The organism is Mycolicibacterium aurum (genome assembly GCF_900637195.1).
GTDB lineage: Bacteria > Actinomycetota > Actinomycetes > Mycobacteriales > Mycobacteriaceae > Mycobacterium > Mycobacterium aurum.
Genome location: NZ_LR134356.1, coordinates 5,207,764 through 5,265,268, shown reverse-complemented (window position 1 = coordinate 5,265,268; position 57,505 = coordinate 5,207,764). Strand labels below are relative to the sequence as shown.

The 57,505-nt window shown below is 67.3% G+C and carries 53 protein-coding genes; 33 read left to right on the top strand and 20 right to left on the bottom strand.

All coding sequences use genetic code 11. The features are described 5' to 3' along the window. Positions 1-11 precede the first annotated feature (11 nt). Positions 12-719, top strand: coding sequence for a hypothetical protein (locus EL337_RS24890; protein WP_048634148.1), 708 nt, complete (start codon positions 12-14; stop codon positions 717-719). A 75-nt stretch (positions 720-794) separates the two neighbouring features. On the opposite strand, the gene EL337_RS24885 is transcribed toward EL337_RS24890, so the two are convergent. Then, positions 795-1,670, bottom strand: a complete 876-nt coding sequence (locus EL337_RS24885) for an MPT63 family protein (RefSeq protein ID WP_048634147.1) — start codon at positions 1,668-1,670, stop codon at positions 795-797. 648 nt (positions 1,671-2,318) lie between these two features. On the opposite strand from EL337_RS24885, the gene EL337_RS29210 reads away from it, so the two are divergent. Next, the gene (locus EL337_RS29210) at positions 2,319-3,695 is read left to right on the top strand and encodes a hypothetical protein (RefSeq protein WP_220096912.1); all 1,377 of its coding nucleotides are present in this window, start codon (positions 2,319-2,321) and stop codon (positions 3,693-3,695) included. Between the two features lie 137 nt (positions 3,696-3,832). Continuing rightward, a complete protein-coding gene (locus tag EL337_RS24875) occupies positions 3,833-4,318 on the top strand; it encodes a hypothetical protein (RefSeq protein ID WP_048634145.1) in 486 nt (161 codons plus the stop codon). 6 nt (positions 4,319-4,324) lie between these two features. Here EL337_RS24875 and EL337_RS24870 read toward each other — a convergent pair whose 3' ends face one another. Then, positions 4,325-5,197 (bottom strand): enoyl-CoA hydratase ChsH3, encoded by an 873-nt coding sequence (locus EL337_RS24870; protein WP_048634144.1) that lies wholly within the window; start codon positions 5,195-5,197, stop codon positions 4,325-4,327. Positions 5,198-5,200: 3 nt separating this feature from the next. Next, the gene (gene kstD / locus EL337_RS24865; protein WP_048634233.1) at positions 5,201-6,883 is read right to left on the bottom strand and encodes a 3-oxosteroid 1-dehydrogenase; all 1,683 of its coding nucleotides are present in this window, start codon (positions 6,881-6,883) and stop codon (positions 5,201-5,203) included. Positions 6,884-6,955: 72 nt separating this feature from the next. On the opposite strand from kstD, the gene EL337_RS24860 reads away from it, so the two are divergent. The 6 genes from EL337_RS24860 to EL337_RS24835 all read left to right on the top strand — a co-directional run bounded on the left by EL337_RS24860 (position 6,956) and on the right by EL337_RS24835 (position 13,404). Beyond that, positions 6,956-7,741 (top strand): 2-keto-4-pentenoate hydratase, encoded by a 786-nt coding sequence (locus EL337_RS24860; RefSeq protein ID WP_048634143.1) that lies wholly within the window; start codon positions 6,956-6,958, stop codon positions 7,739-7,741. A gap of 27 nt (positions 7,742-7,768) precedes the next feature. Then, on the top strand, positions 7,769-8,686 hold the full coding sequence (locus EL337_RS24855) for an acetaldehyde dehydrogenase (acetylating) (RefSeq protein ID WP_126316670.1): 918 nt from the start codon (positions 7,769-7,771) through the stop codon (positions 8,684-8,686). Beyond that, entirely contained in the window at positions 8,683-9,741 is a 1,059-nt protein-coding gene (gene dmpG / locus EL337_RS24850; RefSeq protein ID WP_048633748.1) for a 4-hydroxy-2-oxovalerate aldolase, read from the top strand. The genes EL337_RS24855 and dmpG overlap by 4 nt, the downstream gene beginning before the upstream one ends. 162 nt (positions 9,742-9,903) lie before the next feature. Further along, entirely contained in the window at positions 9,904-10,413 is a 510-nt protein-coding gene (locus EL337_RS24845; protein ID WP_048633749.1) for a hemophore-related protein, read from the top strand. 125 nt (positions 10,414-10,538) lie between these two features. Next, the gene (gene trhA, locus EL337_RS24840) at positions 10,539-11,276 is read left to right on the top strand and encodes a PAQR family membrane homeostasis protein TrhA (protein WP_083443160.1); all 738 of its coding nucleotides are present in this window, start codon (positions 10,539-10,541) and stop codon (positions 11,274-11,276) included. Positions 11,277-11,316: 40 nt separating this feature from the next. Further along, a complete protein-coding gene (locus tag EL337_RS24835; protein ID WP_048633750.1) occupies positions 11,317-13,404 on the top strand; it encodes a RecQ family ATP-dependent DNA helicase in 2,088 nt (695 codons plus the stop codon). 3 nt (positions 13,405-13,407) lie between these two features. Here the strand turns inward: EL337_RS24835 and EL337_RS24830 are convergent, their stop codons facing one another. Further along, positions 13,408-14,319 carry an IclR family transcriptional regulator gene (locus tag EL337_RS24830; RefSeq protein WP_048633751.1) on the bottom strand — a complete coding sequence of 304 codons (912 nt, stop codon included), beginning with the start codon at positions 14,317-14,319 and terminating at the stop codon, positions 13,408-13,410. Positions 14,320-14,407: 88 nt separating this feature from the next. Here EL337_RS24830 and EL337_RS24825 point away from each other — a divergent pair, with 88 nt between their 5' ends. The 3 genes from EL337_RS24825 to EL337_RS24815 are packed head-to-tail and all read left to right on the top strand — an operon-like array spanning position 14,408 to position 17,480. Continuing rightward, a complete protein-coding gene (locus EL337_RS24825) occupies positions 14,408-15,535 on the top strand; it encodes a hypothetical protein (protein ID WP_048633752.1) in 1,128 nt (375 codons plus the stop codon). Positions 15,536-15,540: 5 nt separating this feature from the next. Continuing rightward, positions 15,541-16,332, top strand: a complete 792-nt coding sequence (locus tag EL337_RS24820) for an SDR family oxidoreductase (RefSeq protein ID WP_048633753.1) — start codon at positions 15,541-15,543, stop codon at positions 16,330-16,332. Next, positions 16,329-17,480 (top strand): sulfotransferase family protein, encoded by a 1,152-nt coding sequence (locus EL337_RS24815; protein WP_048633754.1) that lies wholly within the window; start codon positions 16,329-16,331, stop codon positions 17,478-17,480. Before EL337_RS24820 ends, EL337_RS24815 begins: the two co-directional genes overlap by 4 nt. Positions 17,481-17,533: 53 nt before the next feature. Here EL337_RS24815 and EL337_RS24810 read toward each other — a convergent pair whose 3' ends face one another. After that, positions 17,534-17,998 (bottom strand): hypothetical protein, encoded by a 465-nt coding sequence (locus EL337_RS24810; RefSeq protein WP_048633755.1) that lies wholly within the window; start codon positions 17,996-17,998, stop codon positions 17,534-17,536. Then, entirely contained in the window at positions 17,995-19,158 is a 1,164-nt protein-coding gene (locus EL337_RS24805) for a 3-ketosteroid-9-alpha-monooxygenase, oxygenase component (protein ID WP_048633756.1), read from the bottom strand. Before EL337_RS24805 ends, EL337_RS24810 begins: the two co-directional genes overlap by 4 nt. A 210-nt stretch (positions 19,159-19,368) precedes the next feature. Between EL337_RS24805 and EL337_RS24800 the strand changes: the two genes are divergently transcribed. Beyond that, positions 19,369-20,595 carry an MFS transporter gene (locus EL337_RS24800; RefSeq protein ID WP_048633802.1) on the top strand — a complete coding sequence of 409 codons (1,227 nt, stop codon included), beginning with the start codon at positions 19,369-19,371 and terminating at the stop codon, positions 20,593-20,595. Between the two features lie 4 nt (positions 20,596-20,599). Continuing rightward, entirely contained in the window at positions 20,600-21,190 is a 591-nt protein-coding gene (locus EL337_RS24795; protein ID WP_048633757.1) for a TetR-like C-terminal domain-containing protein, read from the top strand. Here the strand turns inward: EL337_RS24795 and EL337_RS24790 are convergent. The 4 genes from EL337_RS24790 to EL337_RS24775 form a co-directional block, all read right to left on the bottom strand. Continuing rightward, positions 21,187-22,068, bottom strand: coding sequence for a TIGR03619 family F420-dependent LLM class oxidoreductase (locus tag EL337_RS24790; RefSeq protein WP_048633758.1), 882 nt, complete (start codon positions 22,066-22,068; stop codon positions 21,187-21,189). The genes EL337_RS24795 and EL337_RS24790 overlap by 4 nt on opposite strands. 5 nt (positions 22,069-22,073) lie before the next feature. Next, positions 22,074-23,270, bottom strand: a complete 1,197-nt coding sequence (locus EL337_RS24785; RefSeq protein ID WP_048633759.1) for a thiolase family protein — start codon at positions 23,268-23,270, stop codon at positions 22,074-22,076. Continuing rightward, positions 23,270-24,325: a thiolase family protein gene (locus EL337_RS24780; RefSeq protein WP_048633760.1), complete on the bottom strand. Its 1,056-nt coding sequence runs from the start codon at positions 24,323-24,325 to the stop codon at positions 23,270-23,272. The genes EL337_RS24785 and EL337_RS24780 overlap by 1 nt, the downstream gene beginning before the upstream one ends. An 86-nt stretch (positions 24,326-24,411) precedes the next feature. Then, the gene (locus EL337_RS24775; protein WP_197724149.1) at positions 24,412-25,404 is read right to left on the bottom strand and encodes a Zn-ribbon domain-containing OB-fold protein; all 993 of its coding nucleotides are present in this window, start codon (positions 25,402-25,404) and stop codon (positions 24,412-24,414) included. Positions 25,405-25,474: 70 nt separating this feature from the next. Between EL337_RS24775 and EL337_RS24770 the strand changes: the two genes are divergently transcribed. From EL337_RS24770 to EL337_RS24760, 3 genes are all read left to right on the top strand, one after another. After that, a complete protein-coding gene (locus EL337_RS24770; RefSeq protein ID WP_048633761.1) occupies positions 25,475-26,506 on the top strand; it encodes an LLM class F420-dependent oxidoreductase in 1,032 nt (343 codons plus the stop codon). A gap of 103 nt (positions 26,507-26,609) precedes the next feature. After that, positions 26,610-27,299 (top strand): acetoacetate decarboxylase family protein, encoded by a 690-nt coding sequence (locus EL337_RS24765; protein ID WP_048633804.1) that lies wholly within the window; start codon positions 26,610-26,612, stop codon positions 27,297-27,299. A 25-nt stretch (positions 27,300-27,324) separates the two neighbouring features. Beyond that, a complete protein-coding gene (locus EL337_RS24760; RefSeq protein WP_048633762.1) occupies positions 27,325-28,542 on the top strand; it encodes a cytochrome P450 in 1,218 nt (405 codons plus the stop codon). Here the strand turns inward: EL337_RS24760 and EL337_RS24755 are convergent. Beyond that, positions 28,539-29,018, bottom strand: coding sequence for a MarR family winged helix-turn-helix transcriptional regulator (locus EL337_RS24755; protein ID WP_048633763.1), 480 nt, complete (start codon positions 29,016-29,018; stop codon positions 28,539-28,541). The two genes, EL337_RS24760 and EL337_RS24755, sit on opposite strands and share 4 nt — an antisense overlap. Before the next feature lie 83 nt (positions 29,019-29,101). On the opposite strand from EL337_RS24755, the gene EL337_RS24750 reads away from it, so the two are divergent. After that, entirely contained in the window at positions 29,102-29,698 is a 597-nt protein-coding gene (locus EL337_RS24750) for an FMN-dependent NADH-azoreductase (protein WP_048633764.1), read from the top strand. Positions 29,699-29,702: 4 nt separating this feature from the next. On the opposite strand, the gene EL337_RS24745 is transcribed toward EL337_RS24750, so the two are convergent. Next, entirely contained in the window at positions 29,703-30,503 is an 801-nt protein-coding gene (locus EL337_RS24745; protein WP_048633765.1) for a crotonase/enoyl-CoA hydratase family protein, read from the bottom strand. Between the two features lie 68 nt (positions 30,504-30,571). Between EL337_RS24745 and EL337_RS24740 the strand changes: the two genes are divergently transcribed. The 3 genes from EL337_RS24740 to EL337_RS24730 are packed head-to-tail and all read left to right on the top strand — an operon-like array spanning position 30,572 to position 34,916. After that, positions 30,572-32,221 carry a medium/long-chain-fatty-acid--CoA/3-oxocholest-4-en-26-oate--CoA ligase gene (locus EL337_RS24740; RefSeq protein ID WP_048633766.1) on the top strand — a complete coding sequence of 550 codons (1,650 nt, stop codon included), beginning with the start codon at positions 30,572-30,574 and terminating at the stop codon, positions 32,219-32,221. Further along, positions 32,218-33,339 carry an NAD(P)H-dependent flavin oxidoreductase gene (locus EL337_RS24735; protein ID WP_048633767.1) on the top strand — a complete coding sequence of 374 codons (1,122 nt, stop codon included), beginning with the start codon at positions 32,218-32,220 and terminating at the stop codon, positions 33,337-33,339. The genes EL337_RS24740 and EL337_RS24735 overlap by 4 nt, the downstream gene beginning before the upstream one ends. Positions 33,340-33,359: 20 nt before the next feature. Then, positions 33,360-34,916 carry an acetolactate synthase large subunit gene (locus EL337_RS24730; RefSeq protein ID WP_048633768.1) on the top strand — a complete coding sequence of 519 codons (1,557 nt, stop codon included), beginning with the start codon at positions 33,360-33,362 and terminating at the stop codon, positions 34,914-34,916. A gap of 55 nt (positions 34,917-34,971) precedes the next feature. Here the strand turns inward: EL337_RS24730 and EL337_RS24725 are convergent, their stop codons facing one another. The 7 genes from EL337_RS24725 to EL337_RS24695 all read right to left on the bottom strand — a co-directional run bounded on the left by EL337_RS24725 (position 34,972) and on the right by EL337_RS24695 (position 43,981). Beyond that, positions 34,972-35,712, bottom strand: coding sequence for an envelope biogenesis lipoprotein LpqN (locus EL337_RS24725; protein ID WP_048633769.1), 741 nt, complete (start codon positions 35,710-35,712; stop codon positions 34,972-34,974). 84 nt (positions 35,713-35,796) lie between these two features. Beyond that, entirely contained in the window at positions 35,797-36,942 is a 1,146-nt protein-coding gene (locus tag EL337_RS24720) for a 3-ketosteroid-9-alpha-monooxygenase, oxygenase component (protein ID WP_048633770.1), read from the bottom strand. Further along, positions 36,939-38,495, bottom strand: coding sequence for an FAD-binding protein (locus tag EL337_RS24715; protein WP_048633771.1), 1,557 nt, complete (start codon positions 38,493-38,495; stop codon positions 36,939-36,941). Before EL337_RS24715 ends, EL337_RS24720 begins: the two co-directional genes overlap by 4 nt. Beyond that, on the bottom strand, positions 38,488-40,122 hold the full coding sequence (locus EL337_RS24710; protein WP_220096921.1) for a steroid-22-oyl-CoA synthetase: 1,635 nt from the start codon (positions 40,120-40,122) through the stop codon (positions 38,488-38,490). The genes EL337_RS24715 and EL337_RS24710 overlap by 8 nt, the downstream gene beginning before the upstream one ends. Positions 40,123-40,148: 26 nt before the next feature. Then, positions 40,149-41,681, bottom strand: a complete 1,533-nt coding sequence (gene fadD17, locus EL337_RS24705) for a long-chain-fatty-acid--CoA ligase FadD17 (RefSeq protein WP_048633773.1) — start codon at positions 41,679-41,681, stop codon at positions 40,149-40,151. A gap of 3 nt (positions 41,682-41,684) precedes the next feature. Further along, positions 41,685-42,782 carry an acyl-CoA dehydrogenase family protein gene (locus EL337_RS24700; protein WP_048633774.1) on the bottom strand — a complete coding sequence of 366 codons (1,098 nt, stop codon included), beginning with the start codon at positions 42,780-42,782 and terminating at the stop codon, positions 41,685-41,687. 17 nt (positions 42,783-42,799) lie between these two features. After that, the gene (locus EL337_RS24695) at positions 42,800-43,981 is read right to left on the bottom strand and encodes an acyl-CoA dehydrogenase family protein (protein ID WP_048633805.1); all 1,182 of its coding nucleotides are present in this window, start codon (positions 43,979-43,981) and stop codon (positions 42,800-42,802) included. A 172-nt stretch (positions 43,982-44,153) separates the two neighbouring features. Here EL337_RS24695 and EL337_RS24690 point away from each other — a divergent pair, with 172 nt between their 5' ends. The 12 genes from EL337_RS24690 to EL337_RS24635 all read left to right on the top strand — a co-directional run bounded on the left by EL337_RS24690 (position 44,154) and on the right by EL337_RS24635 (position 55,998). After that, the gene (locus tag EL337_RS24690) at positions 44,154-44,345 is read left to right on the top strand and encodes a ferredoxin (protein WP_048633775.1); all 192 of its coding nucleotides are present in this window, start codon (positions 44,154-44,156) and stop codon (positions 44,343-44,345) included. 13 nt (positions 44,346-44,358) lie between these two features. Next, on the top strand, positions 44,359-45,306 hold the full coding sequence (locus EL337_RS24685; protein WP_048633776.1) for a 3-oxoacyl-ACP reductase: 948 nt from the start codon (positions 44,359-44,361) through the stop codon (positions 45,304-45,306). 272 nt (positions 45,307-45,578) lie between these two features. Then, a complete protein-coding gene (locus tag EL337_RS24680; RefSeq protein ID WP_048633777.1) occupies positions 45,579-46,343 on the top strand; it encodes an MlaE family ABC transporter permease in 765 nt (254 codons plus the stop codon). Between the two features lie 2 nt (positions 46,344-46,345). Next, positions 46,346-47,188, top strand: coding sequence for an MlaE family ABC transporter permease (locus EL337_RS24675; protein WP_048633778.1), 843 nt, complete (start codon positions 46,346-46,348; stop codon positions 47,186-47,188). Between the two features lie 11 nt (positions 47,189-47,199). Next, positions 47,200-48,402, top strand: a complete 1,203-nt coding sequence (locus EL337_RS24670; protein ID WP_048633779.1) for an MCE family protein — start codon at positions 47,200-47,202, stop codon at positions 48,400-48,402. Continuing rightward, positions 48,402-49,430, top strand: coding sequence for an MCE family protein (locus EL337_RS24665; protein WP_048633780.1), 1,029 nt, complete (start codon positions 48,402-48,404; stop codon positions 49,428-49,430). The genes EL337_RS24670 and EL337_RS24665 overlap by 1 nt, the downstream gene beginning before the upstream one ends. Then, positions 49,423-50,481, top strand: a complete 1,059-nt coding sequence (locus EL337_RS24660; protein WP_048633781.1) for an MCE family protein — start codon at positions 49,423-49,425, stop codon at positions 50,479-50,481. The genes EL337_RS24665 and EL337_RS24660 overlap by 8 nt, the downstream gene beginning before the upstream one ends. Next, complete coding sequence (locus EL337_RS24655) at positions 50,478-51,908, top strand: MCE family protein (protein WP_048633782.1); 1,431 nt, start codon at positions 50,478-50,480, stop codon at positions 51,906-51,908. Before EL337_RS24660 ends, EL337_RS24655 begins: the two co-directional genes overlap by 4 nt. After that, on the top strand, positions 51,905-53,065 hold the full coding sequence (locus tag EL337_RS24650) for an MCE family protein (protein ID WP_048633783.1): 1,161 nt from the start codon (positions 51,905-51,907) through the stop codon (positions 53,063-53,065). The genes EL337_RS24655 and EL337_RS24650 overlap by 4 nt, the downstream gene beginning before the upstream one ends. Then, the gene (locus EL337_RS24645; RefSeq protein WP_048633784.1) at positions 53,065-54,780 is read left to right on the top strand and encodes an MCE family protein; all 1,716 of its coding nucleotides are present in this window, start codon (positions 53,065-53,067) and stop codon (positions 54,778-54,780) included. The genes EL337_RS24650 and EL337_RS24645 overlap by 1 nt, the downstream gene beginning before the upstream one ends. 19 nt (positions 54,781-54,799) lie before the next feature. Continuing rightward, a complete protein-coding gene (locus EL337_RS24640) occupies positions 54,800-55,504 on the top strand; it encodes an Rv1363c family protein (protein ID WP_048633785.1) in 705 nt (234 codons plus the stop codon). Further along, entirely contained in the window at positions 55,504-55,998 is a 495-nt protein-coding gene (locus EL337_RS24635; protein ID WP_048633786.1) for a mammalian cell entry protein, read from the top strand. Before EL337_RS24640 ends, EL337_RS24635 begins: the two co-directional genes overlap by 1 nt. Before the next feature lie 62 nt (positions 55,999-56,060). On the opposite strand, the gene EL337_RS28820 is transcribed toward EL337_RS24635, so the two are convergent. Continuing rightward, entirely contained in the window at positions 56,061-57,440 is a 1,380-nt protein-coding gene (locus EL337_RS28820) for a hypothetical protein (protein WP_220096911.1), read from the bottom strand. Between the last annotated feature and the right edge of the window lie 65 nt (positions 57,441-57,505).

Sequence of the window (57,505 nt, the reverse complement as noted above, 5' to 3'; positions counted from 1 at the left end):
CCCTTGGCCGAATGAGCTCCCGTCAGCCTGATCCCGACGACGAGGACACCGGGCCGCTCCAAGTCGACCGCGTGCGGGCAGCGTCCGCGGGCGCTGTGGGGCCGCGTTTCGACGCGCCGATGTCGGTGAATCCGCGGCCGGTGCACCGCGATCGCCGACCGGTCGTGTTGATTGCCGCCGCAACCGCTGCCGTCATCGGGTTGGGTGTCCTCGCCTGGACGTTCTGGCCGTCGTCGGAGGATGGGCAGGAATCTGCGGGCGACGTCACCACGACCACGGAGGCCGAGTCGGCGGAGCAGGCGCAGTCACGACTGCTCGCCATGGTGCCGCGCGGCTATTCCGAGGGCGCGTGTGAAGCCGTGGTCCCCACGAAAGGCGCTCTCGCTCAAGTCAGTTGCGGTCAGAACGACGACCCGGGCGGGCCGCTGACGGCCACCTACACATTGGCGACGGACGAGCAGTCGTTGAAGGAACTGTTCGACGAACACGTCAGTTCGTCATCGGTGGTGAACTGCCCCGGCAACATTCAATCGCCGGGACCGTGGCGGCGCACTGCAGCAGCCGAACAGGCCGCCGGGACACTGGTGTGCGGCTTTCAGCAGAGCAAGCCCACGGTCGCCTGGACGACCGACTCCGACGTCATGATGAGCGAGATCCAGTCGGGTCCGCAGGGCCCGAACATGGTGCAGATCTACACCTGGTGGGCGTCACATTCCTGACCGCCTGTCCGGTCGGTGAAACACGCCGTGCCGCCTGCAGGGCAGGCGGCACGGCGATGCGAGTATTCGTGTGAATCAGGCGGGCGGCGCGGGCACCACGGTGGTGGTGGGCGCTGCGGCAGCCGGCTCGGGTGTCGCACCCTCGACCGGGGTGCCGACACTTCCTGCGGGTGCCGGGGCTGCCGGCGTCGCCGCTGCGGGAACCGGCGCGGGGCCGGCCTCGGCCGCAGCTGCCCCCTCGGGCAGGGGCGTGCCCACGCTGCCTTCGGGCAGCGGTGTGCCGACGCTGCCTTCGGGTAGCGGCGTGCCCACGCTGCCTTCGGGCATCGAGGCGGGCACGGGCGTTACCGAGGTGGGCGTCGTGGCCGCGGGGGTCGCCTCCGGAGCGTCGGTGGTGGCCGCATCATCCGCACCGGACGTCGTCGGGGACGTTGCGGTGCCTGACGAGGAAGACCCGCCGCCGGATCCGGTCGCCGGAGCCGGGGCCGGAGGGGCCTCCAGCCACAGCAGCTCGTCAGGACCGCCGGAGCTGTAGAAGACGCTGTCGGGGCTCTCGCCCGTCACATCGAAGTAGATCTTGCCGCTGGTCTTCTCGCCCTGGGGCAGTGTCGAGGGATTGACGCCCTGCGGCGTGGCGACACCGAACAGCACACGGTAGGTGTCGCCGTTCTTGGCGCGTGCGTTCAGGTTCGACACGATCGGAGTCACGTCACCCGAAATCGCTTCGTCACTGGCCGTCGCCTCCCACAGCGTGCCCACCGGCTGATACGGGATGGTGTCGGTGCTGGGCTTCAGATGGCTCACCGTCCAGTGCTGGACGACGTTTCCGTTGACCAGCTCGCCGGGCTGGCCGAGCCACTGCACCTCGACATCTGCCGAGGCGAAGGGTGCTCCTGCCATGGCCACCGCGGCGGCAGCAGCGGTGGCGGCCAATGCGGGCTTGATCTTCACGCGATTTCCTCCTGGGTTCGTTGAGCGAGCAGCGAGGGTTCCCCCCCGAGCAAAATAACAGGCCGCACAAACGACCCGGTGGACTCCCCATGTGCGATGCCGCGGTGCGCACCGGTGGACGCCGGTGCGCACGGGACTGGCGCGCTGATTTGCTGACATGGTTCGACCCCACATGGCGTGCCGCCCGCACGGCCGGCGCGGCCAGCAAACGGTGTCGGCATCGTCGGCGCGGGCCAGGCTGCTCGTGCGACGGTTCGCGCCGCGACGAGCATCGACCACTGCGCCTGCGGTGTCCGTAATCTTCGGCCTACGAGCAGGGAATTTCCTATGTCAACGACAGTGGTCTCTATTTTGCTGTCAGGGGCTATGTCTGGAGCGCAATGCTCATTCCGGGACGGCACGCGCGCGCCGTCCACGCAGCATTCCGCCCGAAGGAAGGGCTGGGCCGTCGAGGTATCTGCGCCCGCGGGCGCCCGGGCGACGCACGGATGTGCGTCCAGCAGATGAACCGTTGGAGTGGCGGCCAGCAAAAGCCGGTTTTCCCGTCCGATGTCTGATAGAACTTTCCAGGTGCTGCGGACGCGGGGGTTGAACGCGGCACGTCCTCGTAACTACACAGGGGGTTAACCCATGGCAAGGCACGCCAAGATGAGCGATCGCTCGGTGGCAATCCGTACATACCTGAGCGCCGGAATGACGGCGGGCGTCGCCGGCGCGGCGCTGGTCGGCGTCGGCACATTGATGCTGATCGACGATGGCGCACCGGCCCCGTCCCAACTTGAGGTGCAGCTCGTCTCGAACGAGGAAGAGATTCCTTGGCTGTCTCTCAACGGCGGTAGCGATAAGCACAAGAATTCGCGCAGTGACGCGGCGGTAGGCACGTTCGCGCTGGCGCCGTCGAGCGCCAATCCCGCGTTCCGACCGATCATCGGACCCGGCGGCTGGTTGATCGGTGACGGTCTGGATGCCGCCGATGACTGCGAAGGCGATGCCTGCAACGGTGGCAACGGCGGTCTGCTGTGGGGCAACGGCGGCGCCGGAGCCAACGGCGGCAATGGGGGGGACGCCGGTTTCTGGTTCGGTGACGGCGGCGCCGGCGGCGCCGGAGTCGATGCCGAGTACGACAGCACAGGCAAGCTGGTCTCGGCGGCAGGCCGCGGTGGCAACGGCGGCGGCGCGTCACTGTTCGGCCGTGGCGGTGACGGCGGTGAAGGCGGCTGGAACGAGAACACCAGCAACTTCACCGGCAACAATGCCGCCCAGAACAACGCAACAGGCGGCCGCGGCGGCGCCGGCGGATCCGGCACCTTCGGCAGCGGCGGCACCGGGGGTCTCGGCGGGTTCGCCAGCTCGGTGAACGGCAACGCCACCGGCGGCGCCGGCGGCGCAGGCGGCGGCAGCGGCTACGGCACAGGCGGCACCGGCGGTGAAGGTGGCGAGGCTGAAGCCGAAGCAGCAGGAAAGGCGGCCACCGGCGGAGCCGGAGGAGCGGGCGGCACCGGGTTCCTGGGCGGCGGCGGCGAAGGTGGTCAGGGTGGCCGCGCCGAGGGTTACGAGGACGCGAACGCCACCGGCGGAGTGGGCGGCGCCGGCGGCGACACCTTCTCAGGCGGCAGCGGCGCCGGCGGCGACGGTGGCGAGGCCCTGACGCTCGACGGCACCGCAACCGGTGGGGCCGGTGGCAACGGCGGCGAGGTCGGCACCGTCGGCAACGGCGGCAGCGGCGGCCGTGGCGGGGACGCCTTCGGCGGCGTCCCGGACGAGGAAGGCGGCCCGGTGGGCAGCGGTAACGCCAAGGGCGGCAAGGGCGGAACCGGTGGCGACGGCGGCGGCCTGCTCGGCAACGGTGGTCGCGGAGGTGACGGCGGCGACGCCGACATCGAGACCGGCGGTACGGGAACTCCCACCGCCGGCTCCGGAGGTACGGGCGGCGCGAAGGGTGCGATCGGCTCCGACGGAGACGACGGCGACCCGGGGTCGGCGTCCGACGGTTCCGCCTCGGATTCCTCGGATTCCTCGGATTAGTCGGTAGGTAGTAGGCAGCTGGTTCGCCGGCATCGCGGGTTGCGATGCCGGCGAACTTGTCTGTACGGGAACGTTGAGATCAAAAGCTTTGGTGTGGGACCATTCTCGCGAGGCCCCGCGGAGGCTATGATCGCCCGGTGCCGGATTCCGTGAACTCTTCCAGTCGCTCAGGACAGCTTGTTGTCATCGCACTCATCGTCGCGGTAGCGGCCCTCGGAGTCGCGGTCTGGGCGTTGGTGAGTGCGCCGTCGTCCAGCGACACCTCGACGGCGACGGCCGATCAGTCCACTGATCCCAAGACACGGGTCTGCAGCGCGTTCGAGCTCGTACGGGGCGCAGTGTCGCTGCAGACCAACGCCAATCTCGGTCCCGACCCGGTCGCCACGCAGGCAGTGGCGGCCAATGCCCGCCTCGCCACCCTCGGCGGCGGGCAGTTCCTGTTGTCACGTCTCGATGACAAGGTGCCGGGCGATCTCGCCGATGCGGTGCGGTCCTTCGCGAACAATCTCGAGTACATCGGCATGGGGCAACTCGCCGGTGCGCCCGCCGACGATCCCACCCAGACGAACCGGATGAACGACGCACAGTCGACGTCGACAACCATCAGCGAGCTCTGCCGGTAGGCAGGGTCAGGCCGGGACGAACTCCACGCCCGCCAGCGCGACCGCGTCGTCGCGTTCCGGGGCGGTGACCACAGCACTGTAGGAGCCCGCAGCGTCTCCGGAGTTCTTCCACACGCTCACCTTCAGCGTCTCCCCGGGGAACACGACGCCGGCCATCCGCGCGCCGTAGGACTTCAGCCCGGTGACGTCGCCGTCGAGCAGGTTGTCGACCAGCGCCTTGCACGTCATGCCGTAGGTGCACAACCCGTGCAGGATGGGGCGGGGAAAGCCGGCGGCCGCGGCGAACTCCGGATCGGAGTGCAGCGGATTGCGGTCGCCGCACATCCGGTACAGCAATGCCTGCGCAGGTGAAGTCGGTACCGACAGCTCAAGGTCGGGTGCCCGATCGGACTGCGCCGGGGCAGCCGACGGTCCACGGTCGCCGCCGAAACCGCCCTCGCCACGGGCGAAGATTGACCGCTTCTGTGTCCACAGCAATGTCCCGCCGGGGTCTTTGACTTCTGTCTCCGACCAGATGACCGCCGCCTTGCCCTTGTCCCAGATCTCGGTGAAGCGGGTGACCGCGATGCCGGTGCCGGACGCCGGGACGGGACCCGGGACGGTCACGGCCTCGCTGGCGTGCAGCACCTTGCTGAGCTCGATGTCGATGCCGGGAAACCGGACTGCGGGCGGCTCGGTCATGTGGAAGCTCTGCGCCACGTTGCCGAACGTCGGCAGCACCTGCGGATGACCGTCGAGGAGGTAGCGCAGTTCACGCTTGTCCATCGGATCACCGCCGGCGCCCAGGCCGAGATGGTAGAGCTGAATGTCGCTGCTGCTCCACGAGAATTCGACCGGGTCGAGCTCGGCACCGATGGCTTCGTCGAGGTTGATGGGCACGCGCTACTCCTTGCCGGCCAGGTGACGCGCCGCGAGATATCCGAACGTCATCGCCGGTCCGATGGTGCCGCCGGGCCCGGGGTAGGTGTGTCCCATCACCGGCGCGCTGACATTGCCCGCGGCGTAGAGGCCCTCGATGACCGAACCGTCGTCACGCAGGGCGCGTCCGACGACGTCGGTGACGATGCCGCCCTTGGTGCCCAGGTCGCCCGGCACCATCTTGGCCGCGTAGAAGGGCCCGTGGCTGATCTCGCCGAGGTTGGGGTTGGGCTTGTTGGTGGGGTCACCGTAGTACCGGTCGTAAGCGCTCTCACCCCGCCGGAAGTCTTGGTCGACACCGGACCGGGCGAAGCCGTTGAAGCGCTCGACCGTGGCCTTGAAGGCGTCGGCGGGCAGGCCGGTCTTGATCGCCAGCTCATCGAGGGTGTCGGCCTTGACGATGACGCCCGACTCCATCCACTTCTTCGGAATGCGTTGTCCCGGTTGAAGTCCGGCGAAGATGTAGCGGTCGCGGTACTGCTGGTCGAACACCAGCCAGGCGGGAATGTTCTCGCCGGGACCCGCTCCCTGGCCGAACTGGCCGCCGTACATGTGGTGGCAGGCCTCGACGTAGGGCATGGATTCGTTCATGAACCGCTTGCCGGCCATGTTGACGATGATCGAGCCAGGTGAGTTGCGCTCCGACAGTGCGAACCACGGCGCGTCGACGAGCGGCACCGTCGGACCCCACCACGCGTCCTCCATGACGTCGAGTGCGGCACCGAGCTTCTCGGCGGCCAGGATGCCGTCACCGGTGTTGGCCTTGGCGCCGACAGTCCATTCGGTGGTGATCGGAGCCCGCTGGTACTTCACCCGCATCTGCTCGTTGTGCTCGAATCCGCCACTACCGAGAATCACCCCTCGACGAGCTCGGATGAGTTGCGGCTCGGCCGATTCGGCGTCGCCCGCTGCTTTGACGTAGATGCCGCGTACGACGCCGTCCTCGACGTAGAGGTCCGTCAGTGCGGTGTTGAGCAGCACGGGAACGCCGGCCTTCTGCAGGCCGATACGCAAGGGGGCGATGAGTGCACGGCCCATGCCGACGAGGTTCTTGCCGGTGACCTTGCCCCATGTCGCCCGGATGCCGACCTTGAGGCTGCGCAGCACGCCGCGGGGATGTCGCTTGAGCTGGTTGAGTCGCACGTAATCCTGCTGAAGCACGACCATGTTCATCGGGACCTTGCCGTACGGCGGCTCGAGTCCGGGTAGATCGGCGCCCAGCTTGTTGGCGTTGAACGGCTTCGGCTCCACCGACCGGCCGGTGGCCTTGCCGCCGGGGGTCTCGGGGTAGTAGTCGGAGTAGTTCGGCACCCAGCACAGCTTCAGCGGCGAGTGCTTCAGCACGAACGACAGCATCTCGGGCCCGCGATCGAGATAGGTGTCGATCTTCTCGGCGGGCACGACGTCGCCGATGATGGTGTGCAGGTAGGTACGCGCCGCCTCCCGGGTGTCCGAGACTCCGTCGCGTTTGAGCACCTCGTTGTTCGGAATCCATACGCCACCACCTGACCGCGCAGTGGAACCGCCATAGTGCGCGGCCTTCTCGACGACTATCGTCGAGAGTCCCTGGTGAGCGGCGGTGAGGGCGGCGACCATACCCGCGGCGCCGCTGCCGACCACGACGACGTCATACTCCTGCTCCGTCATGTAGAACACGTTATAGAATTGCCCGGCCGACTAACAACTGGGCCGGTCGAAGAAACGAGGGGACTTCACTTCATGTTGGCCGTTGAGGTGCGCGAGAAGCTGGCAGCGGAGCTGGCGCAGGCTGAGCGCAGCCGCGAACCGATCAGCCCGTTGACCGACGGGAATCCCGATATCGATGTGGTGGACGCCTACGAGATCCAGTTGATCAACATCCGGCAGAAGGTCGCCGAGGGCGCCCGGATCATCGGTCACAAGGTCGGCCTGTCGTCGGAGGCCATGCAGAAGATGATGAACGTCGACGAACCCGATTACGGGCATCTGCTCGACGACATGCAGGTGTTCGAGGATCAGCCGGTGAAGTCCGGCCGGTTCCTGTACCCGCGCGTCGAGGTCGAGGTCGGCTTCATCCTGTCCGACGACCTGCCCGGCGCAGGCTGCACCGAAGACGACGTGTTGGCGGCGACGGCGGCGTTCGCCCCGTCGATCGAGCTCATCGACACACGGATCACGAACTGGCAGATCAAGTTGTGCGACACCATCGCCGACAATGCGTCCTCTGCCGGCTGGGTGTTGGGCGAGGCGCGGGTGTCGCCGAAGGACATCGACATCAAGAACATCAATGCGGTGTTGACCAACAACGGTGAGGTGGTCGCCGAAGGCCGCAGCGATGCGGTGCTGGGAAACCCGGTGACGGCGGTGGCGTGGCTGGCCCGCAAGGTGGAGGCGTTCGGCGTCCGGCTCAAGGCAGGCGACATCGTGTTGCCGGGGTCGTGCACCCGTGCGATAGATGCACCCCCGGGCAGCCATTTCGTTGCCGACTTCAGCGGGTTAGGTTCAGTACGACTCGATTTCGAGTGAAGTCTTTGCGAACAGTTAGGGATGACAATGCCTGACAAGGCGTCTGTGGCGATCGTCGGATCCGGCAATATCAGTACTGATTTGCTCTACAAGCTGTTGCGGTCGGAGTGGTTGGAGCCGCGGTGGATGATCGGTATCGATCCGGAGAGTGAGGGGCTGGCGCGGGCCCGGAAGTTGGGTTTGGAGACCAGTCATGAGGGTGTGAACTGGTTGTTGGGTCAGAGTGAGTTGCCGGATCTGGTGTTCGAGGCCACGAGTGCGTATGTGCATCGGGACGCGGCGCCGCGGTATGCCGAGGCGGGTATCCGGGCGATCGACCTGACTCCGGCGGCGGTGGGTCCCGGGGTGATCCCGCCGGCGAACTTGCGTGCGCATCTGGATGCGCCGAACGTCAACATGGTGACCTGCGGTGGGCAGGCCACGATTCCGATGGTGTATGCGGTGAGCCGTGTGGTGGACGTGCCGTACGCCGAGATCGTGGCGTCGGTGTCGTCGGCGTCGGCGGGTCCGGGGACGCGGGCCAATATTGATGAGTTCACCAAGACCACCAGTGCGGGGGTGGAGGTGATCGGCGGCGCCAAGCGAGGCAAGGCGATCATCATCTTGAATCCGGCGGATCCGCCGATGATCATGCGCGACACCATTTTCTGCGCGATCCCCGAAGACGCCGACCACGACGCGATCACGGAGTCGATCAAGGACGTCGTCGCCCAGGTGCAGACCTATGTGCCGGGTTATCGCCTGCTCAATGAGCCGCAGTTCGACGAGCCGACGGTGTACAACGGCGGCAATCACCTGGTCACCACGTTCGTCGAGGTCGAGGGTGCGGGTGACTATCTGCCGCCGTATGCCGGAAATCTCGACATCATGACCGCTGCGGCGACCAAGGTGGGCGAGGAGATCGCCCAGGAAATCCTGGCTGCCACCACAGGAGGCCACGCATGAGTACCGACGGCATCTACTTCGACCCGATGTGGGATGTCCGGATGACGGACACCTCGCTGCGCGACGGCAGCCACCATAAGCGTCACCAGTTCACCAAGGACGAGGTCGGTTCTATCGTCGCCGCCCTCGATACCGCGGGTGTGCCGGTCATCGAGGTGACCCACGGCGACGGATTGGGTGGGTCGAGCTTCAACTACGGGTTTTCCAAGACCCCGGAGCAGGAGCTCATCAAGCTGGCCGCGGAGACGGCCAAGGAATCCAAGATCGCGTTCCTGATGCTGCCGGGGGTGGGCACCAAGGAAGACATCAAGGAAGCCCAGAACAACGGCGGTTCGATCTGCCGGATCGCCACCCACTGCACCGAGGCCGATGTCTCCATCCAGCATTTCGGCCTGGCCCGTGAACTGGGTCTGGAGACGGTCGGGTTTCTGATGATGAGCCACACCATCTCCCCGGAGAAGCTGGCTGCCCAGGCCCGGATCATGGCCGATGCGGGTTGTCAGTGTGTGTATGTCGTGGACTCTGCGGGTGCGCTGGTGCTCGAGGGTGTCGCCGACAGGGTCAGTGCGTTGGTGGCCGAGCTCGGCGATGACGCCCAAGTGGGCTTCCACGGGCACGAGAACCTGGGCCTGGGGGTGGCCAACAGCATCGAGGCGGTCCGCGCGGGTGCCAAGCAGATCGACGGGTCGTGCCGGCGGTTCGGCGCCGGGGCAGGAAATGCGCCGGTCGAGGCGCTGATCGGGGTGTTCGACAAGATCGGTGTCAAGACCGGGATCGATTTCTTCGACATCGCCGATGCCGCCGAAGAGGTCGTCGCTCCGGCGATGCCGGCCGAGTGCCTGCTGGACCGCAATGCCCTGATCATGGGCTACTCCGGGGTGTATTCCAGCTTCCTCAAACACGCCATCCGTCAATCCGAACGCTACGGCGTGCCCGCCCACCAACTGCTCCACCGCGCCGGCCAACGCAAACTCATCGGCGGCCAGGAAGACCAACTCATCGACATCGCACTGGAAATCAAACGCGAACAAGAAGCCGCCGCGACACCCGGTTAGCGATCTTTCTTCAGTGCCGTCTGGGCGGGTCTGGCCTGCGGCGATGCCGACGCGGGCGCGGTGATTGACGCCGATGCGTGTTTGACCGGCGGTAATAGGGGCTAGGCCTTGGGTGCGACCGAACGGTTGCAGACTTGATCTATGCAGAAGGACTGATTTTTCATGACTTCGACCCTCACGACCGTGCGCCGTGGACTGTTCGGCATGTTTGCCGGAGGCGTGCTCGCCTTCGGGTCGGCGGCGATCATCGCCCCGGTGGCCGGTGCGCAGCCCGCCCCGGCTCCCAACCCCGAGTGCACCGCCAGCAACGTGGCGGGAACCGTGAGCACCGCGGCAGCCTCCGAGGGTGCCTACCTCACCGCGAACCCGCTGACCAACGAGGCGTTGACCACCATCTCGGCGCAGCCTGAGGCGACGAGCGCCTACGCCGCGTTCTTCGCCGAGAACCCGCAGGTTCAGCAGGAGCTGACGGCTATCCACCAGCCGGTCAGTGCCCTGCGCGACAACTGCGGCGTGATGGCGGTGCCCACCCCTGTCGCCCAGGCAGTCTGGGACAGCGGCATGATGCCGGAGGCTCCCGCAATGGGAACGCCGGCAGATTCCGCGATGGGTGAAACTCCGGTGACGCCCGCACCTGCCGCCCCGGCCGCCACCGAGATGCCGATGCGTTGAGGATTCACGTCACAGTCTGATTGCACTTGCCGTGTTCGCGCTGTTGCGCGGGCACGGCAGGTCCCATCTTGCGGGGTCGGACGCTAGGCTTGCGTCCGCTCCCGCGATCTGTGGGAGCCCGCTGTATGTGTAAGGCGCGGCACTCTGCCACCATCGGAGACGTCCTGATCGACGGCAACCCGCCCGCCGGCCCCAACTTCGGAGTCGACCTCGTCGTCGATCTCGTCGACACGCCCCGCGCCCGTGGCTGGATTCATCTCGTGTCCACTGTCGTCGCCGTATTCGCCGGCGTCGCGCTGATCCAGGGCGCGTGGCTCGCCACGACGCCGCACGCCTGGTGGGCTGCGTCGGTGTACGCGGTGGGCGTCGTCGCGATGTTCGGGGTCAGTGCGACGTATCACCGGGTGACGTGGGGTTCGCCGCTGGCGGAGAAGTGGATGATGCGGCTCGACCACTCGATCATCTTCGTCTTCATCGCCGCGTGTTACACGCCGCTTGCCATGCTGGCCATGCCGCCGGACATCGGCATCGAGGTACTCACGATCGTGTGGACCGGCGCAGCGGCAGGCGTCGCGCTCAAGATGTTCTGGCCGTCGGCGCCGCGGTGGGTGGGGATACCGCTGTATCTGATGCTCGGTTATGTGGCCCTCTGGTTCGCGGGAACGCTGCTCGATCAGGCCGGGGCCACCGTCGTCGCGCTGCTGATCGCCGGCGGCGTGCTGTACAACGTCGGCGCGGTGCTCTACGGGGTGCGCTGGCCCAATCCGTGGCCCGCAACGTTCGGGCATCACGAGTTCTTCCACGCGTTCACCGTCGCCGCCGCGGCGTGCCACTTCGTCGCAATCTGGCTGATAGTCCATTAGCCCGCCGGCAGGCGTCACACCCACCGGGCACGATGGCGGCATGGCTACGCGCGCCGACGCACAGGCGATCCTCGAACAACTGGCGGGTCCGCGCGCCGTGCTGCGCGACGATCAGTGGACCGCCATCGAGGCGCTCGTCGTACACCGGCGCCGGGCACTGGTGGTCCAGCGCACCGGGTGGGGCAAGTCGGCGGTCTACTTCATCGCGGCCAAGCTCCTGCGTGCCGCCGGGCACGGACCCACGGTCATCGTGTCGCCGCTTCTGGCACTGATGCGCAACCAGGTCGCCGCGGCGGACCGCGCGGGCGTGCACGCCGCCACCATCAACTCCAGCAACGTGACGGACTGGTCCGAGGTCCACGACCGGGTGCGCGGTGGCGATCTCGACGTGCTGCTCGTCAGCCCAGAACGGCTCAACAACCCCGACTTTCGTGACGAGGTGCTGCCCGCTCTGGCCACCGACGCCGGGCTGGTTGTCGTCGACGAAGCGCACTGTGTGTCGGACTGGGGGCACGACTTCCGGCCCGACTACCGCCGCATCCGCACGCTGCTGGCCGACCTCGGGCCGGACGTGCCCGTGCTCGCCACCACCGCCACCGCCAACGACCGCGTGGTCGCCGACGTTGCGGCACAGCTGGGCGTCGGAGGGGGAGACACGCTGGTGCTCCGCGGCGGCCTGGACCGTGAGTCGCTGCGGCTTTCGGTCGTCACCGCCGGCTCTCCCGCGCAGCGCGCCGCATGGCTTGTCGCGCAACTGGATTCGCTGCCCGGCTCGGGAATCGTGTACACATTGACCGTCGCGCAGGCCAATGACGTGGCGGCCCTGCTCGCCGAGCACGGGCACAAGGTTGCGTCCTACACCGGCGCCACCGAGGCGGCCGAGCGCGAACAGCTCGAAGCGGACCTGCTCGCCAATCGCGTCAAAGCGCTGATCGCCACGTCCGCCCTCGGCATGGGCTTCGACAAACCCGACCTGGGTTTCGTCGTCCATCTGGGCGCCCCGTCCTCGCCGATCGCCTACTACCAACAGGTCGGCCGCGCGGGTCGCGCGACGGACAGCGCCGAGGTGATCCTGCTGCCCGGGCGTGAGGACCAGGACGTCTGGCGCTACTTCGCGTCGGTGGCGTTCCCGTCGGAGGCGATGGTGCGCAATGTGATTCGTGCGCTCGAGCCGGACCGCCCGCAGTCGACGGCGGCGCTGGAGCCTCTCGTCGATCTTGGGCGCTCCCGGCTGGAGATGGTGCTGAAGGTACTCGACGTCGACGGTGCGGTGCGGCGGGTCAAGGGTGGCTGGATCGCCACGGGCGAAGACTGGGGTTACGACGAACAGCGTTACCGGACCCTCGACGAGGCTCGCAGGCGCGAACAGCAGGCGATGCTCGACTACCAGTCCACCGACGGCTGCCGGATGGCATTTCTGCGCGGTCAGCTCGACGATCCTGAGCTCCGCCCCGGCGAACGATGCGGCCGGTGCGACAACTGCGCCGGCGTGCGGCACTCCGCCGCCGTCGATGCGGCGGTGGCCGAGGACTCCCGGCAACGGCTGATGCGGCCGGGCGTGGTGCTCGCTCCGCGCAAGCAGTGGCCGACAGGGCTCGGCAAGCTGGGGCTCGACCTCAGCGGCCGCATAGCCGACGGTCCCTCGCCCGGCCGTGTCATCGGCAGGCTCACCGATCTGGGCTGGGGTGCCCGCCTGCGCAAGCTGCTCGACGAGGCCGACGGCGAGGCATCCGACGATGTCGTACAGGCGGCGGTGAAGGTGCTCGCGTCCTGGACCTGGGAAACACGCCCGACGGCGGTCATGGCGCTCGACTCGGACCGCCACCCGCTGCTGATCTCCTCGCTCGCCCGCAAGCTGGCCGAGCTGGGCCGCCTGACCGACCTCGGAGTGCTTCGGTACGCACCGGAACGGCGGCCGGTGGCCGCGGCGAACTCGGCGTATCGAGTAGCCGCACTGCACCGGGCGTGGTCGCCGCCCGATCCCGGCCCGATTCGCGCGGCCGGCGGACCCGTGCTGCTCGTGGATGATCTGGCCGACACCGGGTGGACCCTGACCATGGCCGCCCGGGTGGTCCGCGAGGCCGGCGCGCCCGAGGTGCTCCCGTTCGCGCTGGCCGGTACCTCGTAGCGTTCAGCCGAACGACGGCTTGGCCCCACTGAGCTGGACGGTCACCGCGTCCGCGGTGGCCACCACGGCGCGCGCCCGCTCGGAGATCTCGTGGTCGGTCAACGGCTTTCCGATGTGCATCGACGCGACCATCACCTGGCGCTGGTAATGGTCGTACACCGGAGCCGAGATGACGCTGATGTCATGCCTTCCGCGGCCAGTGCTTTCGCCGCGCAGATACACCCGCTCACCGATGTCGGACACCAATTCGCCCAGCAGAGCCCGTAATTCGTCGGGCAGAGTGGTCGGCATGCCGGCCATCAGCGAGTAGAGCCTTCTGCCGCCTGCGGTCTGGCGTTCCACGAGGTAGCCGTCGGCCCGGCACGAGGAGATCACCCGGCTCAGCCGATCCACGTCGGTGCGCAACGGAATCGTGGGTTGCATGGCCAACCAGTTGCGCTCGGCCTCGTCGTCCCAGAGCACGAACATCAAGCCGACCGGCGGTGCGAACGGGTAGCTCTGGCCTACCTCCACCCCCGGCCGCACCCCCGCGGGGGCCACCAGGTCCAGCAGCGTGATGCGATCGTCGACCACTGCAGACAGAGCCGCGGTGGCACCGTAGCGCGACGACAGCCGGCGCAGCTGCTCGCGCGCGGCGGGTCTGACGCGCATGGACTCCTGAGCCTTGTGGCCGAGGGTGATGAGCGACGGACCCAGGCGATACGTCTTGTCCGCAGGGTCGCGCACCAGGTAACCCGCCTCGGCGAGAGACGTGACGATGCCGAGACACGTCGGCTTGCTCAGCCCGACGCGACGGGCCAGTTCGGACACCCCGAAGCGCTCACCGGGCCGGCCTGCGAGGAAGTCCAGGATCCCGACGACGCGATCGGTCGGCGGTGAGGCGCGGCCGGACGGAGCGGGGGAGGGCGCGGACATGGAGGCAATGTACGCGTCTTTGTTCCATATATGAACCGCGGTGGTCGATATATTGACTCCGCGATAGAACGCGTTCTAGTTTCGGGGGGTGTATTCGCAGCCGCTCAACGACGCCATCGCCGAGGCGGAGGGCTTGGTCGCCGCCGCACCGTTCATCGAAACCGAAGCGGATCTCCTCGAGGGACTGCAGTACCTCGCCGGGTGTATCGCCGCGTGCACGCATGTGGCCTTCGACTACGACCGTGACCATCCCTTCCTGCACGAGGGCACCGGCCCGTTCACCAAGATGGGCCTGGACAACCCGGACACCATGTACTTCGGCACCCGGGTGCAGCCCGGGCACGAGTACGTCGTCACGGGTCGGCGGGGCACCACCACGGATGTCAGCTTCCAGCTGCTCGGTGGCGAGTACACCGACGAAGTAGTGCCGGACAGCGAGACGGCGTTCGACGACCGCAAGCTCGACATCGCGTCCGACGGCACCTTCGAGTGGCGGTTCACTCCCGACACCCCGTCACAGCTGGTGATCCGCGAGGTCTACAACGACTGGTCCGCGCAGCGGGGGTCGTTCGCCATCGCGCGTACCGATACCGCGGGGACCGCACCACCGCCGCTCACCAAGGAACTCATCGAGAAGCGGTATGCCGTCGCGGGCAAGCAGCTGGTGCAGCGTGTCAAGACCTGGCTGCAGTTCCCGCAGTGGTTCTACAACGACACCGAGCCGAACGCTCTGGTGCCGCCGCGACTCACCCCCGGCGGGCTGGCGACGCAGTACTCCTCGGCGGGGCAGTTCGATCTGGCCGAGGATCAGGCGCTCGTCATCACCCTGCCCGTCACCGACGCCCCCTATCTGGGATTTCAGCTCGGTAGCCTCTGGTACATCTCACTGGACTACATCAATCACCAGACGTCGCTCAACGGTACTCAGGCCCAGGCGGATCCGGACGGCAAGATCCGCATCGTCGTCGCCGACCGGAACCCGGGCGTGACCAACTGGGTGGAGACACTGGGGCACCGCAAGGGCTTCCTGCAGTTCCGGTGGCAGCGGGTGTCGCGCGAACTGACCGCCGCAGACGGCCCGACGGTCGAGCTCGTCGGCGTCGATCAGGTGGCGTCGGCGCTGCCCTATTACGAGTCCAACAAGATCTCAGAAGAAGACTGGCGCGCACGTATTGCGCTGCGTCAGAAGCAGATCGGCGAAAGAATGGTGGGTTGACGAAAATGACGGGTTCCGGAGGACTTCTCGAAGGCAAGGTCGTGGTGATCAGCGGCGTGGGACCGGCCCTGGGTACCACGCTTGCGCGCCGATGCGCCGAGGCGGGCGCGGACCTCGTGCTGGCCGCGCGCACTGTCGAGCGCCTCGACGACGTCGCCAAGCAGATCACCGATCTCGGTCGGCGCGCAGTGTCGGTCGGCACGGACATCACCGACGACGCGCAGGTGAGCAATCTCGTCGAGGAGTCGCTCAAGGCCTACGGCAAGGTCGATGTACTGATCAACAACGCATTTCGCGTGCCGTCGATGAAGCCCTTCGCCAACACCACGTTCGAGCACATGCGTGATGCGATCGAGCTGACGGTCTTCGGCGCGCTGCGGATGGTGCAGGCCTTCACCCCGGCGCTGGCCGAGGCCAACGGTTCGGTCGTCAACGTGAACTCCATGGTGGTCCGGCACTCGCAGGCCAAGTACGGCGCCTACAAGATGGCCAAGTCGGCGCTGCTGGCGATGTCGCAGACTCTGGCCACCGAGCTGGGCGAGCAGGGCATTCGCGTCAATTCTGTTCTCCCCGGCTATATCTGGGGCGGCACGCTGGAGTCCTACTTCACCCACCAGGCCGGCAAGTACGGCACCACGGTCGACGAGATCTACAAGGCCACCGCGGCAGCGTCGGATCTGAAGCGCCTGCCCACCGAGGACGAGGTGGCGTCGGCCATCCTGTTCATGGCCAGTGACCTGTCCAGCGGCATCACCGGGCAGACGCTCGACGTCAACTGCGGGGAGCACAAGGCATGAGCTCGAGCGCCCGCACCAACGTGGGCACCGTCGAGGATCTGCACGCCTCGGCGGTGAAGGCCTGCGGGCTGGACGATTTCGGTTCCGATGACGACAACTATCGCGAGGCGCTCGCCGTTTTGCTCGAGTCGTTCCAGCGCGACGCGGATCTGACCGAGCTCGGCAGCAAGATGCAGCGATTCTTCGTCCGCAACGCGCTGGTGGCCCGTCTGGTCTCGGAGGCGGCATTCAAGCAGTACCCGCAACACGCGGACGTCCCGATCGAGCGGCCGATCTTCGTCACCGGCCTACCTCGCACCGGTACCACCGCCGTGCACCGGTTGCTGGCCGCCGACCCGCGTCACCAAGGCCTGGAGCTGTGGCTGGCCGAGTTCCCGCAGCCCCGGCCGCCGCGGGAAACCTGGTCGCAGAACCCGGTTTTTCAGCAGCTCGACGCGCAGTTCACCAAGGCGCACGCGGAGAACCCGGACTACACCGGCCTGCACTTCATGACGGCCGACGAGGTCGAGGAATGCTGGCAGCTGCTGCGCCAGTCGCTGCATTCGGTGTCCTACGAGACGCTGGCGCACGTGCCCACGTACTCGCAGTGGCTGTCGCGTCAGGACTGGACCAAGTCCTATCAGCGGCACCGCAAGAATCTGCAACTCATCGGGCTGAACGACCCCGAGAAGCGCTGGGTGCTCAAGAATCCCAGTCACCTGTTCGCACTCGATGCGCTGTTCGCGGCGTATCCGGACGCCTTGGTGGTGCAGTGCCACCGGCCGGCGGAGACGATCATGGCGTCGATGTGCTCGCTGGCTCAGCACACCACAGCGGGCTGGTCCAACGTGTTCGACGGCGCCGTCATCGGCGCCGACTCGATGGAGACGTGGTCGCGCGGTCTGGAGTTGTTCAACGCCGAACGCGCCAAACATGATCCGGCGCAGTTCTACGACCTGGACTACTTCGCGCTCATCAAGGACCCGGTCGGCGCCGTCGCCGACATCTACCGTGCGTTCGGTATCGACTTCACCGATGCCGCGCGCGAGACGATGACGAACACCCACGAAGAGAGCAAGAAGGGGCCTCGGGCCCCCAAGCACACGTATTCTCTGGCGGATTACGGTCTGACCGACGAGCAGGTCAAGGAGCGGTTCAGGGGGCTCTGACCCGACACCCGGAGATCGTGAACCACACGTTCCGGCGTCGGTGTGCGGCTGCCTCAGCCGTCGCCGGGGGAGGGGGCGCTGGAGTATTCCTCCAGACAACCCTCCGCGACCGCGTGTTTGATGCTGTCGGCCAACCGGGGGCACGAGCGTGCGCGCGCGGGATCGCCTCCGGATTCCCGGATCTCGGTGAAGTGGGCGCACCGGGCGGTGGCCTCGCTGTTCCACTGCACCGACGTGTGCGCGGGACCCAGCTTCTTGACCTTGACCGCCACGTGGCAGAAGCGGCAGTCGATCGTCGCCAACCCGGAGGTCAGGTACCGCTCCTGGTCGCGCCGCGTGCTCTCGCGCACGGCCGCGGCCCGATCCGGGTCGGACGCGAAATCCGGTGCCTTGCGCCACGATCCCGACCCGTCACCGCCGCCTGCCGGACCGTGGCCGTGCTCGTGCTCCTCGTCGTCGTGCCCGTGGAGCAGGAGCATCGACCGAGCGAGCCGGTCCACATCCGGTGTCTGACTCATGTCGCGGACTGTTCTGCCTTCTCGGCTTCCCGCGCCTTGAGGTTCTCTTCCACCTCGACAGACCACTTCTGGTTGGCGATCGTGGTGTCGACCTCCATTTCGAAGCGGTCGGTCATCTCTGCCGTCACGTCGGCCACGTCGACATAGAACTGTTGATACCAGCGGCGCATCTGATAAACCGCGCCGTCTTCCTCGACCAGCAGCGGGTTGTCGATGCGGGTCTTGTGCTTCCAGATCTCGACATCCTGCAGGAAGCCCTTGCTCACACCGTCGGTGAACGCGGTGGCGAGCTTCTCGGTGGTCTTGTCATCGAGACCCTTGGGCTTCTCGACGATGACTCCCCACTGCAGCATGAACGAGTCCTGGGTCACCGGGTAGTGGCAGTTGATGAGGATCGACTCGGCTTTGAAGTCGCCGTACGTGTTGTGCAGCCAGTTGATCATGAACGAGGGGCCGAAGTAGCTGGCCTCCGAATCGAGGGAGGCGTCGCCGTATGCCGTGCCCATGTCGTTGACGTCCGGACGGCCCACATTGTGCAGGTACTGGCTGGCGATGTGGCCCTCGAAGACGTTCTTGAAGTACGTCGGCAGGCCGAAGTGGATGTAGAAGAAGTGCGCCATGTCGGTGACGTTGTCGATGATCTCGCGGCAGTTGCTGCCCTCGATGAGCATCGAGTTCCACTTCCAGTCGGTCCATTCGCCGCTGGCCCATTCCGCGATCTCGGGAATGCGCACTTCCTCCTGGGGTGGGTTGCCCTCGTGGTCGTGCCACACGAACAGCAGCCCGCCGCGGACGTCGGTGTGCCACGCCCTGGTGCGCGCCAGCCGCGGGGTGCGCTTGGCGTACGGCACCAGCTTGCACTTGCCGTCGCCACCCCAGCGCCAGTCGTGGAACGGGCAGGCGACCTCGTCGCCCTTGACCGTGCCCTGGGCGAGATTACCGCCCATGTGCCGGCAGTAGCCGTCGAGGACGTTCAGTTCGCCCTTCGAATCGGCGAAGACCACCAGCATGGTGCCGAAGATCTCGATTCCGTGCGGCTCGCCGTCCAGGTAGTCCTTCACCGGGCCGAGGCAGTGCCAGCCCCTGGCGAACCGGTCTGGTAGATCGCCGGTGTCGATCTCGCGAATGTTCGCGGTTCCCGCAGCTGATTCCGCGCTCACCTCGGGCCTCCCATTGTTGGCTTCTAACTAGAACACGTTACAGTTTTTCTTCCCTTCTGCGCAATGCACACAGCGCTCACCTGCGCAGAATGTTGCCGACGCCACGGGGGATCGGCCGTTCAGGCCCCGAGTACCCGTACGCCGGCACGCTCATCGCAGGGCGCGCGGGTATATAGTGGACAGAGTGTTCAGTAAATTGGGGTGGGCGTCGTGACGGTAGTCGCCCCGGCGCAGGCAAGCGGCATCGTCGCGGGTACCGGGACGCGGCGCTGGTTCGCTGTCGCCTGCGCCACCTTCGCGATCGCGTGGGGCGGCAACGAGTTCACGCCGCTGCTGGTGATGTACCGCAGCCACGACGGATTCTCCGCATTGACGGTCGACCTGCTGCTCTTCGCCTACGTCCTCGGCATCGTGCCTGCCCTGCTGATCGGTGGGGCGCTGTCGGACCGATTCGGGCGCCGTCCCCTCATGCTTCCCGCGCCGGTGCTCGCTGCCGTCGGCTCGCTGATCCTGGCGATGGGTGCGAACTCCGCCGCCGCGCTCGGCATCGGCCGGGTGTTCAGCGGGCTCGCACTCGGCCTCGCGATGGCGGTGGGCGGCAGTTGGATCAAAGACCTCTCCAGCCCGCCGTGGGGCGACGGGGGTGCCGGCGCCCGCCGCGCCGCGATGAGCCTGACCGCGGGCTTCGGTCTGGGTGCCGGCATCGCCGGCACGCTCGCCCAGTGGGGTCCTGCCCCGACAGTGCTGCCGTACGCGATCAACGTCGCGATGTCGCTGGCCGCTGCGGTGCTGCTCCGCACGGCACCCGAGACCCGCGACCGCACGGAGTCCGGACGCCCGTGGTGGACCGATCTCGCCGTCCCCGCCGCCGCCCATCGCCGCTTCCTGCTCATGGTCGTGCCCATCGCGCCGTGGGTGTTCGGGGCCGGAGCATCGGCGTACGCGGTGCTTCCGGCGCTGATGTCCGACCATGTCGGTGCGGCTCCCATCGCGTTCTCCGCGCTGATGTGCGTTGTCACCCTCGGGGTCGGGTTCACCGTCCAGCCGCTGTGCCGGAAGCTCGTCACCGGCGGCCGTGCCGGAGTGATCCTCGCGCTGGGGTTGGTAGGGGCCGGCATGGGGCTCGCTGCGTGGGCGGCCATGGTCCTGACGGTCTGGGCCGCACTGGTCGCGGCGGCCGTGTTGGGCGCCGGGTACGGAACGGCCCTGCTGGTCGGGCTGCAGGAGATTCAGCGCATCGCCGGCCCCGACGACCTGGCGGGTCTGACCGCGGTGTTCTACAGCCTGACCTATCTGGGCTTCGCGGTGCCCGCGGTGCTGGCATTCCTGGCACCCGCCGTCAGCTATCCGGCGATGTTCGGGTTCGGGGCGCTCGCCGCGGCGGCGTGTCTGATCGTCGCGGCGGTGGGGGCGAATCGGGTAGCCGCAATAAGCTGAGTCGGTGGTCGACCGTGAACATTCGGCACGCCGCGGCCGTCCCCGCAGTGAGGCGGCACGCAGTGCCGTCCTGACAGCCGCCGCCGAGCTGGCTCTTGCCGGCGGTCCCGCGGCGGCGACGGTCGACGCCATCGCCAAGCGAGCCGAAGTCAGCCGCACGACGATCTACAAGTGGTGGCCCTCGGCACCCGCGATCGTGCTGGAGGGCCTGCTCGATTCGGTGCGTGACTCGATCACCCGTCCGCCCGGCAGCACGTCGGTCGAGGCGCTCACCCACCACGTCACCGCGCTTTTCGGAATTCTCGCCGATCCGGCCGTCGGGCCGTTGCTGCGCAACGTGATTGCCGCGTCGGCGTCCGATCCTGCCATCGAACGAGCGCTACTCGACCAGTGGATCGTTCCGCGCCGGGCCGCGGTCGCCGACACCCTGCGCGATGCGGTCGCCCGTGGTGAACTACCGGTCGACGTCGACGTCGACGTCGCTGTCGACGCCTTGGTGGCACCGCCGTACTACCGGCTCATGTTCGGTATGCCGACGCTGGACGGCGCCGCGGTCGACCGGCTGGTGCAGACGGTCTGGCAGGGGTGCCGCTAACCGTCCTGCCACCCGGAGTGGATGTAGGTGTCCGCGAACCGCTTCATCGAGTCCTTCTTCTGCTCGATCGGCGCATCGAAGCCGAGGCCGTCGAAGACCCACGGGATCACGATGTTGTCGGTGACACCGGCCGCCGCGAGCTCGCGGTGGCCGTCCACCCCGAACTTGTCGATGCACACCGCCTGGTACTCGTACGGGTCGTCGGCACGGCCGTTCTCGGCGAGCAGCGCCTTGAGCTTCCCGATGGTCTCCGCCAGCTGATCACAGGTCATCATCGCGCTGGTCCAGCCGTCGCCCACCCGGGCGGCACGCCGGAGTGCGACGTCGGTGTGGCCACCGACGTAGAACGGCACGGGCACACTCGGTGCCGGGCTCATCTGCAGCCGCTCGAAATCGTAGAAATCGCCGTGGAACTCCACCATGCCACCGGCAAGGACGAGCTTGATCACCTCGATCATCTCGTCGACCCGCTTGCCGCGCTTGGCATAGGGAACGCCGCACCACTCGAATTCTTCCGGCGCCCAACCGATCCCGACGCCGAAACCGAACCGGTTGTTCGTCAGGTTGGCAACCGAGCCGACCTGACGGGCCAGCAGTAGTGGGTTGCGGGAGCCGAGTTTCATCACGTTGGTGTAGAACCGCAGCGTCGACGTCACCGCACCCATCGCCCCCGCGGCGATCAGCGGGTCCACCCACGGCGTGTCCTCGTCCCACATCCGAGAGCCGTCGGGCGTGTACGGATAGTCCGCCGCCTGCTTCTCCATGTAGAACAGGGAGTCGGGCAGCGCGATGTTGTCGAAGCCGACTTCCTCCGCGGTCTTGGCGATGTCCACCAGCTGGTCGACGGGCCCCATCGCCACGCTGCAGGTGTACTGCATGCGCGTCACGAGGACTGTTTGGCCGGCTTGTCCGCCCCGACCACCCACATCGAGTAGTACTGTGCGCCACCGCCATACGCGTGACCGAGCGCCTTGCGCGCGCCCTCGACCTGATGCTCGCCGCCCTTGCCCATGACCTGGATCGCGGATTCGGCGAAGCGGATCATGCCGGAGGCGCCGATCGGGTTGGACGACAGCACGCCACCGGAGGGATTGAACGGGATGCGACCGTCCATGGCGGTCTCGCCGGCCTCGGTCAGTTTCCAGCCTTCACCCTCGGGCGCGAAGCCCAGGCTTTCCAGCCACATCGGCTCGTACCAGGAGAACGGGACGTAGACCTCGGCGACGTCGATCTCGTCGATGGGACTCGTGATGCCTGCCGCCTTCCACAGCGCGGCGGCGGCGTCGCGGCTGGCCTGCGGATTGACCTGATCGCGTCCGGAATAGGCCAGCGGCTCGGTGCGCAGCGCGGTGGCGTGTATCCACGCCACCGGATGTCCCTCGGCGACACGGGCGTCGGCACTGGCCTCGTCACCGATGACCATCGCCGCGGCGCCGTCGGAGGACGGGCAGGTCTCGTCGTAGCGAATGGGATCCCACAGCATGGGGGACTCCATCACCTTCTCCAGCGTGATGTCGGGCTGATGCAGATGGGCCAGCGGGTTCCTCGCGCCGTTGAGCCGGTCCTTCACCGCGACCATCGCGCCGATGTGGTTGGGCGCACCCGAACGCCGGATGTACGCACGCACGTGCGGGGCGAAGTAGCCGCCCGCGCCTGCACCCACCGGCTTGGTGAACGGCACCGGAATGCTCAGCGCCCACATGGCGTTGGACTCGGACTGCTTCTCCCAAGCCATCGTCAGAACCCGGCGGTACTTGCCCGACTGCACCAGGCTCGCGGCCACGATCGCGGTCGAGCCGCCCACGGAGCCCGCGGTGTGCACGCGGATCAGCGGCTTGTTCGTCGCGCCGGTCGCGTCGGCCATGAACAACTCGGGCATCATGACGCCCTCGAAGAAGTCCGGCGCCTTGCCGACGACGACAGCGTCGATGTCGGCCATGGTGACGCCGGCGTCGGCCAGTGCGCGGTCGATGGCTTCGCGGACAAGGCCGTTCATCGACACGTCCTTGCGCTTGGCGACGTACTTCGTCTGGCCGGTGCCGAGAACAGCGGCGAGCTTCTTACCCGTTTGGCCAGCCATTACTTCCCCTCCAGGACAGCGACCAGATTCTGTTGAAGTGCAGGACCGCTCGTCGCGTGAGCCAGCACGCGAGAGGCGTTGCCCTCGAAGATGTGCTGCGCTGCGAAGCCGATCCGCTCCAGGCCCGCCGAGAACATCGGATTGGCGGCGAGCGCGCCGCCGGACGGATTGATCGTCGTGCTGTCGGGCAAGCCGATCGCCTCTGTGAGGATCAGCTGCTGATGACTGAACGGGGCGTAGATCTCCGCGATCTCGATCGACGACGGGTCACCGCCGGTGGCCGCGGCGGCCGAGGCGGCGGTGGACGGCGACGTGGTCAGATCACGGGCACCGAGGACCGGGGTCTCGATGCGGTGTTCTATCCCGGTGATCCAGGCCGGCCGCTCCCGCAACTCACGGGCACGGTCGCCCGAGGCCAGCACGATCGCCGACGCGCCGTCGGTGATCGGCGCGATGTCGTGGCGCCGCAACGGCTCCGCGAAGTATGGCTGCTCCAGCAGTTCCTGGATGCTGCTGCCGGACTCCAGGCGGTCCACCCGCGGGGTGGCTGCCTGCGCATCGAGTGCGACCTGCGCCATCTGCTCGGCCGTCCACTTGCCGGCGTCCAGGCCGAAGCGGGCCTGCAGACCGGCCATGCTCACCGAGTCCGGCCACAACGGGGCGACGGTGTACGGATCGGTCTGCAACGACAGCACGCGGCGCAATGTGCCGGCCGACGACTTGCCGAACCCGTACACCAGAGCTGTCTCGACCTCGCCGGTCAGGATCTTGATGTAGGCCTCGTACAGAGCCCAGGCGGCGTCCATCTCGACGTGCGATTCGTTGATCGGCGGGACGGCCCCGATCGAGTCGATGGCCGAGATGAACGAGAATGCCCGACCGGCAAGGTAATCGGACGATCCCGAGCACCAGAAACCCAGATCGGTCTGCTTGAGTCCCAGCTCGGAGTACAGCTGGCGGAAACACGGCATCAGCATCTCAACACCGTTGGTGGTGCCGTTGGTCCGGCGGACGTGGGGTGCGTGCGCGAACCCGACGACGGCTACTTCAGTCATGCGCGATCCCGCTCCGCTTCTCGCTGATTGGTCATTGCGCGATCCCGCTCCGCTTCTCGCTGATTGGTCATGAGTGTTCAATCCCTTTACAGGTGGTGCTTGTAGGTGTCGTAGTCGGCGTCGGGTTCGCCTGTGGGCCTGAAGTAGTCGATGTTGTCGATGCCAAGACCCCACTCCTCCTTGGGCTTCCACACCGCCTGAACCCGCATGCCCATCCGCACGTCGGCCGGATCGATCTCGGTGACCAGATGCAGGAACGGAATATCGGCGCCGTCCAGCAGCACATAGGCCGCAACGTAGGGCGGCTTGATGCGCTGCCCCGCGAACGGGATGTTGATGATCGCGAATGTCGTCACCGTGCCCTTGTCGGGCAGCTCGACGTAGTTGTCGAGCTCGAGGCCGGTGGCCGGGTTGGCTTCTCGCGGCGGGAAGTACACCTTCCCGTCCTCGCCCGTGCGGGCGCCGAGGAGCTTGCCCTGTTCCAGTGCGCGCAGGAACGTGCTCTCGGGAAGCGATGCCGTGTGCTGGATCTCGATCGAGGTCGGTACCACCAGCATCGTCACCGGGTCGAGGCCCTCGGCCGGGGCCGGAATTTCCTCGGCCTGATCGCCGAGGGAGAAGTAGGCGATGTCGGTGATCGCGCCGACGGTCTCATCCACCCAGTGGGCGTGTACCCGCGCGCCGGTGCTGATCGCGTCCGAGGACTCCGCGTCGACCGCGTGCAGCAACGGGGTGTCTGCGCCGTCGAGCTTGATCAACGCCCAGGCGAACGGACGGTCCAGCGGCTGGCCCTCCAGCGGCGCCGGCTGCCATGTCCACGACACCACCGTGCCCACGCTGGACACAGGGACGACCTCGGTCAGGGCCTCGTAGGTGACGGGGTCATACTCAGCGGGCGGAACGAGGACTCGGCCATCCGACCCGCGTACGCCGACGATGCGCCGCTCGCGCAGAGCGGTGAAGAACTCGCCAAGGAGTGGTCCTACTGAACGGGTGTAGTCGAAGGAGAGCTTCAGAGGTGCCGAAAGAGGCGGCTCATGGGGATCGATCTGCACCGGGCTGCTTTGGCTGGTGGTCACGGCATCGAGTAGAACAGGTTCTAAGTTTCGTTTCAAGGGACCCTCTGGACACTGCGGGAAGGCAGCCGACATGAAGCTGGGACTCCAACTCGGATATTGGGGCGCGCAGCCGCCGACCAACCATGCAGAACTGGTCGCTTCGGCGGAGGAAGCCGGGTTCGACACGGTCTTCACCGCCGAGGCGTGGGGGTCGGATGCCTACACGCCGCTGGCGTGGTGGGGCCGCGAAACCACGCGGATGCGGCTCGGCACGTCGGTGCTCCAACTCTCGGCGCGCACCCCGACCGCGCTCGCGATGGCGGCGTTGACGCTGGACCACCTCTCCGGTGGACGGCACATCGTCGGCCTCGGTGTCTCCGGCCCGCAGGTCGTCGAGGGCTGGTACGGCGCGAAGTTCCCCAAGCCACTCGCGCGCACCCGGGAATACGTCGACATCCTGCGTCAGGTCTGGGCCCGGGAAGCCCCGGTGCACAGCGACGGGCCGCATTACCCGCTGCCGCTCTCCGGTGAGGGCACCACGGGACTGGGCAAGAACCTCAAGCCGATCACCCATCCGCTGCGCGCGGACATCCCGGTGATGCTGGGCGCCGAAGGTCCCAAGAACGTCGCTCTGGCCGCCGAGATCTGCGACGGCTGGCTGCCCATCTTCTACTCGCCGCGCATCGCGGGCATGTACAACGAATGGCTCGACGAGGGGTTCGCGCGCCCCGGTGCGCGACGTACCCGGGAGACGTTCGAGATCTGCGCAACGGCACAGGTGGTCGTCACCGACGACCGTCCCGCGGTCATGGAGCTGATGAAGCCGCACCTTGCCCTGTACATGGGCGGCATGGGGGCCGAGGACACCAACTTCCACGCCGACGTGTATCGCCGGATGGGGTACGCCGACGTCGTCGACGACGTGACTCGGCTCTTCCGCAGTGACCGCAAAGACGAAGCGGCCAAGGTCATCCCCGACGAGCTGGTCGACGACTCCGCCATCGTCGGCGACCTCGACTACGTGCAGGAGCAGATCAAGGCGTGGGAAGCCGCGGGCGTCACGATGATGGTCGTCGGCGCGCGGTCGACCGACCAGATCCGCGATCTCGCCGGCCTGGTCTGAGGCGCGACTAGACACTTCCTTGCAGAGTGTCTAGTGAACGCTCTAGATTGACGGTGTGAGCCAAGTAACGTCGCAGCACACGATCCAGGGCACCGTCCTGACGATGCCGGTGCGGGTCCGCACGGCACATCAGCACACCGCCATGTTCGTCGTAGACGCCGACGCAGCCCAGCGGATGATCGACTACAGCGGTCTGCGGGTGTGCCGTTTCGGTCGGTCGAATCGCCGCGCCCTCGTGGTCCTGATGTTGATGCGCTATGAGGACACCGACCTAGGGCAGTACTGGGAGTACGGCACCAACGTGATGGTGAATCCCCCCGGCTCGGACGCATCGGGCATGTCCGCGCTGCAGTCGGCCGGCGCCTTCGTCCATCACCTGCCGGTCGACCAGGCGTTCACCCTGGAGGCTGGACGCACCATCTGGGGCTACCCGAAGGTGATGGCGGACTTCACGATTCGTAACGGACGCCAGTTCGGGTTCGACGTCAGCATCGATGGCCAGCGGGTGGTGAGCATGGAGTTCGCGCCCGGTGTTCCGATACCCGCCGCCCTGACGTCCCGGCCGCAGGTGCACCCCACCTACTCCTACCTCGACGGCGTCATCCGGCGGACGGAAGGCACGATGGTGCTGTCCGGGGTGCGGTACCGGCCCGGCGGTGTGCGTGTGCAACTCGGCGAACATCCCTACGCCGCAGAGCTTTCCGCCCTAGGCTTGCCCAAGCGCGCGCTCGTCTCGAGTTCGGCGGCCAATGTCGACATGACATTTGCCGACTCCCTCGTCATCTCGCGTTGAGCCCCGACCGATCAGCAGGAGAGTAATGACTTCCACCTCGCCCCTCGTCGATACCGGTCTCGACGTGGACCTCGCCGACGGCAACTTCTATGCCGACCGCCGCGCCCGCGACGCGTACCGCTGGATGCGCGCGAACCAGCCGGTGTTCCGGGACCGCAACGGGCTGGCCGCGGCCACCACGCACCGCGCGGTGCTGGACGCCGAACGCAACCCTGAGCTGTTCTCGTCGGCCGGCGGCATCCGCCCCGACCAGCCGGGGATGCCGTACATGATCGACATGGACGACCCCGCGCATGTGCTGCGGCGCAAGCTGGTCAACTCGGGCTTCACCCGCAAGCGCGTGATGGACAAGCTGCCGTCGATCGAGCGGCTGTGCGACACGTTGATCGACGCGGTCATCGAACGCGGTGAGTGCGATTTCGTCCGTGACATCGCCGCGCCGCTGCCGATGGCGGTGATCGGCGACATGCTCGGCGTGCTGCCCCAGGAGCGCGAGATGCTGCTCAAATGGTCCGACGACCTGGTGTGCGGACTCAGCTCCACCGTCGACGAGGCGACCATCAAGCTGCTGATGGACACGTTTGCGGCCTACACCGCGTTCACGATGGACGTCATCGCCAAGCGCCGCGCCGAACCGACCGATGACCTGTTCTCGATCCTGGTGCACGCCGAAGTCGAAGGCGAGCGGATGTCCGACGACGAGATCGTCTTCGAGACACTGCTGATCCTCATCGGTGGTGACGAGACCACCCGCCACACGCTCTCAGGCGGCACCGAGCAGTTGCTTCGCCACCGCGACCAGTGGGAGGCGGCGGTCGCGGACCCGTCGCTGCTGCCGTGCGGGATCGAGGAGATGCTGCGCTGGACATCGCCGGTCAAGAACATGTGCCGCACGCTGACGGCCGACACCGAGTTCCACGGCACGTCGTTGAAGTCAGGCGAGAAGATCATGCTGATGTTCGAATCCGCGAATTTCGACGAGGACGTTTTCGAGAACCCCGAGTCCTTCGATATGTACCGGAACCCGAACAACCACTTGGCTTTCGGGTTCGGGACGCATTTCTGCCTGGGCAACCAGCTGGCTCGCCTCGAGCTGAAGATCATGCTCAGCCGGGTGCTCGAGCGGCTGCCGGATCTGCAGTTGGCCGACCCCGACATGCTGCCGCTGCGGCCGGCGAACTTCGTCAGCGGCCTCGAGTCGATGCCGGTGGTGTTCACCCCGTCGAAGCCGATCGGGGCCTAGCAGCTCTGGACGTCTTCGGTACACGCGCTCCGCGGTACCAGGCTGCCGCCGGTGACCGCCGCCGCGCGCTGGAGTAGCCCGTGCAGCGTCGCCTGCTCGTCGCTGTCGAGCGCGGCGAACAGTCGGTGCTCCAGGCCTGCCAGCGCAGTCTCGACCTCGGCGAGTCGCCGTGCGCCCGCCGGGGTCAGCACCACGGTGTGACGTCGGCGATCCTCGGGGGACCGCCGACGCTCGACGAGCCCGGCCGATTCCAGTTCGTTGAGCAGCGCCACGACGTTGGTCGGATCGATTCCGAGGGCTTCGGCCAGTCCGGCCTGACTGTGTTCGCCGAAATCGCGCAGCAGCGTCAGGCCGATGACGTGGCGCGGACGCAGGTCGAAAGCCGTGAGTTCTGCTTCCGCGGCGCCCCGAAGGCGGCGGGCGAGCAGATCCAGCAGGGGGCCCAGGAGCTGGTCGGGCGCCGGATCGTCGCTCACCAGGGCAAGAGTACGGGAATACAGCAATAGCTCCTGTGGTATAGATAGTTTGTACATCGCAAACTATCTATCTGGAGTTGACTATGGCACACCTTCTGCACCTCGACTCGTCGGTTCAGGGCGATCACTCGGTCAGCCGGAGCCTCACCCGGCGCGCGGCCGAGCGCTGGCGGGCCGCGCACCCCGGCGGCACGGTGACCTACCGGGACCTGGCCGCACAGCCGCTGCCGCATCTGGACCCGCAGACGTCCGCGGCCCTCAGTGCCGAGCTGATCGACGAGGTCAAGGCCGCCGATACCGTCCTGCTGGGCCTGCCGCTGTACAACTTCGGACCGCCGAGCACGGTCAAGGCGTGGGTCGACCACGTCGTCGCTGCCGGCGTGTCCATCGACACGACGACCGGAGAGGGGCTGTTGGGTGGCAGGGATTTCGTGGCGATCGAGACGCGCGGCGGTGGCTACGGTCCCGGCACACCCCGCGAAGGGTGGGATCACGCGCAGACATGGCTGTCCCACGGGGTGTCGCTGACGGGCCTGCAGCCGCGATTCGTCGTCGTCGAGCTCACTATGGCCGCAACCAATCCCGCCATGGCCGAGCTCAAGCCGCTGGCCGCTCAGAGTCTGGCCGACGGGCAGGCCGCCATCGACCGATTGTGGGCGGCGGGGGAGAGCGCCGCGTAGCTCCCTACTTCATCTGGAAGTTGGGGGCGCGCTTCTCCTTGAATGCGCGCGGGCCTTCCTTGGCGTCCTCGCTGAGGAACACCGGGATGCCGTTGGCCGTGTCTGGCTTGAACGCCTCTTCCTCGTGCATGCCCTCGGCCTCGCGGATGGTCTTCAGGATCGCCTGCACCGCCAGCGGCCCGTTGTTGTTGATCACCTCGGCGATCTCCAGGGCTTTGTCCAGCGCGGTGCCGTCGGGGACCACATAGCCGATCAGGCCGTACTCCTTGGCCTCGGCCGCGGTGATGTGGCGGCCGGTCAGCAGCAGGTCGCAGGCGATCGTGTACGGGATCTGGCGCGGCAGCCGCACTGCGGAGCCGCCCATCGGGTACAGGCTCCACTTCGCTTCCGAGATGCCGAACTTCGCGCTCTCGCCCGCGATCCGGATGTCGGTGCCCTGCAGAATCTCGGTGCCGCCCGCAATGGCCGGGCCTTCGACCGCGGCGATCAGCGGTTTGGTCAGCCGTCGGCCCTTGAGCAGGCCCTCGATCTTCGACGGGTCGAACGCACCGCTCTTGAACGAGTCGCCGGGGGGTGCCTTTGTGGCCGCCTTCAGGTCCATGCCCGCGCAGAAGTAGCCGCCCGCCCCGGTCAGGATGCAGGTCCGGATCTCCGGATCCTCGTCGACGCGGTTCCAGGTGTCGACCATGATCGAGAGCATCTCAGTGGAAAGCGCGTTGCGCGCCTCCGGCCGATTCAGCGTCAGAATCAACGTGTGTCCGCGCTGCTCAACCAGGGCGTCGGGACCTTTTTCGGGCTCGCTCACAGGTGTGTGCCTTTCCTCATCGAAGACAGCGACTTGTCTCGAAATGTAACACGTTCTAATTTAGAGCTGTGGCCCTGAATATCGCCGATCTTGCCGAGCACGCCATCGACGCCGTGCCTGACCGTGTTGCCATCATCTCGGGCGACGAACAGCTCACCTATGCCCAGTTGGAGGAGAAGGCCAACCGCCTGGCCCACTACCTCATCGACCAGGGCGTGAAGAAGGACGACAAGGTCGGCCTCTACTGCCGCAACCGGATCGAGATCGTCATCGCGATGCTCGGCATCGTCAAGGCGGGCGCGATCCTGGTGAACGTCAACTTCCGCTACGTCGAGGGTGAGCTCAAGTACCTGTTCGACAACTCGGACATGGTCGCCCTGGTGCACGAGCGCCGGTACGCCGACCGCGTCGACAACGTGCTGCCCGAGGTGCCGAAGGTGAAGACCATTCTCGTGGTCGAGGACGGCAGCGATGATGACTTCGAGCGCTACGGCGGCGTCGAGTTCTACTCCGCGATCGCACAGGGTTCGCCGGAACGGGACTTCGGCCCGCGCAGCGAGGACGACATCTACCTGCTCTACACCGGCGGCACGACCGGCTTCCCGAAGGGCGTCATGTGGCGCCACGAGGACATCTACCGGGTTCTCTTCGGTGGCACCGACTTCGCGACCGGTGAGCCGTACGCCGACGAGTACGACCTGTCCAAGCAGGCCGCGGCCAACCCGCCGATGGTCCGCCTGCCGATCCCGCCGATGATCCACGGCGCCACGCAGTCCGCGACCTGGATGGCGCTGTTCTCCGGCCACACCGTGGTGCTGACACCGGAATTCGACGCCGACGCGGTGTGGCGAATGATCCACGAGCACAAGGTCAACCTGCTGTTCTTCACCGGCGATGCGATGGCGCGCCCGCTTCTGGACGCGCTCCTGGCGCACCAGGAGAAGGGCAACGAATACGACCTGTCCTCGCTGTTCTTGCTCGCCAGCACCGCGGCGCTGTTCTCCACCAGCCTCAAGGAGAAGTTCCTCGAGCTGCTGCCCAACCGGATCATCACTGACTCGATCGGCTCCTCGGAGACCGGCTTCGGCGGCACCAGCATCGTGGCCAAGGGCCAGTCGCACACCGGCGGACCGCGGGTGACCATCGACAAGAACACCAAGGTGCTCGACGAGGACGGCAACGAGGTGGTTCCCGGTTCGGGCGTGCGCGGCATCATCGCCAAGTGCGGCCACATCCCGGTCGGGTACTTCAAGGATGAGAAGAAGACGGCGGAGACCTTTCGTACGTACAACGGTGTGCGGTACGCGATTCCGGGCGACTACGCCGAGGTCGAGGCCGACGGCAGTGTGACGATGTTGGGCCGCGGTTCGGTGTCGATCAACAGTGGCGGCGAGAAGATCTACCCAGAAGAGGTGGAAGCCGCGCTGAAGGGCCATCCGGACGTGTTCGACGCGCTCGTGGTCGGTGTGCCGGATCCCCGGTTCGGTCAGCACGTCGCCGCGGTGGTCCAGCCGCGTGAGGGCAGCCGCCCGGCGCTGGCCGATCTCGACGCGTTCGTCCGGAAAGAGATCGCGGGATACAAAGTGCCACGCAGTCTTTGGCTGGTCGACGAGGTCAAGCGCTCACCGGCGGGCAAGCCGGACTATCGCTGGGCCAAGGACACCACCGAGGAACGGCCGGCCGACGAGGTTCACGAGAAGCATGCGGTGGCGAAATGAGAACTGAACTGTGTGATCGCTTCGGCATCGAGTACCCGATCTTCGTCTTCACCCCGTCGGAGAAGGTGGCGGCCGCGGTCACCAGGGCCGGCGGCCTGGGTGTGCTCGGGTGCGTGCGGTTCAACGACGCCGACGACCTGGAGAACGTCCTGCAGTGGATGGACGCCAACACCGACGGCAAGCCGTACGGCGTCGACATCGTGATGCCCGCCAAGATCCCGACCGAGGGCACGTCGGTCGACATCAACAAGCTGGTACCGCAGACCCACCGTGACTTCGTCGCCAAGACGCTCGCCGACCTGGGTGTGCCACCGCTGCCGGAGGACGAGGCCAAGTCCGAAGGTGTTCTGGGATGGCTGCATTCGGTCGCTCGCAGCCACGTGGAGGTTGCGCTCAAGCATCCGATCAAGCTGATCGCCAACGCCCTCGGCTCGCCGCCCAAGGACGTCATCGACCAGGTGCACGAGGCCGGTGTGCCGGTGGCAGCGCTGGCCGGCTCACCCAAACACGCTCTGCGCCACGCAGAGAACGGTGTGGACATCGTCGTCGCGCAGGGCCATGAGGCCGGTGGGCACACCGGTGAGATCGGCTCGATGGTGCTCTGGCCCGAGATCGTCGACGCGCTGGACGGCAAGGTTCCGGTGCTCGCCGCCGGCGGCATCGGCACCGGCCGCCAGGTTGCCGCCGCACTCGCCCTTGGCGCGCAAGGTGTCTGGATGGGGTCGGCATTCCTGACATCAGCCGAGTACGACCTCGGCGTGCGCCTGGAGTCCGGCCAATCGGTGATCCAGGAAGCCATGCTCAAGGCCACGTCCGCCGACACCGTCCGCAGGCGGATCTACACGGGTAAGCCCGCCCGGCTGCTCAAGAGTCGGTGGACCGAGGCGTGGGACGCCGATGGCGCACCCGAGCCGTTGCCGATGCCGTTGCAGAACATCCTGGTCAGCGAGGCGCATCAGCGGATGAGCGAGTCGACCGACCCGACGGCCGTCGCGATGCCGGTGGGGCAGATCGTCGGAACGATGAACGAGATCCGGCCCGTCGCGGACATCATCGCCGAGCTGGTCAGCGGATTCGAGGACGCGTCGAAGCGGCTGGACGGTATTCGCGGCAACTGACGGGGCGTATAACGACAGGTGTGAACGGCGCACAGTCTCTTCTCACCACCCTGGTCGGCAACGGCGTCGACGTGTGCTTCGCCAACCCTGGAACGTCGGAGATGCACTTCGTCGCGGCCCTGGACGCGGTGCCGCAGATGCGCGGGGTCCTGACGCTGTTCGAGGGCGTGGCCACCGGCGCTGCCGACGGATACGCACGGATGGCGGACAAGCCGGCCGGCGTGCTGCTGCATCTCGGCCCCGGTCTCGGCAACGGACTGGCCAACCTGCACAACGCCCGCCGGGCGCGTACTCCGATGGTCGTCGTCGTCGGCGATCACGCCACGTATCACAAGAAGTACGACGCCCCATTGGAATCCGACATCGACTCCGTAGCGGGGACGGTCTCGGGATGGGTGCGTCGCACCGCTGACACCGCCGACGTGGCCGCCGACGCCGCTGCCGCGGTCGCCGCGAGTCGGGCGGGCAAGGTGTCGACACTGATCCTGCCCGCCGATGTCTCCTGGGCTGACGGCGGCGGCACCGCTCCCGCCATCCCGGCGCCCGCCGACCCGACGGTCGATGACGATGCGGTCCTGTCCGCCGTGGATGTGCTGCAGTCGGGGGCGCCGACCGTCATCCTGATCGGGGGTGACGCCACCCGGACCGCGGGGCTGGCGGCTGCTGTCCGCATCGCCGCGGCCTCCGGGGCCCGGGTGCTGTGTGAGACCTTTCCGGCTCGGCTGCGACGCGGTGCGGGCATCCCCGCGATCGAACGGCTGGCCTACTTCGCCGAAGCCGCGCAGGAGCAGCTCGCCGGTGCAGCCCATCTGATCCTCGCCGGGGCAACGTCTCCGGTGTCGTTCTTCGCCTACCCCGGCAAACCCAGTGACCTCGTGCCCGACGGATGCGACGTGCACATCCTCGCCGAGCATGCCGGTGCCGCTGCTGCGCTGGAGCAACTCGCCGACGAACTGTCTCCGGGCAGCATCGCCGAGGTTGCCGCCGCGGCGCGGCCCGAGATGCCGACCGGAGGCCTCACCGCATTCTCGGTCGCGGCGGTGGTCGGCGCCCTGCTGCCCGAGAACGCGGTGATCGTCGACGAATCCAACACTGCGGGTGTGGGAGTCGCCGCGGCGACAGCGGGTGCGCCGGCCCATGACGTACTGACGCTCACCGGCGGAGCCATCGGGTACGGCATCCCGGCGGCGGTGGGCGCGGCGATCGCCGCACCGGACCGTCCGGTGCTGTCCCTGCAGGCCGACGGGTCTGCGATGTACACCCTGTCCGCGCTGTGGACGCAGGCCCGCGAGAATCTCGACGTGACCACCGTGATCTTCAACAACGGTACCTACGACATCCTGCGGATCGAGCTGGCGCGGGTTGGGGCGACGAGTGCGGGTGCACCCGGGCCCAGGGCGTTGGAACTGCTCGATCTGGGTTCTCCGGCAATCGATTTCGTCAAGATCGCCGAAGGCATGGGCGTCCCGGCCCGGCGGGTCACCACCGCGGAGGAGCTGGCCGGGGCGATGGCCGACGCCTTCGCGGCGCCGGGACCGCATCTCATCGATGCGGTGGTTCCGTCACTGTTCGGCTGAACCGGGCATCTCGCGGTAGCTCACCACCCCGACCGTACCGGCCAGATCGAGAGGACTACTGCGGGGTGATGGTGGTGTCCTCGTCGATGGCAAGGGTGGCCGGGCCGAGGATGTCGATCTGATTCTCCAGACCGTCGGCGTTCAGTTGCAGCACGTACCACGCCCCGTCGTTGCCGGGGATCACCACCGTCTTCTGCGCGGCGATCTTGGTGACGCCGTCCTGGACCCAGGTGCCGCCGAGCTGGAAGGCGGGGAACTCGCCAAGGGTGGTGACCTTGCCGTCGCTCATCGGAATCCAGCCGGGCAGGTTGGTGGCCTCGCCCGCCGCGGCGTCCAGCACGGCCTGCGGGTCGACATCGCCCACCAGTTTCGACACCAGCGCGACGATGCTCGGCGTGTACTCCGCGGCCTCGGGCCCGGTATAGATGATGGCGCCGAACGCCCAGTCCGGCGTCTCCTCGCCGGCGGTCTCCCAGCCGTCCGGAACGGGCAGGTCGATGAGCGGGGCCCCGGGATCGCCCGGCTTGACCGGTGACTCGGTGATGCCGTTCTCCGCGATGTAGTCGGCGATGGTCGGGGCCGGTCCCGTCGGGGCTGCCTCACGCGGAGCGATGCGGCCGGTGGCGGGCGCGGAGGTGGCGCTGGTTGACGTGGTGGGTTCGTCGGACGACGTGGTGGCGCTGGTGGACTCCGCGGCGGTCTGGCCGGACCCCGAGGTCGAACCTGTACACCCCGCCGCGATGAGAGCGACCACGGCCGCGACGGCAGCAGAGCGGGCAACAACCGAGAGCTTCATAGCTGAACTCCTGTCGGATGACGTTTAGTCATGTCCAGCGAAGCGTAAATCAAGATCGAGCGTTTGCTCAGGGAGTAGAAGTACTCACTTTGAACTCAGTTTCCGGGCCGCGAGGTTCTCCTGGACCTCCTGGTGCCACAGATCGTTCGCGTGGGTGGTGTCGACTTCCTGCTCGTAGCGGTCGGTCATCTCGGCGGTGACGTCGGCGGCGTCGACATAGAACTGCTCGTACCAGCGCCGATGCTGATACACCGGGCCGTCCTCTTCGGTCAGCAGCGGATTGTCGATCGGAGACTTGTTCTTCCAGATCTCGACGTCTTCGAGGAAGCCTTCGCCGAAGCTCTTGTTCATCGCCCCCGCCAACTTGGCGGCCTTGTCGGCGGGCAGTCCGGGCATCTCCTGCACCGCGACGCCCCACTGCAGCATGAACGAGTTGTGGCTGACCGGGTAGTGGCAGTTGATCAGGGCAACCTCGACGGTGAAGCCGGGGCCGAGGTCGTTGTGCAGCCAGTTGATCATGTACGCGGGCCCGAAGTACGTGGCCTCCGAACGCAGGTGTGTGCCGTCCCAGAGCTTGTCGGGGTCGGCGATGTAGTCCGGCCGCGGCTTGGACTCCATGAACTGGCTGGCGGTGTGGCCCTCGATGACGTTCTTGAAATAGGTCGGATAGGCGTGGTGGATGTAGAAGAAGTGCGCCATGTCGACGTTGTTGTCGACGATCTCGCGGCAGTGCGCGCCCTCGATCAGGATCGAACTCCACTGCCACGGTGACCACCGGCCCTCGTCGAATCCCTCGATGGTCGGCGGGGTCAGCTCGGGCGCCGGGGTGGACCCCTCGGGGTCGTGCCAGACCAACAGCTGTCCGTTGACCTCGGTGGTCTGCCACGCTCGGGTGCGCGCCAGCCGTGGGGTGCGTTTGGCGTAGGGCACCAGCGTGCACTTGCCGTCGCCGCCCCAGCGCCAGTCGTGGAACGGGCAGGCGACCTCGTCGCCCTTGACGGTGCCCTGGGACAGGTTGCCGCCCATGTGCCTGCAGTAGCCGTCGAGCACATGAAGCGACCCGTGCGAGTCGGCGAACACCACGAGCATGGTGCCGAACGCGTTGATGCCGTGCGGCTGTCCGTCGCGGAAGGACTCCGCCAGCCCGAGGCAGTGCCATCCGCGGGCGTAGCGCGTCATCGCCTTCCCGGTGTCGATCTCGCGCACGGCCTCGGATGCTGTGCTGCTCATGGGGTGGTTCCTTTCACCATGTCCAGCACGGCCAAGTGGCTGAAGACCATGCTGGTGCCGATCGGGTTGCCGCCGCCTGGGTAGGCGGTCCCGCTGGGTGCGGCCATCGTGTTGCCCGCCGCGTACAGCCCCGGGATCACATTGTCCGCCGTATCGAGTACGCGCGCCGCGGAATCGGTGCGGAGCCCGCCCTTGGTGCCCAGGTCGGAGACGCCGAACGCGGCCGCGTGAAACGGTCCCCGCTCGATCGGGTACAGCGGCGGCGCACCGCCGGAGAACGCCCGGTCATACGGCTCGTCGCCGCGGCCGAAGTCGTCGTCGACGCCGCGCTGCGCGAAGTCGTTGAACCGCGCCACGGTGTCGACGAGATTGCGCGGTGGCACCCCGATCGCGACGGCGAGCTCCTCGAGGGTGTCGGCCGTGCGCCACAGACCCGCCGCCACGTACTTCTCGGGCTCGACCATGGAGACGTTGGTGGCCTTGACCGGCGGCACACCTCCGTCGGTGTGGTCGTAGACCATCCAGAACGGCAGGGTGACGTTGCCGCGCGCCATCGCACCCAATACCTCGCGCCCCAATCGGTCATACGCCGCAGACTCGTTGACGAAGCGCTTACCGTGGTCGTCGACGAAGATGCCACCGGTGAACCACAGCGCGAAGGCCGACGTACCGTCGGGATGTGTGAGCCCCGGTGACCACCACGCCTGGTCCATCAGGTCCGTGTCGGCGCCGGCGGCGATCCCGGCCAGATGCGCCAGGCCGCGATTTCCCCAGGGCCCCATGGTGTCTCGGGAAGCGCCGGGCACGTGGAAGTGCGCCCGCATCTCGTCGTTGTGCTCGAAACCGCCTGCGGCAAGAAGGACACCGCGCCTGGCGCGGATCGCGCGGCGCCGTCCTTCGGATTCGACGATCGCCCCGACGACGGCTCCGTCCTCGACCACCAACTCGGTCAGCGTGGTGTTGAGCTGGGTCGCCGAATGCGGGAAGCGCGCGGCGGCGGTCAGGAAGCGCGCGATCAGCGCCCGTCCGCCGACGAAATAGTCGTCCGGTTGCGGCTGGCCGAGGCGGTCGGCGTCGAGCGGACCGCGGACCAGCTCCCGCAGCTCGGGCGCGGCAGCCACTTTGAACGGCTTCGCGGCGATGTGCCGCATGCCGTCGGCCCGCGCCTTGGGCGCCTTGCCGAAGTAGTCCGGCCACGGCAGCAGCGAGAACTTCAGCAGCTCATCGGATTCCAGATATTCGATCAGCGGCGCCCCGCCGCGTACGTAGGTCTCCTGCAGCTCTGCCGGCGTCCGGTCGCCCACCACCGCGTGGTAGTACTCGAGTGCGTCCTCGATGGTGTCGTCGGCGCCCGCCCGCATCAGAACGGGATTGCACGGGAACCACATTCCGCCGCCACCCGAGTACGCCGTGGTGCCGCCGAACTTCTCGGTCGCCTCGACCAGGATCACCTCGAGGCCTTCGCGTGCCGCGGTGTAGGCACCCGTGACACCACCCGCGCCGGACCCGGCGACGAGGACGTCGGTGGTCTCGTCCCACACCTGTTCAGACAAGATGTTCCCTTCCGTGCGCCGCGAACTCGGCGTCCAATTCGGTTCGGTCGTCGGTGCTCATCAGGTGGTACCGAGGCCGTCCGCGACCTACCCAGCGGTGTACCAGCTCGTCGGTGTGCCAGCGTTGCGCCTGAAGATCTCTCTTGCGCACCTTGTTGGACCCGGTTGCGGGCAGGTTGGCCGAGACGCGCAGCAACCGGGGAAAACCTTTGGCACCCAGGTCTTCCTGCCCGATGAGGAACTCCGTGAACGCGTCGATGTCGAACGCGGCGGGATCGGCGACCTCGATGGCGGCCATCACCTGATCGCCCGACCTCGGGTCGGGAACGCCGTACACGCCTGCGGCAACGACATCCGGATGCCGGCGTAGCACGCGTTCGATGGTCAGCGCCGACGTGTTCTCGCCGTCGATGCGGATCCAGTCGCCCCGCCGGCCCGCGAAGTACAGGAAGCCGCGATCGTCGACATAGCCCAGATCGCCTGACCAGTACCAGCCATTGCGGACCCGCTCGGCGTCGGCCGCGTCGTTGCGGTAGTACCCCTCGAAGTCCCGGGCGCCGCGGCGGTCGACGATCTCGCCGATGGCGTCGTCGGGGTTCACCACTTTGCCGTTCGGATCGAGAACCGCTGCCGGACACTGCATCGAAGTCTCGGGGTCGACGACGACGACGTCGGAATGGACCGGTCGGCCCAGCGCGCCGGGTGGGGCCGCCGGGTCGGGTGTCGCCACTGCGCCCCCCTCGCTGGAGCCGTACCCCTCGTGGAGTTCGGCGGCGAATCGGCGTCGGAATTCGTTCTGGTCCTCCGGCGATGCCTCGGTGCCGAAACCCCGTTGGAGTGTGTTGTCCGCGTCGTCGGGACGCTCGGGGGTGGCCAACAGGTAGGCCAGCGCCTTGCCGACATAGGTGAAGAACGTGGCCCCGTAGAAACGGACGTCGGACAGGAACCCGGAGGCGGAGAACGATGGCGTCAGACACACCGTGGCGCCGTTGGCCAGAGCGGGTGCCCAGAGCGCCATGATCGCGTTGCCGTGGAACAGCGGCATGCAGCAGTAGTCGACGTCGCCGCGATGATGACCGAACTTCTCACTGGCCGCGTAGGCGATCCGCGCCAGCCGGCCCTGGCTGCACCTGACGGCCTTCGATGTGCCGGTGGTGCCGGAGGTGAACAGCAGAAGGAACAGCGGGTTCGATTCGAACGCAGGGGCTTTCAGCGTCTCGCCGCGCAGCCTGTCAAGCGCGTGCTGGTACGCCGGGTCGTCCACCATGAGTACGCGTCGCGGCGGCACGCCGTGGTCGAGGCCGGCCAACCGCTGCGCGCCCGCGGAGTCGGTGATGATCAGGTGACAATCGGTGTGCCGGATGTCGGCGGCGAGGTCCGCGGCCCCGCGCGTGGGATTCAGGCCGACGACGGTCGCGCCCGCCAGTGCGGCGCCCCCCAGCCAGAAGACGAAATCGGGCGCGTTGTCGAGCAATATCCCGATGTGGCACGCGCCGTCGTCAGGGCCGCGCACCGTCGACGCCAGCGCGGCGCGCGCCGCCGATTCGCGCACGACCTCATCCCAGGTCCAGTCCCGTTCGCGGGTGCGCAGGCCGGGGTGGCTGTCCCCGAGGCGGTCGAGCAGCATCGTGGCGATGTCGGCGCGCTGTTCAGTCACGGTCGCCCGACCGGGTGCACGGGGTCGGCGCAGGCGGTGCCCTCCGCAGACAGTTGACGCTTGAGCACCTTGAACGTCTCGGTTCTGGGCAGGGCGGTCGCCGTGCGCACGAACGTCGGCCACTGCTTGGGGCCGAGGTCGGCCTGCTCGGCCAGGAATCGCCGGAACGCGGCAGGATCGAAGGCGGTGTCCTCCGGCAGCACCAGGGCGGCCATCACCTGGTCGCCAACGGCAGGGTCGGGGATCGGATACACCGCGGCTTCGGTCACGCCCGGGAACCGCATCAGAATCCGCTCGATGGGCGCGGTTCCCAGGTTTTCGCCGTCCACCCGCATCCAGTCACCGAGCCTGCCCGCGAAGTACGCGAACCCGTTCTCGTCGCGGTAGGCCAGGTCGCCGCTGTGGTAGACGCCGCCCCGCATCCGGTCGGCCTCGGCCTCGGGATCGCGATAGTAGCCCCGGAACTGGCCCGGCCCTTCGGTATTGACCAGTTCACCGATGACGCCGGGTGGGCACTCTGCCCCGGTGTCGATGTCGAGAATCGTCACTCCGGCCACGAGCGGCCCCAGCGCGCCCTCCGGGGTGTCGGGGGTGCGCGCGATGGACACCCCGCCTTCGCTGGACCCGAAGCCGTCGACCACCTGTACACCGAAGCGCTGCGAGAAGCGGCCGAGATCGCGCGGAGCTCCTTCGTTGCCGTATGCGATTCTCAGAGGATTGTCGGCGTCGTCCGGCCGTTCGGGGGTGGCCAGGATGTAGGACAGCGGCTTACCTACGTAGTTCGCGTACGTCGCGCCGAACCGCCGGGTGTCCGGAATGAACTGGGAGGCAGAGAATTTGCGCCGCAGCGCGATCGATGCTCCCGCCGCGACGGCGGGTGCCCAGCCGGCCATGATGGCGTTGGAATGGAACAGCGGCATCGACAGATAGCAGGTGTCCGACGGCCCCAGCCCGAATCGGTCGGCCAGCATGGCGCCGGGGAACGCCACCTTCTCGTGCGTGCATCGCACGGCCTTGGGATCTCCGCTGGTGCCCGAGGTGAAGATCAGCATGAACAGGTCGTCGGGGTCGGCGCGGCGGAACTCGACGGCGACCCCGCGGTGCGCGGACAGTTCGTCGGCGAAGTCCGCCGATTCGACATCGAGTGTCGGGATACCGTCCTGCACCGGTCGCTCCGGGGCCGACCGATCGGCCAGCACCAGCTGGCAGTCGGCGTGGGCGACGTCGCGCGCCAGGGAATCGCCGCGCCGAGTCGGGTTCAGCCCGACCGGAACGATTCCCGACAGCGCCGCGGCGACCAGCACGGTGCCGAAGAACGGCGTGTTGCCCAGCAGTACGCCCACATGCGCGGGACGATGCGGATCCAGCCGGGCCCGCAGTGCGGCGGCGAGCGCGGCACCGTCCTGTATGTGGTTGCGCCAGCTGGCGAATGACACCGCATCCGTGTCGGTGTCCACCCAGTGCACACCCCGGTCGTCGACCTCGGTCAGCTCGGCCAGCAGCCCGGGGACCGTCGAGCGGTCAGCCACCGGTCAGACCGGGGTATCGGCCAGTTCGCGCCCGATGCGCAGCAACTGCCCGGTGGCGCCGCCCACCGCGAACTCGGTCTGCTTGGCGGCCAGAAAGTAGCGGTGCACCGGATGGTCGGTGTCGATGCCGACACCGCCGTGGACGTGAACGGTGGTGTGCGCCACCCGGTGACCCGCCTCGGCTGCCCAGAAAGCGGCGCTGGCCACATCGACGTCGGCAGGCAGATCTTCGGAGACCCGCCACGCCGCCTGGGTCAGCGTGAGTCGCAGGCCCTTGATGTCGATGTAGCCGTCGGCCAGGCGTGACGACACCGCCTGGAAGCTGCCGATCGGGCGGTCGAACTGCTCACGCTCACGGGCGTAGAGCGCGGTGAGTTCCAGTGCGCGTTCGAGCACGCCGAGTTGATAGGCGCTGCGGCTCAGTGCATTCCTCGTGACCAACCAGTCCAGTACCTCGGAGCCGCCGATGCGCCGATCCGCGCCGACGCTGACACCTTGTAGCGCCAGAGCGCCGACGCTGCCGTGGCCGGTGGTGTCGAGTGCGGTGACCGTGACGCCGCTGTCTGCGGCCGCGACGAGGAAAACACCCACACCGGAATCGGTTTCCGCGGGGACGAGGAACGCGTCGGCGCTGGCCGCGAATGCAATCTGGGTCCTGGTTCCGGTGAGGCTGACGCCGTCGCCGGAATTCTGTGCGCGGACGGGGCCTTCGCCCATCTCTCCGTCGAGTGCGACGGTGAGAATCTTCTCACCCGTGATGGCCGGCGCGGCCCACTCCTGCTGCAGGGCTTCGGATCCGAAACGGGCAATTGCCCCTGCGCCGAGCACCACCGATTCCAGGTAGGGCACCGCAGAGAGTTGGCGCCCGAGCGCCACCAGCACGGCGACTTCTTCCAGCACCCCGAACCCGCCGCCACCCAGGGCCTCCGGGGCCGTGGTCGACAGGATGTCCGCGTCGATCAGTTTGCCCCACAGGGCACGGTCGAATCGTTCGTCGGCTCCGTCGAGCTCTCGCTGATGCTCAGGGGTGACCACCGACTCGGTGATCGTGCGCACCAGACCGCCGAGGTCGTCACTGGCTTCGGTCGTCTTGAAATCCATGTCTGAGTCTCTCGTCTCTACCGGTTGACCCGGGGCAGGCCGAGCGCGACCATGCCGATGATGTCGCGCTGAATCTCGTTGGTACCGCCGCCGAACGTCAGGATCAGGCAGGACCGGTGCATGCGTTCGATCCGGCCCCGCAGCAGCGCGCCGGGGGAGTTCGTCCGCAGCGTCGCGGCGGTGCCCAGCACCTCCATCAGCAGCCGGTAGGCCTCGGTGGCCAGCTCGGTCCCGTAGACCTTGGCCGCCGACGCGTCCGCGGGTGAGGGCGCCTCATCGGTGGCCGATGCCAGCTCCCAGTTGATCAACTTGAGCACCTCGGCCTTGGCATGCACGCGCGCCAGGTTCAGCTGCACCCATTCGGAGTCGATCAGGCGGTTGCCGTGAACGTCCTTGGTGTTCTGCGCCCACTCGCGAACACCGTTGAGCGCGGCGTAGATCGGCTGTGCCGACACCAGGGCGACGCGCTCGTGGTTGAGCTGGTTGGTGACCAGCTTCCAGCCACCGTTCTCCTCGCCGACCAGTGCCGACTTGGGGACGCGAACGTCCTGGTAGTAGGTGGCGCTGGTGTCCACACCGGACATGGTGTGCACCGGTGTCCAGGAGAAACCTTCTGCCGTCGTCGGGACGATCAGCATCGAGATCCCGCGGTGCTTCTTGGCCTCGGGATTGGTGCGCACGGCCAGCCACACGTAGTCGGCATAGGCGATGAGGCTCGTCCACATCTTCTGACCGTTGATGACGTAGTCGTCGCCGTCATGCACCGCGCTGGTGCGCAGCGACGCGAGATCGGTGCCCGCGCCGGGCTCCGAGTATCCGATGGAGAAATGCAGCTCGCCCGCGGCGATCTTGGGCAGGAAGAACTTCTTCTGCTCCTCGGTACCGAAGTGCATGATCGTCGGCGCGACACTGTTGATCGTCAGGAAGGGCACCGGCACGTTCGCGATGGATGCCTCGTCGTTGAAGATCAGGCTTTCCATCGGCGTGCGTTCCTGGCCGCCGTACTCCTTGGGCCAGTTCAACGTGAGCCAGCCGTCCTTGCCCATCTGCGCGACGGTCTCGCGGTACACGTTGCCGCGCCCCATCTCGCCGTCGCTGGCCGCCAGCGCCTCGGCGCGCTCGGGCGTCATGAGTTTGGTGAAGTACGCGCGCAGCTCGCGACGCAACTCCTCCTGTTCAGGGGTGTAGCCGATCTGCATCGCGTAGTCCTCACTCGTCTGCAAGCCTGTATCCGGGTGCGCTCCCCAGACGTCTGGGTCATACCTCGGGTCCCTCCCGGTTGTAACACGTTCTAGTCTTGGGGTCCAGGGTGGTGACACACTGGGTGCCCGGCAGGATCGGACCAACAGCCCGGACCGACAGGAGGAACTCATGCGAGTGGAAGTGGACCGTGACCGTTGCGAAGGCAACGCGGTGTGTGTCGGAATAGCCCCCGACCTGTTCGACCTCGACGACGAAGACTATGCGATCGTCAAGGCCGATCCGGTGCCCGAAGGCGAGGAGGCCTTGGCCGAGCAGTCCATCGCCGAATGCCCTAGGGCCGCCCTCATCCGACACGACTAGAGGTATTCGTACTTTGACTAATTCTGCTGCCCCCTCGGGATCCGACACCGATCTCTCCGGCCGCGTTGCCGTGGTCACCGGAGCTGCTGCGGGCCTGGGCCGTGCCGAGGCGATCGGACTGGCCAGGGCCGGAGCGACCGTTGTCGTCAACGACATCGCCCCGGCACTCGACAAGTCCGACGTGCTCGACGAGATCGCGTCCGCCGGTTCCAAAGGCGTCGCGGTCGCGGGTGACATCAGCGAGCGCGCCACCGCCGACGAACTCGTGGAGACCGCCGACGGGCTCGGCGGCCTCGCGATCGTCGTGAACAACGCCGGCATCACCCGGGACCGTCTGCTGTTCAACATGACCGACGAGGAGTGGGATGCGGTCATCGCGGTGCACCTGCGCGGACACTTCCTGCTGACCCGCAACGCCGCGACCTACTGGCGGTCGAAGGCCAAACAGGGCGGCGAGGGGGTTGACAACGGGAAGGTGTACGGCCGGATCATCAACACCTCGTCCGAAGCGGGCCTGTCGGGACCGATCGGGCAGCCCAACTACGGGGCGGCGAAGGCCGGGATCACCGCGCTGACGCTGTCGGCCGCCCGCGCCCTGGAGCGCTTCGGTGTCCGCGCCAACGCGATCGCGCCGAGGGCCCGCACCGCCATGACCGCCGGGGTGTTCGGCGATGCACCTGAGCTGCCCGACGGCTCGGTCGACCCGCTGTCGCCCGAGCACGTCGTGAACCTGGTCCGTTTCTTAGCTTCGCCGGCCGCCGAAGGGGTCAACGGACAGCTCTTCATCGTTTATGGTCCGACGGTGACCCTCATTGCGGCTCCGACGGCAGAGCGGCAGTTCAGTGCCGACGGCGACGCCTGGGATCCGTCGGCACTGTCGGGAACTCTTCAGAGCTACTTTGCTGATCGGGATCCGGAACGCAGTTTCTCGGCGGCGATGGGGCTGGGCGACCCCGCCTGACAGCGGTGGTTGTCACGCGTTCACGTCAACTGTAACGCGTTCTAGGATGACCTGTGTCACACTGGCCTTGAGCTGCGCAAATATTACATTTGGAGCGGTATTTGCGGTTCTTTGACACTGCGAACACGTTCTAGTTAGTATGAGCCGGCTCACTAAGAGCACTGCTTAACACGGGGGCGGGGACACATCACGGCCTGCAACCGCCGGGCACTTCGCCACGGCGGCCCTTGCAGCCATGTCCCAGCCACCGAGTCCCGAGAACGGAGCCGAGGTTGATCGAACAGCTTGCGGCGCCTGCGCGGGCCGTAGGTGGGTTCGTCGAGATGTCGCTGGACACGTTCGTCAAGACGTTCCGCCGCCCGTTCCAGTTCCGGGAGTTCCTCGATCAGACCTGGATGATCGCGCGCGTCTCGCTCGTGCCGACGCTGTTGGTCGCGATTCCGTTCACCGTCCTGGTCGCGTTCACGCTGAACATCCTCCTGCGTGAGATCGGCGCCGCCGATCTCTCCGGCGCAGGGACCGCGTTCGGCACCATCACCCAGCTTGGGCCGGTGGTCACGGTGCTGGTGGTGGCCGGTGCCGGCGCGACCGCGATCTGCGCCGACCTGGGTGCGCGCACCATCCGCGAAGAGATCGACGCGATGCGCGTGCTGGGCATCGACCCGATCCATCGTCTTGTCGTCCCGCGCGTGCTCGCCTCGACATTCGTGGCGCTGCTGCTCAACGGCCTGGTCTGCCTGATCGGCCTGACAGGCGGTTACGTCTTCTCGGTGTTCCTGCAGGGCGTCAACCCCGGGTCGTTCATCAACGGTTTGACGGTGCTCACCGGGCTGCCCGAGCTCATCCTCGCCGAGATCAAGGCCCTGTTGTTCGGGGTTGTCGCCGGGCTGGTCGGCTGCTACCGCGGTCTGACGGTCAAGGGCGGCCCCAAGGGGGTCGGCAACGCCGTGAACGAGACCGTGGTCTATGCGTTCATCTGCCTGTTCGTGATCAACGTGATCATGACGGCGATCGGCGTGAGAGTGCTGGTGCGGTAGCGATGAGTTATGACGCCACCGTCCGTTTCCGCCGTCTGTTCCGCGGCGTGCCCAGGGTCGTCGACACCGTGGGCGAGCAGGCGCTGTTCTACGGCGAATCGATCCGCTACATCCCCAATGCGCTGACCCGGTATCGCAAGGAGACCATCCGGCTGATCGCCGAGATGACCATGGGCACCGGCGCATTGGTGATGATCGGCGGCACCGTCGGCGTGGCGGCGTTCATGACTCTCGCGTCGGGCGGCGTCATCGCCGTCCAGGGCTACTCCTCGCTGGGCAACATCGGCATCGAGGCTCTCACCGGCTTCCTGTCGGCGTTCCTCAACGTGCGAATCGTGGCACCGGTGATCGCGGGCATCGCTTTGGCGGCCACCATCGGCGCCGGCGCCACGGCACAGCTGGGCGCGATGCGGGTCGCCGAGGAGATCGACGCGGTGGAATCGATGGCCGTGCACTCGGTCTCGTACCTCGTGTCAACACGACTGATGGCCGGTCTGATCGCGATCGTCCCGCTGTATGCGTTGTCGGTGCTCGCGGCGTTCTTCGCGGCGCGGTTCACCACCGTCTACATCAACGGGCAGTCCGCGGGCCTCTACGACCACTACTTCAACACGTTCCTGGTGCCGAGCGACCTGCTGTGGTCGTTCCTCCAGGCCATCGTCATGTCGATAGCGGTGATGCTGGTGCACACCTACTACGGCTACAACGCCTCGGGCGGTCCCGTCGGCGTCGGCATCGCGGTGGGACAGGCGGTGCGCACGTCGCTCATCGTCGTCGTGACGATCGTCCTGCTCATCTCGCTCGCTGTCTACGGAGCGTCCGGCAACTTCAACCTGTCGGGATAGGAAGGGACACGATGGTCGACGGTGACGCGAAGCGCAGCCATGTGAGGATCGCCGCGGCGATCCTCGCTGCGGTGGTGCTCGCGGCGGCCACCTTCACCTACCTGTCCTATACGGCGGCGTTCACCTCCACCGACACCGTCACCGTGCTCTCGCCGCGCGCGGGTCTGGTGATGGAGGACAAGGCCAAGGTCAAGTTCCGCGGCATCCAGGTCGGCGAAGTCGAATCGATCGAGTACGCGGGGGACGGCGCCAAGCTGACGTTGGCGATCCGCAGCGGCGAGCTGCGCTACATCCCGTCGAATTCACCGGTGCGGATCGCGGGCAGCACGATCTTCGGCGCCAAAGCGGTCGAGTTCCTCGCCCCGGACGACCCGACGCCCACGCCGCTGGAACCCGGCGCCCAGGTCGAGGCCAAAGACGTTCAGCTCGAAGTCAACACGCTGTTCCAGACGCTGACCGACGTGCTGCAGAAGATCGACCCGATCAACCTCAACGCCACGATGTCGGCGTTGGCCGAAGGGCTCCGGGGTAACGGCGACGACGCGGGCGCCATCATGTCGGGGCTCAACACCTATCTGGGCCAGCTGAATCCGAAATTGCCGACGGTGCAGGAAGATCTGCGCCAGACCGCGGAAGTGGCGAACATCTACGCCGACGCGGCCCCCGACCTGGTCCGGATTCTCGACAACGCGCCCACGATCTCGAGGACGTTGGTCGAGGAGGAGGACAATCTCAACGCGACGTTGTTGGCGGCCACCGGGCTGGCCAACAACGGCACCGCGACGCTGGAACCCGCGGCCGACGACTTCATCGCCGCCATCCAGCGGTTGCGGGCGCCGCTGAAGGTGGCGGCGGAGTACTCCCCGGTCATCGGGTGCACGCTCAAGGGCACCGCGAACGCGATCGACCGGTTCGCCCCGATCATCGGCGGCATCCGTCCCGGCCTGTTCGTATCCTCCAGCTTCATCCCCGGCGCACCCGCATACACGTATCCGGAGAGTCTGCCCATGGTGGGCGCCTCCGGCGGACCGAATTGCCGTGGACTGCCCGATGTTCCGAGCAAGCAGTACGGCGGCAGCTGGTACCGGACCCCGTTCCTGGTGACCGACAACGCCTATGTTCCGTACCAGCCGAACACCGAGTTGCAGTTCGACGCCCCGTCGACGCTGCAGTTCCTGTTCAACGGCGCGTATGCGGAAAGGGACGATTACTGATGAACCAGCGTCGCACCCTCATCAGCGTCTCGATCTTCACCGTGGTGATGCTGCTGGTGGCCAGCTTCCTCGTGGTGGTGTTCGGTGAGTTCCGCTTCGGATCCGATGACGAGTACCACGCCACGTTCTCCGACGCCTCGCGACTGAAGTCCGGTCAGGATGTCCGCATCGCGGGAGTGCCCGTGGGCAGCGTCAAGGACGTCAAGCTCAACGAGGACAACACCGTGGACGTCGCGTTCACGGTCAACGAGCGCTATCAGCTCTACACCTCGACCAAGGCTCAGGTGCGTTACGAGAACCTCGTCGGCGACCGCTACCTGGAGATCGCCTCGGGCCCGGGCGACCTGGTCAAGCTGCCGCGCGGCGGCACCGTCGTCAACACCGAGCCTGCCCTCGATCTGGACGCGCTGCTCGGCGGTCTGCGGCCGGTGCTGAAAGGTCTGGACGGCGAGAAGATCAACGAGGTCAGCAGCGCGGTGATCGAGCTCCTGCAGGGGCAGGGCGGCGCGCTGTCGGCGATGCTGTCGAGCACCAGTGCCTTCACGCAGAACCTCGCCGCCCGCGACCAGTTGATCGGCGACGTCATCACGAACCTGAACACCGTCCTCGGCACCGTCGACGAGAAGGGTGCCGAGTTCGACGCCAGCGTGGACCGACTGCAGAAGCTGCTCACCGGACTCGCGGAGGGTCGCGATCCGATCGCAGGCGCGATTCCCCCGCTGGCGCAGGCCTCGACCGATCTCACGCAGATGCTGCAGGAGTCGCGCAGGCCGATACAGGCGGTCATCGAGAACGCCCGGCCGCTGGCGCAACGCCTCGACGAACGCAAGGCGGACATCAACAAGGTCATCGAGCCGTTGGCCGAGAACTACCTGCGTCTGAACGCACTCGGTGCGTACGGTGCTTTCTTCAACATCTATTACTGCTCCATCCGGATGAAGATCAACGGTCCCGCGGGCAGCGACATCCTGATTCCGTTCGGTGGCCCACCGGACCCGTCGAAGGGGAGGTGCTCCGAGGATGGCTAGACCAGACGAAGCGAATCCGCTCCGCACCGGAATCTTCGGCATCGTCCTGGTGTCGTGCCTGGTGCTGGTGTCGTTCGGTTACAGCACCTTGCCTTTCATGCCGCAGGGCAAGCCGTTCGAGGCGTTCTTCACCGACGCCGGCGGCATCACCCCGGGCAGTGACGTCAACGTCTCGGGGATCAGGGTGGGCAAGGTGACCGGCGTGGCACTGGCCGGCGACGCGGCTCAGGTCACGTTCACCGTGGACCGCGACGTACGCGTCGGGGACCAGTCGCTGGTGTCGATCAAGACGGACACCGTGCTGGGCGAGAAGTCGCTGGCCGTGACGCCGAAGGGCAGCGGGTCGGTGACGTCTATTCCGCTGGGCCGCACCACGACTCCCTACACCCTCAACACGGCGCTGCAGGATCTCGGCGCGAACGCCAGCGCGCTCGACAAGCCGCGCTTCGAGCAGGCCCTGAACACGCTGACCGATTCGCTGCGCGATGCCACGCCCCAGCTGCGCAACGCCCTCGACGGCGTCACCAACCTGTCCCGCAGCCTCAACAAGCGCGACGCCGCGCTCGATCAGCTTCTCGGCCATGCCAAGAGGGTGTCGGACACGCTGGCTCAGCGGTCGGGGCAGGTGAACCAGCTCATCGTCGACGGCAATCTGCTGTTCGCGGCGCTGGATGAGCGACGCCAAGCCCTGAGCAACCTTATCGCTGGCATCGACGATGTCTCCCAACAGCTTTCGGGATTCGTCGCCGACAACCGCGTCGAGTTCGGACCCGCGTTGGAGAAGCTCAACCTGGTGATGGACAACCTGCTCGAGCGTCGCGAACACATCGGGGAAGCGCTGCGCCGGCTCCCGCCCTATGCCACCGCACTCGGCGAGGTCGTCGGGTCCGGATCGGGCTTCAACATCAACCTCTACGGCCTGCCCCCGGCGAGCCTGGCCGAGGTGCTCCTGGACTCCTACTTCCAGCCGGGCAAGTTGCCGGACAGCCTTGCCGACTACCTGCGCGGCTTCATCTCCGAGCGCATGATCATCAGGCCGAAGTCGCCATGACCGAACCCAGATCCACCCGGACCCGCGCGCTGCGACTCGCGCTCGCCGCCGTGCTCGTCGTCGCGCTGGCCGTCGGGACGTACCTGGTATGGCCCTCGCGCACCGGACAGAAGGTTGTCGCGTACTTCGAGTCGGCCGTGGGGCTGTACTCCGGCGACGAGGTGCGCATCATCGGAGTGCCCGTCGGCGAGATCGATTCGATCGAGCCACGTGCGGGCGACGTGAAGATCACGATGACGCTGGACAACGGTGTTCGGGTGCCGGAGAACGCGCAGGCCCTGATCATCGCGCCGAATCTGCTGGCCGCCCGGTTCATTCAGCTCACGCCCGCGTACACCGGTGGACCGGTCATGGCCGACGGGGCCGAGATCGGCCCCGATCGCACAGCCGTTCCCGTCGAGTGGGACGAGGTCAAGGAACAACTGACCCAGCTCAGCGCCTCACTGGGGCCGCAGCAGGGCGGCATCCAAGGACCGCTGACGTCCTTCGTCAACCAGGCCGCCGACACGTTCGACGGCACCGGCGACACGTTCCGGCAGGCTGTGCGCGAGTTGTCGCAGACCGCAGGGCGATTGGGAGACTCCCGCACCGATCTGTTCGGGACGATCCGCAACCTGCAGGTGCTCATCGACGCGCTGTCCAACAGCAACGAGCAGATCGTCCAGTTCACCAACCACGTCGCGTCGGTGTCCCAGGTGCTCGCCGACAGCTCGGCCGACCTCGACAACACGCTGGGCACCCTCAACACGGCGCTGAGCGACGTCAGGGGCCTGCTCAACGACAACAACGAGGCGTTGATCGCTCAGGTCGGCAAACTGGCCGATTTCACCCAGATCCTGACCGATCACAGCGACGACATCGAGCAGATCCTGCACATCACGCCGCACGGCCTGTCGAACTTCTACAACATCTACAACCCCGCGCAGGGCACCGTGGGCGGTCTGCTGTCACTGCCGAACTTCGCCAACCCGGTGCAGTTCATCTGCGGTGGCACCTTCGACGTCGGTGCGTCGCCGGACAACTACAAGCGCGCCGAGATCTGCAGGCAGCGCATGGGTCCGGTGTTCAAGCGCATCGCGATGAACTATCCGCCGCTGCTGTTCCACCCGATCAACAGCATCACCGCGTACAAGGGCCAGGTCATCTACGACACCCCGGCAACGGAAGCCAAGGCCGAGACGCCCGTGCCCTATCTGCAATGGCAGAACGCGCCCGGTGTGACGCCGCCGGTGGTGCCGCCCGGTGCGGATCTCGCTTCGATGCTGGCGCCGGCGACGCCGGAAGCCGCCCCAGGTGCCGTCACCCCGCAGGCGTCGACATCCCACGTCGGTGGACCGGAAGCGGCCGCGCCTGCGCCTGCTCCCGGACCGCCTCCGCCGGGATTCCCCGCACCGACGATGCCGCTCCCGGCAGAGGCTGGTGGATGATGCGCAAGGTCCTTGCTCTGTCCTCACTCGCGGTGCTGCTGACGGGTTGCCAGTTCGGTGGGCTCAACTCGCTGGACATGCCGGGTACTGCCGGGCACGGAGCCGGCTCGTACACCATCACCGTGCAGTTGCCGGATGTGTCGACGCTGCCCCAGAACTCACCGGTGATGGTCGACGACGTGACCGTCGGGAGCGTGTCGGGTATCGAGGCGATCCAGACCTCGGATGGTTCGTTCTTCGCGGCGGTCAAGCTCTCGCTGAATCGGGACGTGGACCTGCCCGCGAACGCTGTCGCCCGGGTGGCGCAGACATCGCTGCTGGGCTCTCAACACGTGGAACTGGCCAAGCCTCTCGACGAGCCGGCCCAGGGCCGCCTCGCGGAGGGTTCGGAGATCCCACTGGGCCGCACCGGCCGCTACCCGACCACCGAGGAGGTGCTCTCGTCGCTCGGTGTCGTCATCAACAAGGGCAATCTCGGTGCGTTGCAGGACATCACCGACGAGACCTACAACGCGGTCGCCGGCCGGCAGGGAACCTTCGCCGAGCTGATCCCGCGGTTGGCCGAGCTCACCAGCTCGCTCGATCGACAAACAGGTGACATCATCGCCGCGGCTGAGGGCCTGAACAGGTTCGCCGGAATCCTGGCGAACAGCAAGGACAGTCTGGGCCGCACCCTGGACACGCTGCCCGCAGCCCTCGACGTGCTAAACCGCAACCGCACCACCCTGGTCGACGCGTTCGCCGCGCTGCGCACCTTCGCCACGGTGGGATCGCGGGTGCTTCAGGAGACCAAGACCGATTTCGCCGCCGACTTCAAGGACCTGTACCCGATCATCAAGTCGCTCAACGACAATGCCGACGACTTCGTCAAGTCGCTGGAGTTCCTGCCGACGTTCCCGTTCCACTACAAGTATCTGCGCAACGCCGTGCGCGGTGACTACCTCAATGTGTTCGTGACGTTCGATCTCACCGTGCGACGCCTGGGGGAGACGGTCCTGACCACCTCGAAGGGCTTCGACCCGAACATGAAGCGGATGCAGGAGCTCATCACCACCCCTGACTTCCTGGTCGGTGCGACGTCCAATCTGTCCGGCCAGGCGGCCGACCCGTTCACCATCCCCCCGGGCACGGCCACCCAGCACGAGGGGACGCCCTGATGATCGACAAGCTCACCAAGATCCAGCTGTCGATCTTCGCGATCGTCACCGTCCTCACCGTCGGCGCGATCTCGATCTTCTATTTGCGGGTACCCGAGACGCTCGGCATCGGCTCCTACGAGATCACCGCGAACTTCGCGGCGGGCGGCGGTCTGTACAAGAACGCCAACGTCACCTACCGCGGCGTGACGGTCGGGCGGGTCGAGAACGTCGGCCTGAGCGACAACGGCGTGGTCGCACAGATGCGGCTGCAGAGCGGCACCCCGATACCGGAGAACGTGACGGCGACCGTCAAGAGCGTCTCGGCCGTCGGCGAGCAGTACATCGACCTGGTGCCGCCCGCGGACGCCGCGTCGGCGACGTTGAGCAACGGATACGACATCGGCATGGATCGCACCGCGATCGGCCAGGACATCTACGGTCTGTTGCAGGAGTCCGACGCACTGGTGAGCAGTGTCGGCGACAGCCGCCTGCAGGATCTGCTGCGGGAGACGTTCAAGGCGTTCAACGGGTCCGGCCCCGAACTGGCGCGGCTGATCCAGTCGTCGCGGTTGCTGATCGACGAGGCCAACTCCAGCTACGGGCAGACGAGCCAGCTGATCGATCAGGCCGGCCCCTTCCTGCAGGCCCAGATCCGCAGCGGCGACGACATCCGCTCGCTCGCCGACGGGTTGGCCCGGTTCACCGGCGAGGTGGTCAACGCCGACCCGCAGCTGCGGTCGACGCTGCAGACGGTGCCCGGCGCCACCGAGGCCGCCAACACGACGTTCGAGGGCATCCGCCCGACGTTCCCGATCCTGGCGGCCAACCTCGCGAACTTCGGGCGCATCGGCGTGATCTACAGCAAGTCGCTGGAGCACGCGCTCGTGGTGTTCCCTGCGCTGCTGGCCGCGTTGAACACCGTCGCCGGCGGATTGCCCGCCGACGAGGGCGGCAAGCTGGACTTCAAGGTCGACCTGGGTGATCCACCGCCCTGTTCGGTGGGCTTCATCCCGCCGTCCCAGATCCGGTCGCCCGCCGACACCACGCTGCGCGAGCTGCCGACAGACATGTACTGCAAGGTGGCGCAGAACGATCCGAGCGTGGTCCGCGGCGCCCGTAACTACCCGTGCCAGGAGTTCCCGGGCAAGCGCGCCCCCACCATCCAGCTCTGCCGCGACCCGAAGGGGTACGTGCCCATCGGCAGCAACCCGTGGCGTGGTCCGCCCGTGCCGATCGGCACACCGATCACCGATGGCCGGAACATTCTGCCACCCAACAAGTTTCCGATGATCCCGCCGCAGGTCGACCCGGACCCCGGTCCACCGGTCGTCCAACTGCCGCCCGGCGTGGCTCCAGGGCCGGGACCGGCGCCGCACGCCCCGTTCCCGCTTCCGGTGCCCCCGAACGAGGTGGGTCCGCCGCCGCCGCCGTGGCCCTACTTCGCGCCACCGGACCAGAACGTGCCGCCGTACGGCCGTACCCCTCCCGGGGCTCCGGCTCCTGCGCCGGCGCCCGTTCCGGCCGCACCGCCGGTGGCTCCTGCGCCGGGAGGGCCGCTGCTACCCGCCGAAGCGATCCCGCAGGCCGCGGGTGGGCCCGCGATGGCAAGCTATGACCGGAACGGCGAGTTCGTCGATCCGGCAGGCGGAACTGGCATCTTCGCCGGCGGAACTGACAAACTGGCGCCCGCAGAGAACTGGGTGGACCTGATGTTGTCGCCCAAGCAGGCATAGGTAGGCATAGGACAACGCAGTGGTAGAAGACGCACCCCACGATGGGGGTCGGCGTGTCCGTCGGCGCGCATCGCGGGCAGCGGGGCCGGCCGGCAGTGCCGCCGGTTCCGAACAGGCCGTACCCGCCGTCGAACTGACCGTGCCCGCGGCCCCGCAGGCATCCAAGACCCGGCCCAAACGATCGGTGGCGCCACCGCCGCGGAGGGCGCCCAACCGAGGACGCGTCGCGGTGGTCGCCCTCGTGGCGCTGGTGGTCCTCGCCGGCGTCCTCGCAGGTGGCATCGGGTGGATGTGGGCCAGCCAGGACGGTGAGCGCGCCCAGATGGCCCGCGACCAGCGCTTCGTCGATACGGCGTCGCAGCTCGTGGTCAATATGTTCTCGTACTCGCAGGACGACATCGACGACAGCGTGAACCGCTTCGTGGACAACACCAGTGGCCCACTGCGCGACATGCTCAGTCAGGACAACAACGTCGAGAACCTGAAGGCGATCTTCCGCGACACCAACGCCACTTCCGAGGCGGTAATCAACGGGGCCGCACTGGAGAAGGTCGACGACATCAGCAACAACGCCGCGGTGTTGGTGTCGGTGCGCGTCACCGTGACCGACATCGACGGCACCAACAAGCCGTCGCAGCCGTACCGGATGCGGGTCATCGTGCACGAGGACGACAACGGTCACATGACCGGCTACGACCTCAAATACCCGGATGGCGGTAACTGATGAGCAAGCGTGTCGCCAAGCTCCTGGGTGCGCTGGCGGTCGTGTTGTCGACGGCGTTCGTCGGCCTGGGTGCTGTCGGGGGCTGGCTCTTCTGGGACGGCGTCGAATTGCGCAGCGAGCAATCGGCCCGCGCGGAACTTCCGTCGCTGGCCATCGAGCAGATTCCGCGCGTGTTCGGGTACGACTACCAGACCGTGGAACGCAGCCTCACCGAGGTCTATCCGTTGCTGACGCCCAGCTACCGGCAAGAGTTCCAGGAACGCGCCAACAAGGACATCATCCCGCAGGCCCGGGAGCGTCAGCTGGTCAGCCAGGCTAACGTGGTCGGCGCGGGAGTGCTTGCCGCGCAACGCACGTCGGCATCGGTGATGGTGTACATGAATCGGACCGTGACCGACAAGTCCCGCCAGCCCATCTATGACGGCAGCCGGCTACGCGTGGACTACCAGAAGATCGGCGACAAGTGGCTGATCAACTACATCACACCGATCTGAGATCTGTGGCCGGCAAGCGGCGTCCCCGCTAACCGCAGGGACGCCGCTCTTTCGCGGATCCGCTAGTCGGCGCCGGAGGTTCCGTCGGAACCGCTGTCGCCGTCGCTGCCGCCAAGGCCGCCCGAACCGCCGGAGCCGCCGTCGCCGGGAGTGTTGGTGTCGCCGCCCAGTGCGCCGCCGCCGTCACCGCCGGAGCCGCCGTCGCCGCCGACGAATCCGCCCGCTCCGCCGCCGCCACCGTCGCCGCCACTGGCGGCAGGCCCACCGTCGGTATCGGCAGTACCGCCGTCGCCGCCGTCGCCGCCTGACGCGCCGCCGCTGCCGCCGGCTCCGCCCGCGCCACCGACCGCTATGCCGCCGTTGCCGTCCTCGCCGAATCGGTTGTCGCCGGCGGAACTTGCCGAGGCACCGTCGCCGCCGTCGCCGCCGGTTGCCGAGCCATTGGCGCGGCCACCTGCGCCTCCTGCCCCGCCCGTGGCGTCACCTTCGTCGGTGGCCACGAACCCGCCCTTGCCACCGGCCCCGCCGGCGCCGCTGCTCGATGAGCCCCCGGCGCCACCGCTGCCGCCGACTCCGTTCGCGCCGTTGCCGAAGGCGTTGTTCACCGTGCCGCCGTTGCCGCCGGCCCCGCCGGGCGCTCCGTCCCCGCCTGCGCCGCCGTTGCCGCCGGTTACGGTGTGGGTGCTGTCGGCGTCACTGGAACCTGAGCCACCGGCACCGCCGGTGCCACCGGTGCCGGTGCTGGCACTACCACCCCTGCCGCCGTCGCCGCCGTCGGCGTCTCCGTTGACCGAGTCGGCGAGCCCGCCGATGCCGCCGTTACCGCCGTTACCGCCGAGGTAACCGCCTCGACCGCCGGCACCGCCCGATGCGCCGACAGCGTCGTTGGCACCTGGCGTCGACGAATTCGAGGAGTTGTAGTCATTGCCGCCGTTGCCGCCGTCGCCGGCATCACCGAAGAAGAAGCCGCCGTTGCCGCCGACGCCTCCCGACACCGCAGCCACGCGGGTCCCGTCCGTTGTCGTGTACGCGTCCACGCCCTGGCCGCCGTTGCCGCCGTTGCCGAAGAAGAAGCCGCCGCTGCCGCCGGCCCCGCCGAAGGCGCCGTCGCCGCCGTTGCCGCTCAGCAGACCGCCATTGCCGCCCTTGCACCCGACAGTGCATGTCGGGTCCAGTGCCAGCGCGTCGAGCCCGTCTCCGATGAGCCAGCCGCCCGGCCCGATCATCGGCCGCAGTGCGATCGCCGGTGCCGCAGCCGAGAGGGTCTGCGACCGAGCACCGTTGTGCGAGTTGACCTGCAGCGCACCGCCCTGCCCGATCAGCCACGGATTGGGATCGCTGCCCTCGGGAGCGAGGGAGGATTCGGTCGATGCCAGACGGACGTCTGAAGTGACGGGCGCCGGTAGGTCGGAGGGCCAGGACAGCAGGAGGCCAACTCCCACCAGTGCTGCGCCGGATACGCCTGTGGCCAGATACCCCTTTACCGCCAACTGCCGGCCTCTTGTGC

Bases quoted from the DNA above. Each gene is read 5' to 3' on its own strand.
- EL337_RS29210 (WP_220096912.1), top strand. From the start codon at position 2,319: ATGAGCGATCGCTCGGTGGCAATCCGTACATACCTGAGCGCCGGAATG.
- EL337_RS24690 (WP_048633775.1), top strand. From the start codon at position 44,154: ATGCGAGTGGAAGTGGACCGTGACCGTTGCGAAGGCAACGCGGTGTGT.
- EL337_RS24770 (WP_048633761.1), top strand. From the start codon at position 25,475: ATGAAGCTGGGACTCCAACTCGGATATTGGGGCGCGCAGCCGCCGACC.
- EL337_RS24845 (WP_048633749.1), top strand. From the start codon at position 9,904: ATGACTTCGACCCTCACGACCGTGCGCCGTGGACTGTTCGGCATGTTT.
- EL337_RS24670 (WP_048633779.1), top strand. From the start codon at position 47,200: ATGGTCGACGGTGACGCGAAGCGCAGCCATGTGAGGATCGCCGCGGCG.
- EL337_RS24700 (WP_048633774.1), bottom strand. From the start codon at position 42,782: ATGGATTTCAAGACGACCGAAGCCAGTGACGACCTCGGCGGTCTGGTG.
- EL337_RS24655 (WP_048633782.1), top strand. From the start codon at position 50,478: ATGACCGAACCCAGATCCACCCGGACCCGCGCGCTGCGACTCGCGCTC.
- EL337_RS24725 (WP_048633769.1), bottom strand. From the start codon at position 35,712: ATGAAGCTCTCGGTTGTTGCCCGCTCTGCTGCCGTCGCGGCCGTGGTC.
- EL337_RS24820 (WP_048633753.1), top strand. From the start codon at position 15,541: ATGACGGGTTCCGGAGGACTTCTCGAAGGCAAGGTCGTGGTGATCAGC.
- EL337_RS24860 (WP_048634143.1), top strand. From the start codon at position 6,956: ATGTTGGCCGTTGAGGTGCGCGAGAAGCTGGCAGCGGAGCTGGCGCAG.
- EL337_RS24665 (WP_048633780.1), top strand. From the start codon at position 48,402: ATGAACCAGCGTCGCACCCTCATCAGCGTCTCGATCTTCACCGTGGTG.
- EL337_RS24785 (WP_048633759.1), bottom strand. From the start codon at position 23,270: ATGGCTGGCCAAACGGGTAAGAAGCTCGCCGCTGTTCTCGGCACCGGC.
- EL337_RS24695 (WP_048633805.1), bottom strand. From the start codon at position 43,981: ATGCAGATCGGCTACACCCCTGAACAGGAGGAGTTGCGTCGCGAGCTG.
- EL337_RS24855 (WP_126316670.1), top strand. From the start codon at position 7,769: ATGCCTGACAAGGCGTCTGTGGCGATCGTCGGATCCGGCAATATCAGT.
- EL337_RS24635 (WP_048633786.1), top strand. From the start codon at position 55,504: ATGAGCAAGCGTGTCGCCAAGCTCCTGGGTGCGCTGGCGGTCGTGTTG.
- EL337_RS24735 (WP_048633767.1), top strand. From the start codon at position 32,218: ATGAGAACTGAACTGTGTGATCGCTTCGGCATCGAGTACCCGATCTTC.
- EL337_RS24760 (WP_048633762.1), top strand. From the start codon at position 27,325: ATGACTTCCACCTCGCCCCTCGTCGATACCGGTCTCGACGTGGACCTC.
- EL337_RS24810 (WP_048633755.1), bottom strand. From the start codon at position 17,998: ATGAGTCAGACACCGGATGTGGACCGGCTCGCTCGGTCGATGCTCCTG.
- EL337_RS24750 (WP_048633764.1), top strand. From the start codon at position 29,102: ATGGCACACCTTCTGCACCTCGACTCGTCGGTTCAGGGCGATCACTCG.
- EL337_RS24830 (WP_048633751.1), bottom strand. From the start codon at position 14,319: ATGTCCGCGCCCTCCCCCGCTCCGTCCGGCCGCGCCTCACCGCCGACC.
- EL337_RS24650 (WP_048633783.1), top strand. From the start codon at position 51,905: ATGATGCGCAAGGTCCTTGCTCTGTCCTCACTCGCGGTGCTGCTGACG.
- EL337_RS24890 (WP_048634148.1), top strand. From the start codon at position 12: ATGAGCTCCCGTCAGCCTGATCCCGACGACGAGGACACCGGGCCGCTC.
- EL337_RS24835 (WP_048633750.1), top strand. From the start codon at position 11,317: ATGGCTACGCGCGCCGACGCACAGGCGATCCTCGAACAACTGGCGGGT.
- EL337_RS24645 (WP_048633784.1), top strand. From the start codon at position 53,065: ATGATCGACAAGCTCACCAAGATCCAGCTGTCGATCTTCGCGATCGTC.
- EL337_RS24710 (WP_220096921.1), bottom strand. From the start codon at position 40,122: ATGCTGCTCGACCGCCTCGGGGACAGCCACCCCGGCCTGCGCACCCGC.
- dmpG (WP_048633748.1), top strand. From the start codon at position 8,683: ATGAGTACCGACGGCATCTACTTCGACCCGATGTGGGATGTCCGGATG.
- EL337_RS24815 (WP_048633754.1), top strand. From the start codon at position 16,329: ATGAGCTCGAGCGCCCGCACCAACGTGGGCACCGTCGAGGATCTGCAC.
- EL337_RS24765 (WP_048633804.1), top strand. From the start codon at position 26,610: ATGCCGGTGCGGGTCCGCACGGCACATCAGCACACCGCCATGTTCGTC.
- kstD (WP_048634233.1), bottom strand. From the start codon at position 6,883: ATGACGGAGCAGGAGTATGACGTCGTCGTGGTCGGCAGCGGCGCCGCG.
- EL337_RS24660 (WP_048633781.1), top strand. From the start codon at position 49,423: ATGGCTAGACCAGACGAAGCGAATCCGCTCCGCACCGGAATCTTCGGC.
- trhA (WP_083443160.1), top strand. From the start codon at position 10,539: ATGTGTAAGGCGCGGCACTCTGCCACCATCGGAGACGTCCTGATCGAC.
- EL337_RS24780 (WP_048633760.1), bottom strand. From the start codon at position 24,325: ATGACTGAAGTAGCCGTCGTCGGGTTCGCGCACGCACCCCACGTCCGC.
- EL337_RS24790 (WP_048633758.1), bottom strand. From the start codon at position 22,068: ATGCAGTACACCTGCAGCGTGGCGATGGGGCCCGTCGACCAGCTGGTG.
- EL337_RS24675 (WP_048633778.1), top strand. From the start codon at position 46,346: ATGAGTTATGACGCCACCGTCCGTTTCCGCCGTCTGTTCCGCGGCGTG.
- EL337_RS24720 (WP_048633770.1), bottom strand. From the start codon at position 36,942: ATGAGCAGCACAGCATCCGAGGCCGTGCGCGAGATCGACACCGGGAAG.